We start from the raw sequence: 56,665 nt of genomic DNA on the forward strand, positions 1-56,665 counted from the left end.
GGTCTTGTCGCATTAGGCTTTACGATGTCAGTCTTAACGTCAGCACTGACACCGAACTATGCACTGGCAGAGCAGGTGTCGTTTAACGATCCCGCAATCAAAGCCAGCTACGTCAAGTTTGATTCACCGAATGGTCACGGTGAAGGGCAAGGGTATTTGGTCGTGCCACGAGAGTTGGTAGGCACCGCGCCTGTCGTACTGGTTGTGCATGAAAACCGTGGGCTTAACCCTTACATTGAAGACGTCGCGCGAAGATTAGCCGCGAAAGGTTTTATCGCCTTTGCCCCCGATGCACTCTATCCGTTGGGCGGTTATCCAGGAAATGACGATGAAGGCCGCGCGATGCAAAAGAGTCTAGAAAGAGAGAAGATTGAAGCGGACTTCCTAGCCGCTGCGAGCTTTTTGAAATCGCATGAGCTAAGTAACGGAAAATTAGGGGCGGTCGGTTTTTGTTTTGGCGGCTACATAGTCAATATGCTGGCTGCGACCATTCCTGAGCAGTTGGATGCAGGGGTGCCTTTTTATGGTACACCTGCAGCGGAATCTTTGATCCCGAAGGTGAAAGGGCCGTTGATGATTCAGTTCGCGGGTCTTGATGAGCGTGTCAACGCCACTTGGCCGGAGTACGAGAAAGCGCTTAAGGCCAATGGGGCGAACTATCAAGCCTACGTTTACGAGGGCGTGAATCACGGATTTCACAATGACTCCACCGGACGTTACGCCGAAAAAGAGGCCGAGCTTGCTTGGCAGCGAACATTGGAATTTTTTGAGCAACATCTTAAAGCGTAAAGAGCACACAAAAACGCCGTCACAGGGTAAACCCTGTGACGGCGTTTCATTTTACGTGAGTACTATCTACAGGTATCGACTTCTCAGGTGATTTTGGAAGAACTGAGCGTTCAACACTTCGCTTGTTGCCGATTTAACCAGCTCATCGGTTGTCAGTAAGCTGCCCTTGCTCCAGATGTTATCGCCCAGCCAAGCAAAAATAGGCGTGAGATCACCAGAGTGAATAGCTTCATCCACATCCACGGTTTTCTTCATCGCTGCCATAAACTGCGCCGCGTACATGGCCCCTAAGGTGTATGATGGGAAGTAGCCGAAGGCGCCATCCGTCCAGTGAATGTCTTGCATGCAGCCATTTTTGAAATTACCGGCGGTAGAGAGACCGAGATACTGGCGCATTTTGGTGTCCCAGAGCTCGGGAACATCTTGGTGGGAAATATCACCATTGATCAAATCACGCTCGATCTCATAGCGTAAAATGACGTGAGCCGGATAGGTGAGCTCGTCGGCATCAACACGGATAAAGTCTTTTTTGACGCGAGTATAAAGCTTTTGAAAGTTCGCTTGACTAAAAAGCGACGTATCGTGTCCGGAGAAGTGTTGGGTGGCAAGTCGCGATAGATGGGCAATAAACGCATCACTGCGGCCCACTTGCATTTCGAAAAACAGTGATTGAGACTCATGAATACCCATTGAGCGAGCTTCGCCTGACGGCAATCCTGCTAGTGCTTTGGGTAAACCTTGCTCATAACGGGCGTGGCCTGTCTCGTGAACGATGCCCATGAGCGATTGTACAAATTCGTTTTCATCGTAGCGGGTGGTAATTCGCACATCTTGCGGTACGCCACCACAAAAAGGGTGGACGCTCTCATCCAATCGGCCATGATCGAAATCGAATTGCAGTAGTTTCATCACATCCAGCCCGAGCGCTTTTTGTTGCTCGGTGGGAAAATGGCCTGTTGGGGTGAGGTAGTGCTCAGAAGACTGCTTTTCGATCACCTCATCGATCAAGGCAGGTAGCCAGCTTTTTACGTCGGCAAACAGCGTATCGAGTGACGCTGACGTGGTGTCCGGCTCGTAAATGTCGAGCATCGCATCATACGGTGTCGATCCGTTGGCATCGGCACGAATTTGCGCCTCTTCTTTCGAAAGTTTAACGACTTCTGCCCAGTTTTTCTCAAACCCGATCCAGTCGTTTTGGCCACGCTGGGTACGCCAAGCGTGTTCACATTTCGAGCCCGCTAGGGATTTGGCTTGTACCAGTGCTTCAGGCAGCAAATTGGCTTGTTGCCACTGGCGTTTAAGCTCTCGCAGTGTGGCGCTCTCTTCAACGCTGAGCGTTTCTGTTTCTGCTTCGGCAAACCAATCCGCGAGCTGTGGCTGGGTATGCAATTGATGAATATGCACGGATAGCTCGGCCATTGCCTCTGAGCGAGCTTGATTCCCTCCGCTCGGCATCACTGCCGCTTGGTCCCATCCACAGATGGCCGCTAAGTGATTAAAACGAGAAATTTTTTGGGAATGCTGTTTGAGTTTGTCGAATGCGCTCATGACCACACCTTAGGTGACTGGGAAAACCAAAATCTTAACAACCTCCTCAGGATTGACCAAGGGGTTTGCGTTCAATAATTGCAGCAAGAAGCATAATCATTGCCTATTTTGACGGCCTTGCTATAAGATGGCGATCTTTCCTGAGATGACCTGGTTATATCTCGCGCTGACTGGAGCCTTTGCTCCCCAATAATAAGGACCTGCAATGATCAACAATATGGAAGCGTTTTTGGTCGCCATCACCATTTTGACGTTAACCCCCGGACTCGATACTGCGCTTGTGATTCGTAACTCGTCGCGTGGCGGCTTTTCCGATGGTGTATTAACCAGTTTGGGGATTTGCTCGGGCTTGTTTGTCCATGCCACCTTTTCTGCGATTGGTATCTCGGCGGTCTTGGCGCAATCGGCTGAGCTATTTAGTGCGGTGAAAATGGTCGGCGCGGCCTATTTGATTTGGCTAGGTGTAATGTCCATTAAGGGGCTGTTCAATGGCCAATTGGATGCGGGGATCGCGGTGCAAACGGTGGCGCACACCAAAGCCACGGCGTGGCGCTCACTGCGAGAAGGCTTCTTGTCGAACGTGCTGAACCCTAAAACGGCGGTGTTTTATCTGGCGTTTTTACCTCAGTTCATCAATCCAGAGGGTTCTGCGTTTGTGCAGTCATGTGTGATGGCTGCGATCCATTTTGTGATTGCGATGGTATGGCAGTGTGGACTGGCGGGCGTGCTGACTCGGGCTAAATCTCTGCTTCGCAGTGCGCGTTTTAATCGCTGGATGGAAGGGACCACCGGCGCGGTTCTTATTGCGCTTGGTGTTAAACTGATGATTGAAAAACCGCAGATTTAAAGAGAGTTTAATCTATACACAATGTATTAGAAATCACAGCGGATTAGAAATGAAAAAGCCCGCGCTTGCTAGAGCGCGGGCTTTTTGATCACGTCACCTTACACGGTCGTCTTACGCGGTGGTTTTGGCACTGCTACCCACCGACAGCGCAGCAAAGTACAGTTTAGTCTCTTCGACCACAATGTGGCGCAACGCAATCAAGCCGATAAGGTTAGGAATGGCCATGAGTCCGTTGACGATGTCGGCGATGATCCAAATCATATCGAGGTGAAGGAACGCACCAGAAGCGACCAGAGCGACAAAGATGACTTTGTAAGGCAGTACAGCCTTAGTACCTAGTAAGAACACAACGCAACGTTCGCCGTAGTAGTTCCAGCCCAAAATAGTCGTAAAGGCGAAGAAAATCAGGCCAATGGAGACGAGCAATGGACCTAGCGTGTCGGCGTTAAGTCCGACGGCAAAGGCGTGAGTGGTCATGGCCGCACCAGCAAAATCACTTTGCCATGCGCCAGTCAGGATCAAGGCAAGGCCCGTCATAGTACAGATGATGATGGTGTCAAAGAAGGTGCCGGTCATCGAGATCAGACCTTGCTTGACGCAAGAGTCGGTCTTCGCTGCGGCCGCTGCCATCGGTGCGCTACCCAGGCCAGATTCATTCGAGAACACGCCGCGGGCAATCCCAGATTGAATCGCCAGCATAATGCTTGCCCCTAGGAAGCCGCCTGTCGCTGCGGTTGGTGTAAAGGCAGAGACGACTACCAATTCAACGGCAGCGAAAAGCTGATCAGAATTCATGATGATGACACTCAAACACGCCATCACATAGAACAGCGCCATCATAGGCACCACTTTTCCTGCGACTTTCGCAATCGACTGAATGCCACCTAGCGTTACAAAAGCGACCAATAGCGTCAGTACGACCGCCGAGACCTCACGGGATACGCCAAACGAGATTTCAGAAGCATCCAAAATGGCGTTAACCTGCGGGAAGGTACCGATACCAAAACAGGCGACACCGAGGGCGAAAATGGCAAATAGCACGGCTAAGGTTTTAGAACCGACACCATATTGCAAGTAGTACATCGGTCCGCCGACCATTTGACCTTTATCATCCACTTTGCGGTATTTCACTGCGAGTAGACACTCAGCGTACTTGGTGGCCATGCCAAATAGGGCCGCCAACCACATCCAAAATAGTGCGCCGGGACCACCCAGTTTGATGGCGGTGGCGACACCAACGATGTTGCCCGTACCTATGGTGGCGGACAGGGCGGTACAAAGCGCAGCAAAGCTGGAAATATCCCCTTGCTTGCCGGAGTCTGATTTGCTGAACACCATTTTCAGTGCCGTGGGAAGGTGTCTAAACTGGAGCAAGCCTAAACGAAAAGTAAAATAGACACCGGTACCCACCAACAAAATCAGCAGGGGCGGTCCCCAAACGAAATTGTCGATAGTGATCAGTAAAGATTGTAGGTTATTCATGGGTTCCCCTTAAATTGATAATGCTTAAATAAGGAGAAGAGGGAAAAGCCGAGATCGATGATCTCAAAAACGATAGACAGGAAGCTACCGAATAACGGGTCTTTTCACTCCTCTGTCCTTTTGCCTGAGAGTTTCACCTAAAAATAGGCTTGCTCCTTCGGCGACCACTTTCTACAACAAGGTAGAGCGGTTCTCTCCAGAGGTTCCTCCAACTACAGTCCTCGCTACCTAAGTAGCACCTGAAATAGTTAATTCTTCGGCGGGTTATCTTAACTAAATGTTAAAATTTAGTTATTAACCACTCTCCTGCAGTCTTCGTCGGAACAATTGCTCAATGCGTTGAGCAAAAGATGGTCAATAGTTCTGTGCTATTAACGCGAGAACTGTAACACTTTTTTTTGTGAGATCAAGCGTGTTTTTGCACTTGTGATCGTTTTAAGAGGGGAGGGCGCGGAAAACGCTGAAAGTATGGTGAATTGAGGGGAAAAAAATAGCGCTCAACTGCGCTATTTTTGAACAATCAAAGATGAAAGCTTAGAAGTAGTTGGCGTCTACCAGCTCGCCGATCTCCACGTTGGTCACTTCTTCGCGTTTTTCTAGCCACGCGCCAACCAAAGCTTGCTGCTCAGCCGTCGCATTGCCGTAGCGGGCCACACTGCATAGGAAACCGTCAAATGTCTCAAGGCCACCGCCACCGAAGCACAAACCAAGGCTGTCGATGTAGTCAATAAAATCATCCACAAAGTGGTCGTAGCGGTCGAAATCTTGAATGTTGGTTTCACAACGAATCTCGAAACCCAGCACGGCAAATTCGCCGAGGAACAATTTCTTTTGAATACGACGTTTTTTCTTCTCTAACTGATACGGTTTCATGTTTATCTCCCATTTGGTGTCGCGCTCTTTATACCCCAAAAGTGCAGCTTGCCCAAATGAATCACTCATAAAAGGTATTAAGCGCGGATAATTTGCGCACTCACCTAAGTAAACAGAATAAAACTACCGGACGCTGACCAAAAGGCGCGAAAAAATGGTATAAATGAAAAGGTTATCAAGTTGCCCCCAAGCATGTGGGTACAGCTAAGGAGAGGCTATGACAAGATTGTTAGCGATTGCCTTTTTGGTCGCATTGGCATTTGTGTTGATCCGCTATCGCACGAGCGAAAAACTGCAAAAAGCAGTGGTGGTGACGTTGATTTCAGGGTTTTTAATTTATACCGTGACACTCGTGATCACCGAGTTGATTCGCTAGTGGAGCAGGAGTCATACGTGAATAAACAGACAGACGTAGATAATGATGATGTGGTCGTTATCGAACAACGCGACAAGCGAACCTACCTCTATATTGCTATAGCAGGTGTATTGGGTATCGCACTAGGAGCATTAATTGGCTCGAGCGTGACGGCGTCAAAGTGGCAACAGACATACCACGCGTTGGAATCGCAGTATCAAACGCTGGTGTCAGACAAAAAACAGCTCGTGGTGACGGTGGAAGAAAAAGTCGCCAACGTTGACGTTGAAGTGCAGCAAAAGCTGGAGCAAGCGATTGAAGAGCAAAAAGCGCAGTACGAGGCATCAATCGCTCAGCTTGAATCGCAAGTGGCGGAGCTGGAAAAGGTCAACCTGTCCCTAGAGCAACAAGTCGGCGAGCAGAAATCACAGTTAGCGGATGTCGCGGGTGAAAATGCGCAGCTTAATCGCCAAGCCGATATGCAGGCAACCATGTTTGAGCGTTCGCGTGAGCTCTTCCAACAAGAACTGAGAGTCAAACAAGAATTAGCCGCATTGCAAAAAGAGCGCGACGAGTTGGAGCCTAAGCTAGCCTCACTGAAGAAAGCGTGTGACACCTTTCTAGAAGGCACCTCTTGGGAAGCGAAATCGGATGCGTGCGACAAACAAGATGCCGCCAATTCTCGTTTGAGCCAAATCAACCAGATGATTCGTGTCCATCAAATGGATCTTGAAGAGATGAAAGCGATGGCAGAACAGCTCGGGCTGTAAAGTTATCCCTACATTCATGTAAAGAGGAAGCGGTGAACCCCTTCCTCTTTTTTGTATCTGCTTGTTCGACAAAGGTATTGGATTGACGAAAAAGTGTGGAAATTATGCAACAAAGTCGCTATAAATTTTAAATCACCCACGGATTAGGGATGGCAGTGCAAGAGAATTTATTCAATCGGTCGATCGGAATGGCGATTCAAGTGGCCTATGTTCTCTCTATTGTCCTGATTTCTCGCACCCTGCTGCTCGAACACGAGATGGGCAGAGCGGCGTATTTACTCTTTCCCCCCTTAATGATTTATGCTTTGTTCACTCAATCTGAGCAGCGTAAGCGTATCTGCGCGCTGTTAGCGGCGAGCCTGATTTTTATCGGTGGGCTGATTGAGCCGTTAGAGATGGATGCCATCGAAAAGAGCTTCATTTTACTGCCACTCTGTTTCATCGTCCTATTTCCCGGGTCGTTTTGGCCTCTGGCTATCGCGGCATTACTGATTGTCAGCTATCTTCACAGCCTAGATCCCGATGACTTTGACGAGTTTATCGAAGACGCCATAGATGTGGGCGCGATCACCGTGTTCGCTACCCTGATGACGTATTACATCAAGAAAACCCAACAACAAACGCTGGCCTTTAAAAAAGACAGCTTCACCGATTACTTGACCAAGCTGCCCAATATTAATGCCTTCTATGCGGCGGTATCGGCCATGAACGAGAGTAATGCACACTGTTTTGGGGTATTGCAGATTGGTCTGCACAATTTCAAAAGCGTCAATGACAAATTGGGCTATCGCAATGGTGATGAGCTACTGCAATCTTTCGCCAGCCACATCAGTGGGTTAATAGAAAACCAAGCCCAAATGTATCGCATTGCAGGCGATGAGTTTGTCGTGCTGGTGGAAAATGTCCATGTAGAGCGAAAGCTGCAAACCGTGCTAGACACCATTCTTACCAAACACAGCAAGCTGTTTGTAGTCGGCGACACGACCTATCGGCTGAATTTTTGTGTGGGGGTTGCACTGGCCAAGCACGCGAATGGTGTGGTGAGTCTGTGGGGGAAAAATGCGAATTTGGCACTCTATCGCGCGCTATCCCAAGGGCCCGGCTCCATCGTTTGGTACGATGACCAACTGCTCGATGAGACGATTCGTCAGCATCAGTTGGAGTCGGAGATGAAGCAGAGCCTGCAATTGGGCCATTTCGTTCTGCATTATCAGCCTAAGGTCTCTATGATCAGCGATCGCGTGGTTGGAGCCGAAGCGCTGATTCGTTGGTCACACCCCCAGCTTGGTATGATTTCGCCGTTCGAATTTATCCCGATTGCAGAACGAACTGGGTTTATCGTGCCTCTTGGCCGTTGGGTGATTACGCAAAGCATTAAGCAGGTGAAAGCTTGGCATGACTCTGGGCTACCGATCCTTGTGTCGATTAATGTCTCTACCGTTCAGTTTGCCCATGATGACGTTGCCAGTTTTATCATCGACGCGCTTGATAACGCCCAGTTGCCTGGAGAGGCGCTGGAAATTGAAATCACAGAATCGACCTTAATGAGAGAGCCCGAATATGTGGTGGAAGCGTGTGAACGTCTGCGAGAGCGAGGGATGTCGGTGGCCATTGATGACTTCGGGATTGAATACTCGTCGCTCAACTACTTGAAGCGTTTGCCCATTGATGTACTTAAAATCGATAAGTCATTTGTTGATGATTGCACCACTGACATCACCGATCACATGTTGGTGCGAACCATTATTCAGATGGGGCAAAACCTAGGCAAATCGGTCGTGGCAGAAGGTGTTGAGACCTCTGAGCAATTATCTCTACTGTTTAATGAAGGGTGTGATGAGTATCAAGGCTACTTTTTCTCAAAACCGCTGGACGCACAGGCCTTTTACGATAAAGTGACCCAATCCAACACCCACTGATCTCTGTTATGACTCTTCAAGCTGACCTTGTGACACTCGCACTGCCCTCATTGGTGCAAAAACTGGGCAGAGAGAAGTGTCAAAACCTCAAACGACTCGCGCAGCAGCACCACTGTGTGTTGAGCCGTGTTAGGCGTTCACGCCACTGGCAGTTGGTAGGGGAAGAGGGGGCGCTCAATGCTCTCTGTCATGAATTGCTTAGCCGCGAAGATAGCTGCGAAGATTATGCCTACGTTAGGCAAAAAATTGACACGCTCATCAATGCGCGAGTTGCCGCGCGTGCTCCTGCGCCGTTGCCACTCAACATCCAGCTTGCTCAGCTTATCGCCGGTAATCCCAGTATCACCTTAACGGAACTGATGGCGAAAACGGACTGCACACTCGCTCAAGCGAGGTCCGCCCGTTTTCAAGAGGAGTCTTGGTAACGGTTGGTGCGTTACTGCTCGTCGTCTTTTTGTTCCACTCGAGTGACCAGCAATTGGTCTACTTTATGGTCATCGATGTCGACCACCTCAAATTTGTAGCCAGAGTAGGTCACCGAATCAGTGCGTCGCGGAATTTTCTTTAACATAAACATCATAAAGCCGGCGATGGTTTCGTAGTTTTGTGAATGGGGCAGTTCGTCAATTTGCAGCGTGCGCATCACATCGGTGATCGGCGTGACACCATCGACCAGCCAAGAGTGCTCGTCACGGGCGACAATTTGCTCTTCGCCTTCGGCCAACACCCAGCTGCCCATTACGGCACTTTGCAAATCATTGAAAGTCACAACGCCCATGACCAAGGCGTATTCGTTCATCACCACAGAGAAGTCGACGCGATTGGATTTAAAGTATTCCAACGCTTCCGATAGGCTCAAGGTGTCAGGGATGATGGGGCAGGTTTGCACCACGCTGCTACTTTTAAGATCCAATGTTTGCTCATTGATGAGGCGGATCAACAGTTCGGTTGAATTGACAAAGCCTTTGATCGCATCGAGCTGGCCATCACAGACTAAAAATTTGTGATGAGGGTTGTCGGCGATCTTGCGCTTAAGCATGGTTTCATCGTCATCAAGTGAGAGAAACGCAATGTCTTCACGCGGCGTCATGGCAGACGTAACGGGGATCGATTGCATCTGAAACACGCTTTCCATCATTTGCTGCTCGTTCGTATCGAGGACGCCTGCTTCGGCTCCTGCATCCATGACGGCGTAGATGTCATCGCTGGTGATGTCGTCATTGCGTTCGGCAGGGACGCGCAATAGGCGAAAAATCAGCGTCGCCAAACCGTTAAATACTATTACGATGGGTTTGAGGATCAGAATGCACACCAAGAGTGGTTTCACGAGGGCCAACGCGACGGTTTCCGGCATCGCCATCGCAATGCGCTTAGGCATCAGATCGGCGAACAAAATAAACAGGCTAGTGACCAAGGTAAAAGAGAGCACAAAGCTGGCCTGCGCGATCCACGCAGCGGGCACCCAGTGGCTCAACATAGCAGCAATATACGGGGTAAACGCCGATTCACCGACGATACCGCCCATGATAGCCACGGCATTGAGGCCAATTTGCACCACGGTAAAAAAGTTACCCGGATGGGTTTGTAGCCCGAGGACTAAGGTCGCGCGGTGATCGCCATCGTCAGCGAGTTGGCGCAGACGAATTTTACGCGCCGCAGCCAACGAGATTTCTGACATGGAGAAAAAGCAACTGGTTAAGATCAGCGCCATGATAATGGAGAGATTTTCAAGTAGACTCATGGAGGCTATCCGAATAGAAAAGTTGCGCCATTCTAGCCACAACTGACCACGATATTGGGAAAACTTCCACGAAATCATTTTGTCGTGACGATAACGGCTCTAGCGCTTTATCGTCCTCGCCTTATCAACTAAGCTTGATAGAAAATTCTGCAGGATAAGTGAATGAAATATAGCTTTAATTTCGAAGATGCGAGTCAGATATTTGTCGGCGCCTTTGCGCTTGCTGTGCCGATTTCGTTCTCTGAAGAGGCGTGGCGTTTGGGTGAAACCTTACCGCCGCTCAATTTGTTTCTCCTGTTTTCGCTCTCGGTGGTGTTCTTAACCCTGTTTACCTATCAAAGCGTATTCCAAAGTAACGTTCAGACGCGCAAATGGGAGTTTGTTGCGCGCATCGTCGCGGCGTATTTGATTGCGGCGTGTGTGGTCGCCTTAGTGCTGGTCTGTCTGGATAAGTTGCCCCTGATGGAAGACCCCATCACCTCATTTAAGCGCGTGGTGGTGATCACCATGCCAGCCTCCATGGGTGCCATCGTGGTCGACAGTTTCGATAAGGAGTGATGCATGATACGTTGCAGTGACTATGACTATATTGAAATTGTTTGCCTCTACCGTTATCCCGTGCGTTTGACACTCAAAGATGGGACCGAGATGGAAGGGATTGCGCTGGATACGCGCCGAGATGAGAGCAGGCGAGAAGCCGTTCTGCTTAGCATCCATCAACAAGAGCGTTTGGTGGTGCTCGATGAGATCAAACAGTTGTCAGTGCTGGTGGAGAATCCGCATTTTCGCGACATCACATTGAGATAAAGCCCATCCGCTTCGTTACATGTAGAAAACAGATGGGCTTGTTTGTGCTGTTAGCTCGTTTACGCTTGAGTTACGTAGTGCTGAACAAACTCGGTCACTTTCACCATGTCATCAATGGTGATGTACTCTTCTGTCGTGTGCACTTTTGCCATACCCGTTGAGATGTTCACGGTCGTTAGCCCTTTGGCGTTAAAGTTGTTGGCGTCACTGCCACCACCGGTGCCTTTGGTGAATGGCTGTGCACCAATTGCGTCAAAAGAGGCTTTAACCGATTGAATCAATGGTGACGCTTCGTCGATGACAAAGGCGTTGTAAGCACGTGTCGATTCAATTTCAACCTGTGCGCCGTGGGCGTCAGCGGCGCGCTGGAAAGTCTCAATCATATGCTCAACTTGCGCGTCGAGTTTGTCGCCATTGAGCGAGCGCGCTTCGGCCACTACCGTCAGTTCAGGCATCACAATATTGGTGGCGTTGCCCCCTTCGACAATCCCGATATTGGCGGTGGTCTCTTCATCAATGCGCAGCAGCTTCATTTGCGTGATCGCCTCTGCGGCAACTTGAATGGCGCTGATGCCTTCTTCTGGCGCAAGGCCTGCGTGTGCTGGGCGGCCGATAAATTTCGCGACGATTTTCTGTTGGCCCGGGGCGGCATTGACAATGGTGCCAATCGGGCCGCCGGTATCAAGTACGATGGCGTGGTTGGACTCGATAAAGCTCATATCAAAATGCTCAGAGCCAAATAGGCCACCTTCTTCATGCACGGTGAAAGCAAGCTCAATGGTTTTGTGCGCTTGATTGTGTTCTTTTAGCACGCGTACCGCTTCCATGATAGCGGCAATGCCCGATTTGTCGTCGCCACCTAGGATGGTCTCTCCTTTAGAGCGAATAATGCCGTCTTCAATCACAGGTTCAATACCTATGCCTGGCGTTACGGTGTCCATATGACAGCTGAACGCGATGCTACCTGCTAGGCTGCCTTCCAATTTCGCATACAGGTTATGACCGTTAGAGATATGAGCCGGGACGGGCAGTTTGTGTACGGTGAAACCGAGCTCGCCGAGCTGCTCTGCTAGGTGTTCTGAAATCTGTTTTTCATTGCCTGTCTCACTGTCGATTTTGACAAGCTCAATAAAATGCTCGACCAAGCGTGATGGGTTGATCTGACTCATGGTCTACCTCATGGGTTGTGGTGAGGGGAATAGATGGCGTTAGCCTAATGAGAGCGAGCGCCATGACGCTGCGCCAAATCAAATCGAAGGCGGATTTGACTCAATCTTGACTTAAGTGGCGAGGAGTTCGCCACTGCTTAAGGAAATTTATCACACAAGAGTGATTGTAAAATAATTGTTACTGCCATTGGGCGGATTTGGGATAGTTAAATCATGTGTTTATGGTGACTTCATTGTGGTGTTACATTTATTTTACATTTCGAGGTGGTTTTTTGAATAGGTGCCAAATCGAGCCTCGATATTTCATTAATCGTATCAATGGGCGAATTTAAAGGCGATAGAGATCAACAACAGGTGAGGATAACACCATGAATACGGCACTAAACCCGTTAGGCACAGACGGATTTGAATTTGTTGAATATACCGCTGCTGATGACAAGGGCATTCAAGATCTGAAAGCGCTGTTTACGTCACTCGGCTTTGCAGAGGTAGCAAAGCATCGCTCAAAAGAGGCGTGGTTGTATCGCCAAGGGGACGTCAATTTTATCGTCAACGCGGAGCCTCACAGTCAAGCTGAGCAGTTCTCGCGCCTACATGGCCCTTCGGTTTGCGGCATGGCGTTTCGAGTCAAAGATGCTGCCAAGGCACTTGAGCATGCGTTAAACAATGGCGCCGAGCGCTATGTCACGGAAATTGGTCCTATGGAGCTCTCCATTCCGGCGGTGTACGGCATTGGTGATAGCTTGCTTTACTTCGTTGACCGCTACCAAGACGGCAGTATCTATGATGTGGATTTCCGATTCTATGCCGATGCTGACGAGCGCATGAACACTATGGATGTAGGGCTGTTTGAAATCGATCACCTCACGCATAACGTTAAGCAAGGCAACATGGACACCTGGGCTGGATTTTACGAACGGATCGGTAACTTTAAAGAGATTCGTTACTTTGATATTGAAGGCAAGTTGACCGGTCTTGTGAGCCGAGCGATGACCGCGCCGTGTGGCAAGATTCGTATCCCAATCAACGAATCGTCTGACGACAAATCGCAGATTGAAGAGTTTATTCGTGAGTACAACGGCGAAGGCATTCAACACATTGCGCTGAGCACCAACGACATCTACCAAACGGTGCAGACTCTGCGCGATCGCGGCATGGACTTTATGCCTACCCCTGATACCTATTATGAAAAAGTGAATCAGCGTGTCGAGGGGCACAGTGAAGAGCTCGCACGCCTGCGTGAGCTGCAAATTCTTATCGATGGCGCACCGATGAAAGACGGCATACTGCTGCAAATTTTCACCCAAACGGTGATTGGCCCGGTGTTTTTTGAAATCATTCAACGTAAAGGCAATGAAGGATTCGGTGAAGGTAATTTCAAGGCGCTGTTTGAATCCATCGAAGAAGATCAAATTCGTCGCGGGGTACTGAGTGATGCGTAAATGGATCACCTTTCCGCATCGGGAGGGCGTCTGCTCTAAGCAAGCCCATGCGGATTTTCCTGATGAGGCCATTTTTGAGCGAGAGGCCGGTCGCAGTGGATTTTTCGGTCCTGCCAGTCACTTTCATCATCGACACGCGCCGACGGGATGGAGTGAGTGGCAAGGGGATCTTAAGCCACGCGCGTTCAACTTCAATCAGGTAGACAGTGCGCGTCAGTCCTCCCCTTGGCACGTGCCGAAGCTGTTACACAATCGCCATTGTAAGGTTCGAGTCTGGCGCTGCGAGCAGTCGATGCGTCATTTGGTGCGCAACGCCGATGGTGACGATCTGCTGTTTATTCACCAAGGCAGTGGGGAGCTCTATTGCGACTACGGTCACTTGTCGGTGCGTGAAGGGGATTACGTGATGATTCCACGTTCGACGTCTTGGCGCATAGAGATCTCAGAACCCATGTTTGTGTTGATGATTGAAAACAGCGATGCCGCCTATTCGCTACCAGATAAAGGCATGGTCGGCAATCACGCGGTATTTGATCCTGCGGTGCTCGATGTGCCCAGTATTGATGAGGCGTTTAAAGCGCAGTATTCAGAGCAAACCACAGAGGTACACATCAAACGCCACGAACAGGTGAGTGTGGTGACCTATCCGTTCAATCCACTGGATGCGATTGGTTGGCATGGTGACTTATCCGTGGTGCGAGTCAACTGGCGTGATATTCGGCCGCTGATGTCACATCGTTATCATCTGCCGCCATCGGCGCATACCACCTTTGTCGGTGAGGGATTTGTCGTTTGTACGTTCGTGCCGCGCCCAATTGAAAGTGATCCCGGTGCGTTGAAAGTACCGTTTTTTCATAACAATGATGACTATGATGAAGTGCTGTTCTACCACGCTGGAGATTTTTTTAGTCGTGACAACATCGAAGCCGGCATGGTGACCTTTCACCCCGCAGGGTTTACTCACGGGCCGCACCCCAAGGCGTTTCAAGCCGGGCAAGCCCACAAGAAAACCTTCACCGACGAAGTAGCGGTCATGATCGATACCCGGCATGCGCTCGACATCGGTCAAGCGGCGAGTGAGGTGGAGAATATTGATTATGTCTACAGTTGGCGTCAGCCCACGGGCAAGGAGGAAGTATGAAGCTCGCCAGTTTGAAAAATGGAACACGCGATGGTCGGCTTGTTGTGGTTAGCAAGGACTTAAGCCGTTATTTGGATGTCTCAGACATTGCGCCGACCTTGCAAGCTGCGCTTGATGATTGGTCCAGCGTGGCGCCGCAGCTTGAGACTCAATATCAACGTTTGAACCTAGGCGAAGCCAAAGATTCGCTGGCGTTTTCGGCTCAGCAGTGTGAGTCTCCTTTGCCACGTGCGTATCAATGGGCCGACGGCTCTGCGTACGTCAACCACGTCGAATTGGTGCGCAAAGCACGCGGCGCGGAGATGCCGCCCAGTTTTTGGACCGATCCACTGATGTATCAAGGTGGGTCGGATCACTTTATTGGTCCAACCGATGACATCCCACTGGCGGATGAATCTTGGGGCATCGACTTTGAAGGGGAAGTGGCCGTCATCACAGGTGATGTGCCGATGGGCGTCAGCGCTGAGGAGGCCAAATCTTCAATTCGGTTGTTAATGTTGGTCAATGATGTCTCGTTGCGCGGGTTAATCCCCAATGAGTTAGCGAAAGGCTTTGGCTTTTTTCAATCCAAACCGTCGTCGGTGTTTTCTCCGGTCGCGGTCACCCCAGATGAGCTAGGGGACGCGTGGGATGGCGCAAAGGTGGCGTTGCCGCTGCTAAGCCACTTCAACAACGAACCGTTTGGCTGCCCAAACGCTAGTGTGGACATGACCTTTGAGTTCCCTGAGCTTATCGCGCACGCAGCAGCAACACGCCCACTGGGCGCCGGAGCCATTATTGGCTCAGGCACTGTTTCCAACAAGCAAGGCACAGATTACGGAACGTCTATTATGGAGGGAGGTGTTGGCTATTCCTGCATTGCCGAGGTGCGAATGATTGAAACTATCCGTGATGGTCAGCCTGCCACGTCTTTTATGCGTTTTGGCGATCGCATCAAAATAGAGATGCTCGATGAGCAGGGCGCGTCGATCTTTGGCGCTATTGATCAACAGGTTGTGCGCTATGAGTGAGCGGATTCTTTACGATTACTGGCGTTCCTCTGCGGCGTATCGAGTCCGAATTGCACTCAACCTAAAAGGCTTGAGCTATCAATTACGCCCGATTCATCTGGTCAAAGAGGGTGGTGAGCAGCACAGCGATGCGTATCAAGCGATCAATCCTGCGAAGTTAGTCCCTGTGCTGGTGGAGGGTGATAGGCGCATTCACCAGTCACTGGCGATTATTGAGTATCTTGATGAAACCTATCCACACTCAAGATTGATTCCTCCGTCAGGTGACGAGCGATATTGGGTCAAAGCTTTGGCCTTGGATATTGCCGCGGATCTTCATCCCATTAATAACTTGCGCGTGCTCCAGTACCTCACTTCGACATTGCACGTCAGCGAAGAGCAAAAACAGCAGTGGTACCGACACTGGATTGAAGTCGCTTTTGAGGCGCTTGAGTCACGTATTAGCGAGCGTCGCGGCTGCTACTGTGTTGGGGATGAAGTGACCTTAGTGGACGTCTGTTTGGTGCCGCAAGTCTATAATGCACATCGCTTTGACCTCGATATGCGGCGCTATCCCAATATTGCGGATGTGACAGCGTCACTTGGTAAGTTGGCGGCGTTTGCCCGCGCGCGACCTGAGTGTCAAGCCGATGCACCAGAGAACGGTTAAACGCCAAGATAGTAGAAAACCAGAGACTAAAAAGCCACTCGTTGAGAGTGGCTTGTCGTCCTTGAGAGAAGTGCTGATAACTGTCTAACTCACAGTGAGTGTGATAGGCGCTCGCGTTGGCGGAGCTCGGCAAGATTGAATTGACGCACATCCAGTGTCGCGTATTCAAAACACTCTTTGCAAGAGTGGTGGTACTTGCCATCGACATAATCATGCTTGGTGAGTAGGCTGGGCTTTTTACACCAGTCACATACTCCTTCGATCGTAAACATCTCGTTCTCCCCATTTTACCCGAGTCTGTTTTTCTTGCTCAGGTTTATTGTCGGGCAGGATTATGACATACAGAACACGGTTAGGTTAATGATTTGTTATCGAAGTGGGATGGAGATCGATTGCGCAACGCTGAGTTTTAAACGTTTGGTGAAAACTTGAACAGGATGCGCAGGGTAAATGTAACTATTTGTTAACCTCTTTAATCAGAAGCTTGAGCGCACCGTTAAGACGCTTCATTTCCTCTTCGCTGCCTTTGAGATCCGGGTGATAAATCTTACTTAATTGCTTGTAACGTACTTTGATTTCACGCTCACTGGGCAATTGTGAGGGCTTAAAGCCAAACATTGCACTGGCTAAGTAAACCGGTGAAGGCGCCGCAGGTTTGCTCTGCGTTGGACGAGTGGGAGAAACCTTGCTTTGCCCTTGCAGCTTTTTAAATTCACGGTAGAGAGTTTCAAGCTGGCGCTTTTGCTGCTTGAGCAGAGCATCTTGCTCTTTAACTCTGGTTTGCATTTTAGACGCTTGAGCATGGCCTTGTTGCTCAGTCGCGGTGCGCTGGCGTACTAAACCTCTTTGCTTGCGCCACAGCCAAATGCAAAGGCCACTTGTTAGCAGGCAAAGACCCATCAAGCTGAACAAAACACCATCGTGCTCTTGGCTGGCGTCGATGGTTTGGGCTTGAGGGCTGAGGGTGATGGATTCATCGTCAAAGGCAACGTCTAGTTGACTGATGGCCGCCACTTGCTTGGCTCTCCTGGCGTTAAATTGTGCTTCTAAGACACGGTTGTATCCGTTTTCGGCGTCACTTTGTAAGCTTGGGTCAGTGGCATTTTGCGCAGCGAGTTGAAACCACACCTTGGCAAGATCAAGGTTGTCGGGTTGTACTGACAGTTGCTCATAGACTCGGCCAAGTTGCAGCTGAGCTTGAGCGTCATCGGCCAATGCCAATTTCGTAAGCCAGAAGAGGGCTTTTTCTAGGTCGGGTCTGACGCTGTTATTATCAAGCGACAAGCTGGCTAATTCAAACGCAGCTTGACGGTTACCCCCTTGCGCCGATGTTTCGAGCCAATAGAGGGCATCATCGATCGTTTGTTGATCGGGGTTTTCTTGTGCAAGGTAAGTGCTGGCGAGTTGGAACTGAGCGTGAACATTATTCGCTTGGGCCTGCTGCTGAAGCTCTTCAAGCGTATTGGCCCAGAGTGAGGTGCTCAGAATAAGGAAAAGTAAAGCCGCAAATCGAGTCAAAAACAACGTCCGTTTGGTAAAGTTGACCAGTGATACCTTTGATTATACTCAGCCGCGCAAAGATGTGTATGCCTCTTAACCAAGTTGATGAGTGCGCGGCGTCGCTTTTCTCTCATGCCGTTGCCGATCTAGCGTTGAAGCATCGAGCTAGCACACTCTTGGGCTAACGCACTCTTGGGTTAACGCAGCAGTTTTGGCGCTTGTCCACCATCGATCGGGCGATTGACCGATACGGTTCGACCTTTCTTAAGACCCACTTCGTAATCTTCTGTGATGTTTTTCATCGCTTCACGCAGCTGCTGCTTGAAGGTTTCACGATCGATGTTTTGAAACTCTTTATCGATGTAGTCATCGATTTTTTTCGCAGACTCTTCATCTGGAGAGATGATCGGCAGTTTTTCCAACGCACCTTCCACCCATCCAGACAAAAACGAGTTCACGCGGCGAGTGACTTCGGCGTTAGATGTCCCGGTGCCTGCAAAACTGTTTCTGAAACGACCGGTCTGTTCGTTCATTTCGCGGTATACGATGTCAAAAGCGAAGGCGGCGAAGATGGCGCGATCCGCTTCGCCAATAAACTCCACGCGTTTTAAACCCTTATGGTTTAACAGCACTGCCTCAACGCCGAATTTGGTGTTGATACCACGGATGATGCGCAGCAGATTCGAGCTGACATTGGCAGGGAGTAAGTGTGTCGATTGGGTTTTGCCCATCTTGATAAACTCGATATCGTCCTTGTCGAGACCATATTTGAGCATCAAGCGATGTGCCATCTTGATGGCATTGGCGGCTTCGTTAACGTTGGCTGAGTTTCCGAGCTCCAGACACTTCGCTATTTTTTTGAGGGCTTTTTGTTTATCCATCGACAGCTAAGGGGTAACTAATTTAACAAAGTCGGCTATTTTAACGTGTTCTGTCATAAAACGGAAATGGTGATGTAGGAAAACGCCACCGAAAAGTCGATGGCGTTTGAAGGGGGTAAAAACCGCTGGGCTGAAAAGTTGGCGGATTTAGATACCTAGTTCGGCGAAGATGTCATCGGCATCGTCATTTTTATCGGTCGATTTTTTCTCTTTGTCCTGCATCTCTTGGCGCGCTCTCTCTAGGATGCTGTCTGGCGTTTCATCTTCGTCGTGGCTTTCAAATTCTTCGAGCTGAATAAACTCAGTCTTATCCATCGCCAACTCTAAGTAGAAGATGTTGCCTTTCTCAGTCGAGAAGGTCACACGTCGCGCTTGAGGACGATCAAGGTTGGTATCGACCGACAGAATCACTTGTTTGTTGAGTGACAGCATTTTAGGTTGGTTCTGCGTGATGTGGGTTTGCAGATCTTTGCGCACTTGGTTGGTGAACGCACCGACGAGCTGGTTCATCAGCTCACCCAGTACATCGGCCACTTCGTCGGAGGTGTGAGTGACGGCGAGCTCTTCTTCCGGCATCCCCATATTGCGCATGTAGTTGGTGTACACCTCAAGCGCGGCTTTGGCCGTAAAGTTGATCACCACCAACCCAGAAAAACCACCATCAAAGAGGACAAAACAACCGAAGTCCGGTTTTAGGCTGGTCTTGGTGATTTTCTGCACCATGGCAGAGTAGGTAATTTGAGAGCTGGTCGCAGAGGTCATAACGCCAGAAACGGACTGGCATAACTTAAGGAGAATGTCTTCTGTCGTGATGATTTTGTTTTTCTTCATTGATGAATCGCTCATAAAAGCACTTTAAATCAAGTCCATGATTTCTAAGTGTGGGAAAGAATTGCGAGAAGTTCCAATTTGACACTGCATTTCTGTTTTGATCACCCTTTTAAATGTTGTAAAGTGACCTAACTCAAATTATAACCCGAATGTATCGAACCCAATGCTGATAGGATCAGCGCAGTAGGGGCAGGAAGCAAATGTTACCAAGATTACACTCTCAACCAGATGTCGATCCCGTCGTCCTCGGTTTTCTTGATGAATTAAAACTCGCCGGTTTCAGCGGCGATATCGAAAGCCAATACTCAAGTCGCCTCGCTGTCGCCACCGACAACAGCGTCTATCAGCAACTACCGCAAGCCGTTATCCACCCGAAATCGACGCAAGATGTCGCGCTGATTGGTCAACTCGGCAGCAAAGCCGCCTATGAACGTGTCACCTTTTCACCGCGTGGTGGCGGTACCGGAACTAATGGTCAATCGCTGACGAAAGGCATCGTGGTCGATTTGTCGCGCTACATGAATAAGATTCTCGAAATCAACTCCGAAGAGGGGTGGGTGCGAGTGCAAACCGGCGTGATTAAAGATCAGCTCAATGATGCAGTGCGCCCATACGGCTACTTCTTCTCGCCAGATCTTTCCACCAGTAACCGCGCAACCTTAGGTGGCATGATCAATACCGATGCCTCGGGGCAAGGGTCACTGAAATACGGTAAAACGTCTGATCATGTCTTGTCATTGCAAGCGGTGTTTGCCGATGGGTCGATTCTTGAGTCGGACCTATCTCATGGGCTACCGAAAGAGGGCGAGTACGCGCATCAAGCGCTAACGGTCACTGAGCAAGTGTGCCGCGACAAACGCGCGCAGATTAACGCTAAATTCCCGCCGCTTAACCGCTTCTTAACGGGTTACGATTTAAAAAATGCGTTTGATGAAGCAAACGATACCTTCGATATTACTCGTGTGCTTTGCGGCGCAGAAGGCTCGCTCGCTTTCATCACCGAAGCCAAGCTCAATCTCACGCCAATTCCTAAAGCGCGTACCCTAGTTAACGTAAAATACGACACGTTTGATTCGGCCTTGCGCAATGCGCCGTTTATGGTTGAAGCCAAAGCACTCTCTGTTGAGACGGTGGACTCTAAAGTGCTCAACTTAGCCAAAGAAGACATTGTTTGGCATACCGTCAGCGATCTGTTAGCCGATGTCCCGGGTAAAGAGATGCAGGGCATCAACATGGTGGAGTTCGCCGGGCAAGATGAGCAGGAAGTCGCACAACAAGTGAGTGACTTAACCGCCCGTCTAGAAGAGATGCTCGCGGCGGGTGAAGCCGGGATCATTGGCTACCAAGTGTGCGATGATTTGGCGAGTATTGGCCGCATTTACAATATGCGTAAAAAAGCGGTGGGTTTGCTCGGCGCGGCGAAAGGACGGGCAAAGCCGGTCGCGTTTGCCGAAGATACGTGTGTGCCACCAGAAAACTTGGCCGATTTTATCTCAGAGTTTCGCCAACTGTTGGATGACAAGCAGCTGAATTACGGCATGTTTGGCCACGTGGATGCGGGGGTACTGCATGTGCGCCCTGCGTTGGACTTGTGCGATCCAAAACAAGAAGCGCTGATGCACCAGATCTCCGATGAGGTGGTGAAGCTTGTCGCCAAATACGGTGGTCTTATGTGGGGCGAGCATGGCAAAGGCTTCCGTTCTGAATACGGTCCGGAGTTCTTCGGTCAAGAGCTCTTTACTGAGCTGCGCCGTGTTAAAGCCGCCTTTGACCCACACAACAAAATGAACCCTGGCAAAATTTGTACGCCGCTCGATAGCCAAGAATCTTTGGTTAAAGTCACCGACACCAAACGCGGCTACTACGATCGCCAAATCGATGTACAAGTGCGCGACAGCTTTAAGCAAGCGATGGAGTGTAACGGCAACGGTCTCTGTTTTAACTACGACACCGCTTCGCCAATGTGCCCGTCGATGAAGGTGACTGCCGATCGCCGTCACTCGCCAAAAGGCCGCGCAGGGATAGTGCGAGAGTGGTTGCGCCAGTTAAGTGAGCAAAACATTGATGTGCTCGATTTGGAAAAGCAGACGCTAGAGCGCACGCCAAGCATCAAGACCATGATCGACCGTGTCCGCAATACGCTCAACAAGCGTCACGAATACGATTTCTCTCACGAGGTGTTTGAGGCGATGAGTGGCTGTTTGGCCTGTAAAGCGTGTGCGAGCCAGTGTCCGATTAAAGTCGATGTGCCGAGCTTCCGCTCGCGCTTTTTGAACATCTACTACTCACGTTATCAGCGTCCAGCGAAAGATTATCTGGTGGCGAACATTGAAACCATGCTGCCTTTGATGGCAAAAGCGCCTAAGTTGGTCAACGGCGTACTTCGCCAAAAGTGGGTACAAGAGATGACGGCAGCCACCGTCGGTTATGTCGATGCGCCTTTGCTCTCAACACCGACGCTGAAATCGCGCTTATCCGCGCTTAAGCCGTTTAATCTTCAAGAGCTTGCAGCGCTCTCTGCGGATGACAAGCAAAATCACGTCGTGATCGTGCAAGACCCATTCACCAGTTACTACGACGCGCAAGTTGTGGAAGATTTTGCCAAGTTGGTACAAAAGCTCGGTAAAACGCCGATTTTGCTGCCGTTTAAGCCCAACGGCAAAGCCCAGCATATCAAAGGCTTTTTGAAGCAGTTTGCCTCAAGCGCGAAAAACACCGCTGCCTTCTTAGAGCAAGTGGCCGATGTCGGCGTGCCGTTAGTCGGCGTCGATCCTGCGTTGGTTCTTTGTTACCGCGATGAGTATAAAGAGGTACTGGGCGAGGCGCGAGGCGATTTTGAGGTGCTGACCGTGCATGAGTGGCTCTATCCGAAATTGTCAGAGTTTGAGGTCAACAGCTCAACCCGTGATTCAGCCAATAATGACGAACCTTGGTATCTGTTTGCGCACTGCACCGAGAAAACCAAGATGCCAAACGCTGAGAAAGAGTGGGGCGCCATCTTTACTCATTTCGGCGCCAAGCTGAATACTGTACCAGTGGGCTGCTGCGGTATGGCGGGGACGTTTGGTCACGAGGTAGATAAGCTCACCATGTCGAAAGATATTTACCAACTGAGCTGGAAGCCCAACTTAGACGCACTGCCTAAAGAGCGCTGTTTGATTACCGGCTACTCATGCCGCAGTCAGGTCAAACGCTTTGAATCACAGGTGACTCAGCACCCGTTACAGGCGCTGTTGCAAATCGTATAAACTGATCTCACCCTAGGTCATGCTATCAATAGCCCAGAACACGCATCTGGGCTATTTTTATCATATTGGCGGGTAATAACACTCCCCAAAACAAAGCAGTGGAGAACCAAGATGCAAAAGCTCGAACTTAAGATCCCTCCCGTCGCGGTATTTATCGCGATGTTTGTTGTGATTGCTAAAGTCGCTCAGCTCTTCCCAACGTTGCGCTTTCCACTGCCGTTTGGCTTTACCGTGTTTGCGATCTGTTTTGTTTGCGCTGGCTACGTGGGGATCACAGGCATCATCGCCTTCAAACGCGCCAAAACTACCGTTCACCCACAAAAGCCCCACGAAACATCACAAATGGTCGTGAAGGGCATTTACAGCATCACGCGCAACCCGATGTACTTAGGCTTATTCCTTCTGCTGTTCGGCTTTGCCTACTGGCAACAAAACCTGCTCTCCATCCTGCTATCGTTCGGCTTTGTCCTCTACATGAATCGTTTCCAAATCGAACCCGAAGAGCGCGCCTTAGAGCAACGTTTTGGCCAAGCGTTTATTGATTACAAGCAGAGCGTGCGCCGGTGGATTTAGTGGTAAGGCGATTGTGGCGTTAATATCTGGTGGTATTAGAAGTGTTTGGTGGGTGGCTCGGAAATGCCCCAAAATGAGTTACGCCTTCAAATCACACAATGATACTCAGTCAACTTTGATATACAAAAAGTAATAAGAGTCAAAAGACAAGACCTGACTTCGAAGTTCCTTGCTCTTATCGTGAGCTAGGGCTTTCTTTTAATTTAAACGGCGTTTAAACGCTTTTAAACACAATCTTGGTTATATATCTTGGTAAGGTCTTAATAAAAAATAATAAATATAATTTAGGAGAGTTGATTAATGTCAAGATATGTAGCTCCAAATTCAGAACTAAGAGCGTTTACTTGCCCATTTTGTGAAGTGTTGGCCCAAGTCGAGTGGAAAAGATTGGATAATGATATAAGGCGTTGTTCATGTACGGCGTGCGGCAAATATTCTATATGGAATGTAACCAGAAATAGAACTAGTGGAACGGTAGCTATATCTCCCGTAGAAGTCTGGTCTATGGTTTACCCTAGTATATCGTCAGTTCCAGCAGCCCATGTAGATATGCCTGAAGATGTTGCAGTTGATTACTTAGAAGCATCGAAAGTGCTTCAACATTCCCCACGTGCAGCTGCAGCACTACTACGCTTGGCGCTACAAAGGCTATGCGTCTACTTGGGAGAGTCTGGAGAAAATATTAATACTGATATTCGAAGCTTGGCTGCAAAAAATGTAGTCCCTGCTTTGATTATCAGAATAGCTGATACAATTCGTATTACTGGCAACAATGCAGTTCATCCAGGTCGAATGAATGAAGAGGATGTGGACCAGATAGCAGAGCAAATGTTTGGATTATTGAATCTGATTGTCGACAAAGGAATTGCAGAACCGAAACGCATTGAAGAGCTCTATTTGAAAATTCCAGAAGGCGCACGACTGGCTGCTGAGCAACGAGATAAATCAGCTCAAGAGGAATAATTGTGGATTCATTCAACGTAAAATTGCTATTAGCATCTGATTTTGGCTTAAACGAAGTGTCAGATACTATCTCTTGGTTTAATTCAACGCCCGTTGAGAAACTATTGTTAGATGAGGTAAGAGAAAAGGTTAAAGATCTAACACAGTACCAGTTCATGATTCCTCATGGTATCGGCAAACCCAACAAGCTTTATCGAGTACGGAAGAGTGGGGCAGAGCCGTTTTTGCATACAGACGACTTAAAATACCCTCCTCAAGCGATCACTCCTAAAGGGCGAATGAACCATCTCAATCAGCCCCTTTTCTACGCATCTAGCTCTCAAAGTTGTGCGTTTGCAGAGTCAAGGTTAAAGCAAAGTGAGTGGTTTCATATAACGACTTATGAGCCAAAGTCAGTATTGCCTATGCGTGTTATCGGAGATGTGAGTAATATTAGAAATGGTGTACCACCGATAATCAATAACGCTTCTTATATTCATGCATATCAGTATATTCTCAACGACTTACCGAGCGATACAAAAAATGCTGTTTATCTAGTGGATGCGTTTTTTTCCGATTGGTTGTCTCGTGTTGGAGAAGAGTACTATAAAATAACGGCAATAATAGCTAATGAACTAATGCAACAGCATCAATGTGATGGGCTTATCTATCCAAGCGTCCAGCATAAAGGAGGGGTAAATTACGCTATCAAAGCGAGTGTTTACGACTGCAAGATAACCCCCTCGCACACTCAGCTCTGCATGTCAGGAAAACACTATGGCTATGAAGTCCGAGATGTCTGGGTATCTCAGACTTCTGAACCAATCGGTATTTCAACAAGAGTTGACTGGCCATCGGATGAAGTTGCCCTTCCTCCTACTTAACTAAATTCAATAACCAAGGTTAATCTCACCAAAACTCTCAAAACCGTAATCTGGCATTCAAACCGAAACTTGGATGCCAGACATGACCATCAAAACCTACCTATCACTATGCTTTGATCTTCCTACTGGCAAGCTGCCTGAAAAGCTCAAGCTCCTATCTGCTGGCGCGATAACAGGTAATGATGGTAGCCACTTCAACAACCCAACCGTCGTTATTGAGCACTTAAAAAACAAGAAGCGTCAAATTCCACTCGATATCGAACACGCCACCGAGCTTAAAGGCCCAAAAGACGAGCCAGCACAAGGTTGGTTTAGTGAACTTAGAAAAGTGATGGAAACATTGTGGACGTTTTGGTGTCCACAATTAGTCCTTGTTGGACTCTATTTTTTGTATGTGCCACTCGTGTCTTGAGTGAAAAGAATCGGGAAGCTTAGAGCCAGTTAAGATGGTTAATTTGTCCAAATCAAATAGTAGATCTTGAAGAGCTTTACTTGTTAGCTTAGTTATCCTCTCTAATTCTTTGACCATATCTTCGTTTTCATATGCTGTCCGTGTTTCCATTAGGTTGCTCTTGCCTGCTTCAAAGTGGAAATACACTGAACGATTAAAACTAAACAGCAGGTGCATGTGCATCGGCTCTGCTCGATATGTTTGATGTCCTTCACTTGGGCTTTCTAGCCAGTGGTATGTGACATCTTTCTTTGGCATTCCTCTGGCGGCTGCAAGTAGCAAAGGAATGTACTCTATTTTCTTTTCTAGTTCGTATTTTCTGAAAATGTATTGGTTAAGGTTATAGAACTCATTTAGTTCAACCAAATGATTGAAGTGACCGACAAAGTCCTCATACTTCAACACGGGAGTTTTTTTCGGTGTGAATCCATATTTTTTATCTAAGGCAAGAAAGTCATACGTAAAGAAGTGGATTGATTTGCGAGCACTATATAGCTTTTGGCGAAACTCTAACAATATTTTCCCTTCGTGCTGCATGAACTGCTCATATTGCTTGTCCTTGCGCTGGCTGTAGAAAGTCCAACTTGCAAGAGCAAGAGATACAATTGAAGTGAAAGCAATCATGACATTAGCAATATCTGGAATCTCTAAATCATAAGGGTAGCCGTCGGGGTAGCGATGAAGAGTGATCATTCCCAATACATAAAGAATGACTACGGAATAAGCTACGTATTTGAAGTTGATTTTCATCTTACAGATTCGCTAAATTTATTTTCTGACTACATCTTCTAGGTGATAGGGTGTACTGGTCAAGTCCATCTGAGCACATTTATAGAGCGTTTTTGCATTCTATCAGCGATAGGTCAAGTAATCCGTTAAATGCTAATTTAGCAGTGCATGTAACACTGATTTGTCCAAAAGCATTTTAGATTAAATCCATATAAAAAATAACTATCGTCACACATACAAAAACTACGCCCCACTATTGTGGGGCGTAGTTTTATCAATCGCCATGTAATGAGCCTAACTAATCACGCAGCAACACTAAACTGGGCAAGAAACGCGTCTTTACGCTCGTTGAAGCGATTCACCAAATCATCGATGTCGGCTTGGTTGTACGGCTTCAGACCGCTAGCCACCATGCGCTTGACACCTTTGCCGACGATTTCGCCATCTTCTTTAAAATCAAAGTTGAGTGTCACAACGCCGCGTTTACCTTCAACATCAAAGGTAGCACCGGCAAAGCTGACTTCTGGGTGGGTCAGGTCTAGGCGGGTAAATTCTACTTCCATGCTTTCGTAAATCACCAAAGGACGCTGGCAGTTAATCATCATCTGCTGCTCTTCCATCAGAGGCACCATGATGTGAGGGAAGTTCATGCCGGAGAACTGCACGTAGTTTGTCACAACGTGCTCGATGAACGCGGGATCGTGGCTCACTGCGCCTTCACGGTTCATGTGTAGGTACTCTTTGCCGTTGGCATCAACCACCGCGGCTTCGTTGCTGCATTTGTTCTCAATGTGCAGGGCAATGCCATCGTTCACCATACCTGAGAAGTCAAAACGCATCTTCTGGCTGATGCCCTCTTTTTGTAGCAGCACAGCAAACAATAGATCACCGGGTACACAGAAGCGCTTGTTGTCTTCATCGTGAATAGGGTTGTAGTCACCGGCCACTTTTTTGGCGAAATGACTGGCCTGAAGGCGAGTGAATTGGAATTGCTTGTCGTTGCTAGAAAAATAAGGAGTTAAAAACATAATGTACGCTACTTAGCCAAAACTGCCGTGATTATATATGACGATTTGATTTCAATGGTCGATCCAGTTGAATTTTCACCAAACCATGACTCGTTTTGAGATGGGCCTAGAACGCAGGTGGCATTCTAGGCATTACGTTTGAGCGTAGAGGGTTAGATGCTTGGCAGGATCTCTTGTGGCATCAGATGGTTATGAACGGCCATTTTGAGCAGGCTATTGGCTTTTTCGATATCAGGGGCGAAGTAGCGATCTTTGTCGTAGAAGCTGACTTTCTCGCGCAAGATTTGCTTGGCCTCTTCAATACGTGGGGAAGAGGAGAGCGGGGAGCGAAAATCGATCCCTTGCGCGGCAGATAGGTACTCAACGGCTAAGATACCGCGGGTATTTTCCCCCATGTCTTTGAGGCGACGGCCAGCAAATGTCGCCATCGACACGTGATCTTCCTGGTTCGCTGAGGTTGGCAAGCTGTCCACCGAGGCTGGGTGAGCCAAGGTTTTGTTTTCGCTTGCCAGTGCCGCAGAGGTGACTTGAGCAATCATAAAGCCCGAGTTCACGCCGCCGTTGTCGACCAAAAATGGCGGTAGTTTGCTGAGCGCGCTGTCAATAAGTAGCGCCATACGACGCTCTGAAAGGCTACCAATTTCGGCAATGGCGAGCGCCAAGTTATCTGCGGCCATCGCCACCGGCTCGGCGTGAAAGTTACCGCCAGAGATGATGTCGCCATCGTCGGCAAACACCAAGGGGTTGTCTGAGACGGAGTTGGCCTCTACCTGCAATACATCGGCCGCGTTACGAATCTGCTGCAAACACGCGCCCATCACCTGAGGCTGGCAGCGGAGGGAGTATGGGTCTTGCACCTTTTCGCAGCCATTGTGCGATTCACCGATTTCACTGCTGTTATCAAGCAGGTGACGATACGCAGCAGCAGCGTCCATCTGTCCGCGATGACCCCGCACACGATGAATGCGCGGATCAAACGGACGACGACTGCCAAGCGCTGCTTCCACCGACATCGCGCCGCACACGGTTGCTGAAGCAAACAGATCTTCGGCTGCAAAAAGACCTTCCAACGCGAAGGCGGTGGAGGCTTGCGTGCCGTTGAGCAGAGCAAGGCCCTCTTTTGGCGCTAACGTGATAGGTTTTAGACCCGCGATCTTCAGGGCTTCAAGACCTGAAATGATCTTGCCGTTGTGACGCGCTTGTCCTTCACCAAGCAACACGGTGCTCATGTGAGCCAGCGGCGCTAAATCACCCGAGGCACCAACGGAGCCTTTTTGCGGCACACAAGGGTAGACTTGCGCGTTGACCAGCTCGATAAGCGCTTGGATGACACTTAGGCGGATCCCTGAGTAGCCACGCGATAAGCTATTGATTTTGAGCACCATCATCAAACGTACGGTTTCATCTGCCATCAGCTCGCCAATGCCGGCAGCGTGTGACAGCACAATACTCTTTTGCAAGGTTTCTAGATCTTCAGGCGCAATACGCGTGTTGGCCAGTAAGCCAAAACCGGTGTTGATGCCATAGACGGTGCGATTTTCCGCGATCACCTGTTCCACCACCTGCGTACTCTCTTCAATGGCAGGGATGGCGCTGTCGTCCAGTGAAAGGTTAACTGGGCTGCGACTGATGTGGCGCAATTGATGTAAGCTGAGCTGTCCCGGCTTTAACAGTAAGTTGAGCATGTTCATATTCCTTCTCGTGCGCGGGTTATTTTAGCTTTTTCAGTTCTTCATTGAGCATAGGAAGATCTAATCCTTGCTCTGCGGCGCATTTTTTCGCGATATCGTAGCCTGCATCCGCATGGCGCATCACCCCTGTTGCAGGGTCATTGTGCAGGACACGTGCAATTCGCTCGCTGGCATCTTGGCTGCCATCACAGCAAATAACCATACCCGAGTGTTGTGAAAAGCCCATACCAACACCGCCGCCATGATGCAGCGACACCCAAGTGGCGCCGCCTGCGGTATTGAGTAGTGCATTCAATAGAGGCCAATCTGAGACGGCGTCAGAGCCATCCATCATGCCTTCTGTTTCACGGTTCGGGCTGGCCACCGAGCCAGAATCAAGGTGATCGCGGCCAATCACAATCGGCGCTTTGAGTTCGCCGTTTTTGACCATTTCATTGAATGCTTGGCCAAGACGCTCGCGATCTTTAAGGCCCACCCAACAAATACGTGCCGGTAAACCTTGGAATTGAATGCGCTCGCGCGCCATATCGAGCCAATGGTGCAGATGGGGGTTATCGGGGATCAGCTCTTTCACTTTTTGGTCGGTTTTGTAGATATCTTCCGGATCGCCAGAGAGCGCCGCCCAGCGAAATGGTCCAATCCCTTCGCAGAACAGTGGGCGAATATAGGCAGGGACAAAGCCAGGGAAATCAAACGCATTTTCGACGCCCTCTTCAAGCGCCATTTGGCGGATGTTGTTGCCGTAATCTAGGGTAGCGGCGCCGCGTGATTGCAAATCGAGCATCGCTTGCACTTGGCGCGCCATGGATTGCTTGGCCGCTTTCACCACGGCGGCTTCATCTTGTGAGCGCATTGTCGCAACGTGTGCCATCGTCCATCCAGAGGGCAAGTAGCCATTTAGAGGATCGTGCGCCGAGGTTTGATCGGTGACGACATCCGGTGTAATACCGCGTTCAACCAACTGAGGGAAAATATCGGCGGCGTTGCCCAGTAAGCCAACAGAAATCGGCGAGGTGGCGTCTGCGATCATTGCTAGTGCTTCATCGAGCGAGGTCGCTTTCTTGTCGACGTAGCCCGTGCGCAGACGGTAATCGATTCGAGATTCATCACATTCAACGGCGATCATCGAAAAGCCCGCCATCGTCGCGGCCAACGGCTGCGCACCGCCCATGCCGCCTAAGCCTCCGGTAAGCACCCAACGGCCACTGGCATCACCAGAGAAGTGTTGTTTGGCTACCGCGACAAAGGTTTCATAGGTGCCTTGGACGATCCCTTGTGAACCGATGTAAATCCAACTGCCTGCCGTCATTTGACCGTACATCATCAGCCCTTGCTTATCGAGCTCATTAAAGTGCTCCCAGTTGGCCCAATGGGGAACGAGATTTGAGTTGGCGATCAGTACGCGTGGCGCATTTTTATGAGTAGGGAAAACACCAACAGGCTTGCCCGATTGCACCACTAGGGTTTGGTCTTCTTCAAGGCGCTCCAGCACCTCGACGATTTTGTCATAACACGCCCAATCGCGCGCCGCACGGCCGATACCGCCATACACGACGAGTGCGTGTGGGTGCTCGGCCACATCGGGGTCCAAATTATTCATCAACATACGCAGTGGCGCTTCGGTGAGCCAAGACTTCGCGCGCAAGGTTGTGCCATGTGGCGCGCGAATGGTACGCGCCGTATCAAGGCGCGGGTTGTGATGCTTGGTCGGTTGACTCATTGGGGGAACTCCTTGTTCGGTTGTTTAGTCTGGCTTGGTGTGTTCACCATGGCCTTGGCTATGTCCCAGCATAAGCGGGCAGCGAATCGCGCCGTTTGCTGGTCGATGTCAAATCTAGGGTTGTATTCGGCAATGTCGGCTAGACGCAGCTTTTCAGGCTGAGCAAGACAGAGCTGTAAAAGTGGCGATAAGGTATCAAGGCTCACGCCCCGAGCGGCAGGTGCGCTCACGCCCGGTACTGTGGCGGCAGGAAACACATCCAGATCGATAGTGAGATAGAGGTGATCGCACTGCTCGATAAATTGGCGCAACTGCTCGAGTGGGGTTTTGAGTGAGTAAGGTGCGAGCTCGGTGTCTTCGATGTACAAGACGCCCAGTTCATCCGCGCGTTGAAACAGCGCGGCGGTATTGCTCGCGCGGCTTACACCAATGCACGCGTACTGAAAGGGCCACTGATGCGCTTGGCAGTAACGAGCAATTTGATGAAACGGCGTGCCTGAGCTCGGTTGCGTGTCTTGGGTATCAAAGGTGCGCAAATCAAAGTGGGCATCAAAATTGATGATGCCTATCTTCGGTGCGATCTGCTGCTGTTGAGCTCCGCCTTGAGTTGTTGTTGCAGGCGATGTTTTATCTAAGTGGCGCTGAAGAAAGCTCGCTAACCCCTGAAAAGAGGCCCACGCCACTTCATGCCCGCCACCTAAGGTGATCACTTTGCTGTGCAGAAGGGCGCGTGAAATGTGCTGCGCGCACTCATGCTGCGCCGACTCAAGCTGACCTTGGGTGCAGGTGACATTCCCTAAGTCCAGCCAACGGCTAGATTCATGCCACGCGAGGTTTGCCAATGCTTGGCGAATCGCATCTGGCCCATTGGCGGCGCCGACTCGTCCTTTATTACGCGCCACGCCTTCATCACAGGCAAAACCCAATAGAGAAATGGCATCTTGAGTGTGCTCACTGAGCGCGTCACTAGTGGTAGAGGTAACGACATGATGCACGCGCTGGCCCAGTACGCCATCTTCTTTGTCATCGCGCCCTTGCCAGTGAAAAGCTAAGTGGGGTTGATTAGGCATGATTGAGCTCTCCCAATACAACACGTGCGGTTAAACGTGGCATGCCTTGCTGGTAGCTAAGGTCTGCTGGGTGGGCGATGTCCCAAATCGCAAGATCAGCGTCAAAGCCTGGTGCTATCTGCCCACGTGTCTGTCCATAGCCCAGCGCTTTCGCGGCGTGGCAGGTGACACCGCGCAGCGCTTCTTGCGGCGTTAAGCCAAACAAGGTGCACGCCATGTTCATCATCATGGTTAAGTCGGCAAACGGCGAGGTGCCGGGGTTGAAGTCTGTCGCGAGCGCAATAGGGACGCCGGCTCGGCGTAAAGAGTCTATCGGTGGGCGCTGCGTCTCTTTTAAAAAGTAAAACGCGCCGGGGAGCAAGGTGGCAACAGTGCTTGATTGAGCAAGCTCATTCACGCCGGTCTCATCCAGGTACTCAACATGATCCGCTGAGAGCCCAGAGTACTTGGCCGTTAACGCACTGCCGCCAAGGTTCGACAGTTGCTCAGTATGCCCTTTAATCGCGAGCCCATGCGCGGTCGCACATTGGAAGACACGCTCGGTTTGCGCCAGTGAAAAGCCGATGGATTCACAGAAGACATCCACACTAGTGGCAAGCTGCTCATCAGCCACGGCAGGAATGATCGCTTGGCAAATATAATCAACGTAATCGTCGGCGCGTCCTTGGTATTCTGGTGGCACTGCATGAGCGGCAAGCAGGGTGGGCGTCACGCGCACCTTACGGTGCTGCTCTAGTGCTTTGGCCGCGCGCAACATTTTCAGTTCATCGGCAAGCGTCAGGCCATAACCGGATTTGATTTCCACAGAGGTGACACCGGTGCGCAGCAGTCCATCCAAACGAGGAAGCGCGAGTTCGGTGAGCGTCTGTTCGCTCGCCTCTCGAGTGGCTTTCACGGTTGCGAGAATGCCGCCGCCTTGCTCCGCGATGGTTTGATAACTGGCGCCGCACAATCGCATTTCAAATTCGTGTGCTCGGCTACCGGCATGAATCAGATGGGTATGGCAATCAATCAACCCCGGCGTCACCAATTGGCCTTGGCAATCATAGCGTTCGGGCTGCGGTTGGATGTCGCCGATAAAGGCGATTTTGCCTTGCACAATACCGATACTGGTCGGCGCGCTGACTTGATAGCCGCTCTCGCCCTCACACATCGTGACGAGCCGAGCATTGCAGAGCACCAAGTCGTAGTGGGGTAGCTCAGAGGAGAACATTCGATAGACTCTTAGATTTAAATGTATATACAAATAATGAGTCTTGAGTAGTCAAATGATCAAGTGTGATGTTATGAAAATGTGATCACTAGACCAATTTCAAACGGTCAGAAGGTCACTTTAGAGCTGAGTTTGTAACGCGTACCGGGGTGATAAAGTAACGCGGTACTGACCAGTTTATCTTGGCTCCAGGTACGGCGATTGAGCAGCAAACAGGGCTCGTTCGCCGCCAACTTTAATGCGCTGCGGACTTTATCATCTGCCACGATCGCTTCCACTGTGTGTTCAATCGCACTGAGCGGGCAGTGCTGAGAAAGGTATTGGTTGGGCGTTAAGGTGGTGAAGTCCTGCGAGAGATAGTCGGGCGCATACGCCTCGTTGACCCAGCGCAGTTCGTATTGAATGGGGGAGTTGTCCTCAAAGTGAATGATTTCACTGTAAAACACCTTGGTATCGAGCATCACCCCCAACTTAGTCGCAATCACGCCGTCGGCCAATAACTCGACCTGCTTAATCACTTTACTGGAGTAGGCTTTGCCTCGCTGCGCGACCTCTTCTGCGATATTACGAATATCAAGCAGCGGTGACTCCGCTTTCTCATCTGGTGCACAAACAAACGTGCCCAATCGAGGTCGGCGCTGAAGTTTGCCCTCAGCAACCAGATCGCGAATCGCTTTGTTGACCGTCATACGGCTGACATTGAACTGCTTGGTTAACTCAAGCTCGGTGGTGATTTGGTGACCGACCGGCCAATGACCCGAGCTGATCTGTTGTTCGATGTAGTGTTTGATTTGCAGGTATAACGGTGATTGACTCATAAGCTCACTGATTTCAGAGGGACACGCCATCCATTATTGACTATACAAAAGGGTAACCGATTGGTTGAATGCGTCAAGCAGGAGTGAGCAAGTTGTGAGGCAAACAGGGTCTTGACCCTTGTTTGCCCATTAATGAGGAGAGCTGAACTTAATTAGGCAGCGCTAAGATGCGTAGTGAGGTAGGGGTGCCAAGCGTCTTGATACAGCGCTTTAGAGAGCTTGCGCATTTTATCGACCTTGGCCATTTCAATGTCATTAAGCGGGCGCGATTCGGCGGCGGCTTGACGCTCAATCAGCTGAATCTGCTCATAAATATCGTGCTCTGCGCCATTTTTGACGTCCGCAATGGCTTTGAGGTGCAGTTGCACTTCTGCAACCAATTGAGTTTTAGGCAGTTGAACCAAAATATTCAAGTCACGATAGCCTGATGCTTGTGGGCTCTTAAAACGGTTCTTTACTTTGACTACCGTAGTTTCACGCGCTAATGCTTCATAGGCGGACATCAAGCTATCAATATCGTGCGCCACTATGGTGGCTCTGGCAAGGTCGGTGATGCGATCCACTTGACCGTCGAGCTCATGGGCAATTTTCTCTTGTGCTCGCTGGCTTGATTTTACGCCAGCAAAGTAAGCGTCGGTGGAGGTTAACAGTGCGGTACTTTTACATAAGGTTTCGAGCTCCGCTTGCGCTTGGTGCGCTTTGCTGTAGAGCACGTCAAAATCTGAATAGGGTTGAGTGGGGGAGGCGTCGGTTGATTTAATGCCGTACAAACCGCTCAAGTTGTGTTTAAACGCTTTAGGGCTGACTTGGTTTTGCTTAGTACTGGGTCCTTCATCTCGGTCAGGGGCCATAGGGATGGCGGCAAACGCGGGGGCGCGGCTGAGCATTAACAGCATCAGTGCAGTGGTACGCAAGAATACGCTCATTCACTCTCCTTAGAATCGTAGTCGCTTAGAAAATGGAGGAAAAAGGAACCGCTAAGTGCTACGTGTCTGATTAAGATCTTGGGATGGAAATGGCCTTTCCAAGGTCCGCTATTCGATAAACTTTTGAATTATGATGTTGGTCTCAATTTCATTAACTTACCTTGGTTGGATTGCGCGTTTTTGCTTAAGTTCATCCGCTAGTTGTAACCAATTATGACCAGATTCCATCGCCGAATGCCTTATGCCACCTACCACGAAGGCTGACTTTCCGTTAGGCTATGGCACGTCAGTCATCGAAAGAGAAAGAGAATGAAAGATCCAGAGTTTTGGCATGCCAAATGGGCATCCAATGAGATTGGTTTCCACTTGGAAGACGTGAATCCACTGCTGATTCAATACTGGCCAGCGACCAACCCCAGCGCAGACGAAAACGTATTTGTGCCTCTGTGTGGTAAATCAGAAGATTTGGTGTGGCTCGCCACCAAACACAGTGATGTGCAAGGGGTGGAGCTGAGTAACATTGCGGTGCGCGCCTTTTTCGCCGAGCACTTTTATACGCCGTTGGTGATCCCTCTCAATGGTCAGCATGAGCTGTTTCAGTTCGATGAGCTCTCTATTTACACCGGAGACGTCTTTACCGCGCCCGTCAAACCGGTCGATTTGGTCTATGACCGCGCAGCGTTAGTGGCGCTGCCTGAAGAGATGCGTGTCGACTATGTGGCAAGAATTCAGTCGTTACTTAAACCCGGTGGGCGGATTTTACTGGTCACCTTAGATTATCCTCAATTAGAGATGGCGGGCCCCCCATTTAGTGTGGCCGAGCAGGAAGTTCGTGCTCTGTATGAGGGGTATCAAGTGACTAAGCTCTATCGGGATGATGCCGACGAGCGCCATCCAAAAATTGCGAAGCGCGGTTTGTCACGCTTCGCCGAAGAGGTCTATTTGATTCAGGCGCCATCATGAGGCGACGATCGGAACTCTGACAATCGGCGAAAATAAAAAACTCTGGCCATTACGGACCAGAGTTTTTTATTACTTAAATAGAGAGAGGCGTGAACCTATCAGTAAATCACCTTGATCTTACTTGCCGCTTCGACGGCGCTTTCGATGGCTTGCTCAATGGTGTCACGGCGTGTAATCGCAACGCCAAGACGTCGGCGACCGTTGATATCAGGTTTACCGAATAAACGCAGCTGGGTTTGAGGCGCGCTGAGTGCCTGTTGCATGCCTTCAAAACGGATGTCTTGTGAGGTGCCTTGACCTAACACGACGGCAGACGCGGCAGGGCCGTATTGAGTGATGCTGCTGATTGGCATGCCGGTAAACGCGCGGACATGCAGTGCGAACTCTGAACTGTCTTGTGACATCAAAGTGACCAGGCCGGTATCGTGTGGGCGCGGCGAAACTTCATTGAAAATCACCGTGTCGCCTTTGATAAAGAGTTCGACACCAAAAATACCGTAGCCGCCTAACGCATCGACAACGCTTTGCGCCGCGTGCTGCGCTGCTTTTAACGCCTTATCCGACATGATTTGTGGCTGCCAAGACTCACGGTAATCGCCATCTTCTTGGCGATGGCCAATTGGGGCGCAGAAATGAACGCCGTCAACGGCGCGTACCGTCAGTAGGGTGATTTCGTAATCAAAATCAATAAAGCCTTCAACAATCACGCGACCTGCGCCAGTGCGTCCGCCATCTTGAGCGTATGCCCAGGCTTTTTCGATGTCTGCATCTGTCTTAATGACGCTTTGTCCCTTACCCGATGAACTCATCACAGGCTTGCACACGCATGGCAGACCGACCGCTTCAATCGCTGCGGTGAATTCGTCATAGTTGTCGGCAAATCGGTATGGAGAGGTGGTCAGAGAGAGTGTTTCTGCGGCTAAGCGGCGAATGCCTTCGCGGTTCATGGTCAACTGTGTGGCTTTCGCACTCGGCACGACATTGAGACCACGCGTTTCAAGCTCCACCAGCTTGTCGGTTGCGATCGCTTCAATTTCTGGCACGACATAGTGAGGCTGCTCTTTGTCGATGATGGCTTGCAGTGCGTCGCCGTCAAGCATGTCTAGTGTGTAACTGCGATGCGCGACTTGCATAGCAGGGGCATCTTCATAGCGGTCACACGCGATGACTTCTAAGCCCAGTCTCTGACACTCAATGGCGACTTCCTTACCCAGTTCACCTGAGCCGAGGAGAAGAACACGCGTTGCATTTTGACGAGTCGCTGTACCAAACATAATCAACCTTTTAGAGATGTAGAATTTGGCGCTGATCATACGAGGATAGATCTCAAAAGGCAAACGTTTGCGTCCATCTCAATTTTGTGACTTATATTAGGACTCTTGCATGTATTTGTTGGGCATGTAGCATAAATCAGAGTTATAATCTTAAAGTGACTTGTTGTAGAGTAATCATCAAATAAGAATGCAATACGATCCTAATAATTCCATCAAAATTCCAATCGACACTCTAACCGTCGGTATGTTTGTCACCGCACTGGAAGACAACAAAAAGGTGAACCTAGCAAATGCTGGGCGCGTGCCGTCAGAGCAAGCCGTCAATCAACTGATCAAAAATGGTATCCAATTCGCTTGGGTTGACGAAAGTTTGTCTGCTAAAGGTTGCACTTTTAAACCCGTGCAACAGCCATTCGATGACTCGCACAACATTTCGCCACCTGCGGCGGTAGAATCGGTGAAGACCGAGGCAGTTAAGCGTAAAGCCAAAAGCCGTTTTTCCATGCAGAAGAAAGCGAGCAATATTATTCGTGAAGCCAAAGGGCTCGCTCATCGCGTATTGACCCAAACTTTTGATGGTAAAACGGTCCATGTCGATGAGTTTGATGATTGGGCGGAAGATTTGATTGAATCGGCGCTGGTGGACTCCGATGCGCTGCAATGTGTTTCAGCGCTGCGCAACAAGGACGAGTATCTATTGGAGCATTCGGTCAATGTGGCCACCTTATTGGTGACCTTTGGTAAACATCTGCAATTGCCAAGAGAGATGCTCAAAGAGATGGCGATCGGCGGCATTATTCATGATGTGGGCAAAGTGAAGGTGGATGATAAGGTGCTGCACAAACCGGCACGCTTAACACCGGAAGAATTTGAGCACATGAAGCTTCATCAAGTGTTTGCGAAAGATATGATCATGTCCGTGACTGGGCTCAGTGATGTGAGCCGTGATGTCTGTCTGATGCATCACGAAAAACTGGACGGCAACGGCTACCCGAATGGCCTTAAAGGGGATGAAATTCCACTGCACGGTCGCATGAGTTGCATTGTGGATATCTACGATGCCCTCACCGCGGATCGCGTCTACAAGCGTGGAATGAGCTCGGCAGAGGCGTTTAAAATTCTATTGAGCCTCACGCCCAATCACCTCGATCGTGACTTGGTGTATAAGTTCATCAACTGTATCGGTATGTACCCAGTGGGGGCGTTAGTCGAACTCAGTGATGGGCGAGTGGGCATCGTCTGGACATCCAATGAATCTGAGCCGCTGAAACCGGAAGTGAAGTGCTTTTACTCGCGCAAGAACAAGCGTTATGTTGATGTGGCTTTTGTCGATCTCAAGCGCAGCAGTGTCAAGATTGCCAAAGCGATTGCGCCAAGTCAGCTAGAAGTGGATGCGACGCCGTTCTTTGACGTTTGATGCATCGATAGTGAGCCGCTACTTTTCGTTGTAGGCAGAATAGGTCTTCGCAGACAACACTGCCACCGTAAACAGAAAAAGCGCCTTTTACTCACGTTATGTGGATAAAAGGCGCTTTATTATCGAGCACAATTTGTCGGCGCTAAAGCTTAGATCGCAAGATAGGTCAGCGGAATATCTGGTCCTAATACTTCAAGGGTCGCTTGCGTGTCGGCGAGGTGGCTGATTCCGCCTTCGGCCATCTCTGCCAAGGCACCAGATTCAATGTCGCTGAAGGATTTACCGGCCATCAACAGTTGAATTAACGCGACTTGCAGTGGTGGCAAGCTTGGGTTGAACGCAGCGTTTTCAGCGTACGCACCGAGATAGGTCGACCCATCGGTGGTTTTGAGTGCGACACCGCTCAGGTTGTGAGTGTAAGGTGAGTGGCTCATATTCAGCGCTTTCAGAGCCGCTTGTACCAACTCGTCACCGTCTTCACTGTGATAGCCGTGATTGACCTCAGACATCAAACCCGACTCAATGCCGAGATCGCTAGGGCCAAAGGCTTCTGGCAGATAATCGTGCAGAGTCTTGCCTTCACGTTCAGGCAATTGAACCGTGAGTTCTTTTGCCGTCGACAGTTCATTCATAAACTGACGACAGTGGCCACAAGGGCTGTAGTTGATGGTGATGTCAGAAATGCCTTGCTCGCCTTTCATCCACGCGTGGCTGATGGCACATTGCTCGGCGTGTACCGTTTGACCGAGTTGCACACCGGCAATCTCAACGTTGGCACCGAAATATAAGCGACCCGTTAAGCCGCGCACAATCGCGCCCACGTAGAATTTAGACAGGGGGGCGTAGGAGAACGCCGCCGCGACAGGCAAGAGCATCACTCGCGTATCAGCATCGTTTTTACCGCTGATGTTTTTAAACTGCTCAAATTGGTCGGCTGACAGGGTGGCATCAAATGACTCGCTCAGCACGATGGGTTTGAGGTAATCGGCAACGTCGCTAGGGAGCTGTGTCAGGGCTTGTTCTATGCGGCTGGTCATAGTGAATCCTTTGTTGTTATTTCAGAGTCAAGCTCGATGCTAGGGAAAACATAGCTAGGTTGTTGACATCTTGTGATACTGGACAATCATTCTATGCGACGCACCAAACAATACAGTGATAAAAATCACACTTACGTTTGTAACGAGTGCAAATTTGCTGATAGATGAGTGATGTCACACAATTCTGGCGCACTGTCTAGCCGCAGCTAGTGCGATAACCAGAGTGCCAGAGCAAAAAATGACGGTGCCAATATGGAGGTGATCACGCCACATACCACCAGAGCCAGAGAGCTAAACGCCGCATCTTGCGCGTTTTTCTCCGCACAGGTCGCGGTGCCAAGGGCATGTGAGACAGTGCCCATGGTCAGACCCTTTGCAATTGGGTGGGTGATGTTTAACAGCCCATAGATAGGGTAGGCAAAAATCGCCCCAAACAAGCCGACCAATAGCACCAAAATCGCTGCAATCGCGGGTTCGCCACCCAAATGGCTAGAGACTTCCATCGCAATCGGTGTGGTTACCGATTTGCCGAGTAAACTGGCGATCAAGGTTAAGTCGGTGTCTAGGCTAACGGCAATCAGACTGGCCGTCGCCATTGACAGGACGCTACCCACGCCGCATGCCAACATAATGATGCGCCAATTGGCCCGAATTTGAGGGAGCTGCTCATACAGTGGGTAGGCCAAGGCCACAACCGCAGGCTGCAGCAGGAGATTGATCCAGTGATTGCTTTCGTAATAGGTTTCAAAAGGAACGCTCAGCCAAGTCAGAAGCGGGATAAGAACCGCTAGGCTGACCAGCAGCGGGTTCATTAACGGTGAGTTGACTCTACTGCACACCCAACGCGCACTCAAAAACACCACCACAGTCACGAGTAGCCACATCATTGGTTGCCTCGCTTAAGCAGGCGATCGAGCATCCAGCCCAGAGAGATGAGGACAATCGCCGTGCCACCAATCGCACTTGCCAGAATTGGCCACGCATTGTGGTAGAGCAGATCGAAGTGTTCCATCAAGCCGACACTGATGGGCACAAACAGCAGTACCATATAGCGAATAAACAGCGTCGCACCGGGTTTGACCCACTTTGAGGGCACCAAGCCGCTTGCCATCAAGCAGAACAAAATAAGCATGCCGATGATGCTGCCGGGAATCGAGGTCTTCAGCCATTGCTGAATATTAAGACCGGCGATCAGGCAGAGAAAAATCAAGCCAAATGAGATGAAGTAGTGCAATAAAGTACGAGGCATAAGAGCGGTGTTGCCTTAAGAGACCAACTGTTGAACGTATTGATAGACCGATTTTAAGATAGCGACTTTCTTTTCGTCACTTTCATGTTCATGAACTAAGTTTTCCAGATTGATCATGTAATTTTCAATGCGACTTTCGAAGTACTCGCGGCAATGCGCCGCCCACTGCTGCTGCTCTTTTTCATCCAATGTCCATGGGTAGTGGCGTGCGCGGTAGCGAAATAGTAGCGGGGCGATGCGTGGATCACTGAATTCAATGTCTAGACCTGCGAGTTGCTGCGGTTCAGTTTGGCGAATGATCTCCATGGCTGCTTTGTCGGCAGGAGAAAAGAAACCGTCATACAACTGAGTATCCACGTCGGATGACGCGGCGTACTCTCTTTCAATACTGTACAAGCCAATCAACTTTTCGCGGATTTCTGGGTGTTGGCGAAGCGTGGCTAGGTTTTGTAAGCACTGCTCGCGGTCGATGCCAATATGAGCGGCATTGTCCGCCGTGAGGGTTTTCGCAGGGGCGAGAATTGGGCACTTATTGAGATGCACCAGTTTGACCGGCACGGGCAGTTCATCTGGCCCTAGGTCGTCTCGCTTGGTGTACAAACGCGTGTTGAGTGCGTCGACATCAAGATCCAACAGTGGCTGAGGATCTTTGGCTAAGTCCACCATGATAACCGCGTTTTGGTTGGTCGGGTGCCACGCCACTGGAACCATCCAACTGGTGTATTGGCACTCTCGGCCTAACATGCCGGAGACGTGCATCAAGGGGGTCATGTTGACAATATCGATCAGCTCATTGAGTTTGCGTTTGTGGCGCATCGACAAAAAGTAATCAAACAATTTGGGCTGTGCGGCTTTGATTTTTTTTGCCATCTCAATGGTGGCAATCACATCCGCCATCGCGTCGTGCGCGTTGGCGTGTTCAATGCCATTGGCGACCGACAAATGTTCCAACTTAAAGCTAATAAAGCCTTCTTCGTTTTCTGGCCACTCGATGCCTTCAGGTCGCAACGCATGACAAGCGCGTAGCACATCCAAAAGATCCCAGCGAGAGTTGCCGTTTTGCCAGCTCCACGCATAGGGATCAATAAAGTTGCGGTAACAGGTATAGCGCGTCACTTCATCATCAAAACGAATGCTGTTGTAGCCCAAGCTAATGGTATTGGGCGTCGCCAATTGCGCGTGAATCTGAGCGATAAATTCAGGTTCTGGCAGCCCTTTACTGACCGCCGTTTGCGGCGTGATACCCGTGATGAGCGCCGCTTCTGGCGCGGGTAAGTAATCGGCAGGTGGCTGACAGTAAATCACCAGCGGCTCACCGATGATGTTGAAATCCATATCGGTGCGTACGCCTGCAAACTGGCTCGGCCTGTCTTTGGCAGGGCTGGTTCCCCAAGTCTCATAATCAAAGAAGAAAAACGTCGGTTGATTATCAGATTGCATGGGTTCTCCAGAAATTGCGTGCGATTGACGTGAAGTATCCGTCAAGAAAGGGCGCGCAAGCAAGGGAAATGGCGAAAAACTTTCAAGCTAGGGCAATGGGTGACGATTTTCTGCGCGTCAGGACAAATCAAGGACAATAAGGACCCGACGGCCAACGTAGAGGCGCTACGAGTCATCGACTGCTAACGATAACGCTCAATCAGCGCCAACATATCTGGGCTTTCGAGGACGCGGATTCTGCTATGGCCTTTTTCTTTTGCAAACAGTGCGTAATGCATGGCTCGCGCGACGTCACTGGCATGAATGGGAATCAGCTTGCGCAATGGGCCTATCATAAGTGGGCGCGCCACTTTTAGCACCGCTTGCAAAACCAGTTCATCATTTCTTGGCTTATCTCTTAGCCCCACTAATGGACCAGGGCGAAAGAACACCACTTGCTCAAACCCCATACGCTCAATGGTCAGTTCCATTTTTCCTTTACAGCGTAGGTAATGAGACAGTGAGCGCGATGACGCGCCATAACTCGAGACAACCGCGAGACGCGTCACGCCAAGCAGTTTCATTTCGCTCGCGACCTCACACACCAGTTTGACGTCGACGTGTTCTAGCGCCTCTTTAGAGCCTGCCTGCTTGCGTGTGGTGCCTAAACAAATGAAGCCATAGGTGGGGGTCGGTTTGTCGTCTGTCCACGTCTGTACTTCCAGTTCAGGGTGAATCAGCGTCTTTAATTTGGGATGAAAATAGGGCAAGGCTTTACGAGATAACGCGTAAATAGCCTCGATCGGCTCGGCCTCGAGCATCTGCTTCATTAGCTCGTTGCCAATTAGGCCCGTGGCGCCTGCCGTGATGACGACAAGCGGTGCACGTTCGTTGGGGTTGTGTTCAGTCTGGTTCACCGTCAGCCTTGCATGAATTCGAGGAAGGTGAACGAAGAATCCTACAGGATCAGTGAAAAGTCTATGATCTCATCCTATCTTTCGCGATCTAATGTGTATTTGTGTCCTTGTGTGGAAGAACCGGGGTTAGGTGAGTGAGAAAGGTAAGCGACGAGTGCTTTTCTTGGGTGAGGACGAGCCGTTTTTGGGTTTACTTGAACGTCGATTTGCAATCATACAGACCTCCTTGCGCTCTACGTTACTGATCAAAAGCGTTCTACGTTATTGATGAAAATATAGTACAAATGGAGAAAAATACCAGTTGAGGTCAATAAAACCGATGAATTGACCAGCAAATGGTCAATCACAACAGGGGCGGCGGGTGTTCAAAACGGTATTTCGCGGTACACTGACAAAAATTCAATCTCACCATAGGGATACGTGATGAACATTGACTTGACGACCATGCCGCCTGCGGACATTTATCATTTGATGACGCAAACGGTGATTCCCAGACCCATCGCTTGGGTACTGACGCAATCAGGCACGCAAAACTATAATTTGGCGCCGTTTTCGTACTTTACGCCGATTTCTAGTAATCCACCGCTGTTGATGTTTTCGGTGGGCAAAAAGCCCAGTGGCGAGATCAAAGACACGACGCGCAATGTACTAGCAAACCGAAAAATGGTGGTGCATATCGCTCATCAGGCGCAAGCCGAGTCGGTGACGCAAACCGCCGCAACCCTAGAGCATGGTGAGTCAGAAGTGGCAGCCACCGGTCTTGAGTTGGTTGGCTTTGACGGTTTTGAACTGCCTCGGGTGCAAGGTTGCCCGGTGGCGTTTGGTTGTTCGCTGTTTGAAGTCAAAGAGATCGGTGATACCCCGCAAAGCCTTATTTTTGCCAAGATTGAGCAGATTTACCTTGATCCTAATATCGTGACAGAAGAGGGCAAACGCCTGACGATTGATGCTCTGTCGCTCAACCCACTTTCCCGTCTCGGGGGCAGCCAATACGCTTTGACCCGTGACGTTTTTTCTGTAGCTAGGCCCAAATAACATGTTAAACCACGCTTTTTCTGACGCCATTTGGCACCGTATCAACCAAAAAACCAAACCTCTTGGCTCGCTTGGCTTGCTTGAGTCAGCCGCCCATCAATTGGCGCTGATACAAAGCAGCAAAGCGGGAAAACTCGCGCAGCGCATCACGCTCAACCAACCTGCTGCTATCGTCTTTGCCGGCGATCACGGGATTGCCGATGAGGGCGTCAGCATTGCGCCTAGCGCTGTGACGCAGCAAATGGTGCTTAACTTTTTAGCGGGTGGCGCTGCGGTGAACTGTTTCTGCCGCGCCAACGATGTTGCGCTTACTGTCGTTGATTGCGGAATCTTACTGCCTGTGGAGTCTGACTCGGCGCAGTTTATCTCTCAGCGTCTTGGCGAGAGAACCCACAATTTTGCCGAGCAAGCTGCGATGAGTTCTGAGCAGGTCGAGAACGGCTTGCGTCTGGGGGCGCAGGTGGTCGATAAGGTGATCGCATCTGGTTCTGAGCTGGTGATGTTTGGTGAAATGGGCATTGGTAACACCAGTAGCGCGGCGGCCCTGCTGAGTGCCTTGACCAAGGAGCCGGTTGAGCGCTGCGTCGGCCGCGGAACGGGCATCACCGATGAGCAGTACGAGCGTAAAGTGGCGCTGGTTGCTCAAGGTGTTGCGCGCTGTGACGGTCTAGACGTGAAAGAGATATTGGCCGAGGTCGGCGGGTTTGAGATTGTGCAGATGGTTGGCGCTTTCTTGGCGGCGGCTAAAGCGAAAGTGCCGGTGCTAGTTGATGGTTTCATTGTCAGTGTGGCAGCGTTGGTGGCAAGCGAACTTGAACCTTCAAGCCGAGAGATGATGATTTTTGCCCACCGCTCGCATGAGTCGGGTCATCAATTGTTGCTGCAAAGACTGGAAGCTTTGCCGCTGCTTGACTTGCAGCTGCGCCTAGGTGAGGGCACTGGCGCGGTATTGGCCGTGCCTTTGCTGCGCAGCGCCGCCGAGTTCTACAACACGATGGCGAGCTTTGAAGAAGCCGGAGTAACGGTCTAATGTGGCGCGCGAGCAAATATCAATGGCAACTGTTTTGTTTGGCGTTGGGATTTTTCTCGCGTCTCCCTATCCCGTCTTCGACGCCTTATAGTGAGGCGCGCATGAACCAAGCCGGGCGTTATTTTGCGTTGGTCGGCGCGATTTTGGGCGCGTTGTGCGCCTTGGTGTATGGCGCAGCGCAGTGGTGGCTGCCCAGCAGTGCGGCGCTGTTTGTCATGATGGTGTTTAGCTTGATGCTCACAGGCGCCTTTCATGAAGATGGCCTAACGGACATGGCGGATGGTATTGGCGGCGGCATGACCACCGAGCGCCGCCTTGAGATCATGAAAGACAGCCGCATCGGTACTTATGGCGCCAGTGCACTTATCATGGCGCTGTTGGGTAAGTTTGTTTTGCTGAGTGAACTCATCGAGCAAGTGAGTCAAAGTATCACTGCCATCGGTGTGATCCTTATTGTCGGCTATACCTTGAGTCGTGCGGTAGCCGCCTCATTAATTTTCGATATGCCTTATGTCAGCGATCTCAGTGGCAGTAAAAGTAAGCCCTTGGCACAGCGTCAAACTCGGCTTGAATTAGGCATTCTCCTTATGACGGCGGCAGTGCCTTGTCTGTTTTTATCCGCAGGCGCGGTACTAGCGCTAGTGATTGTCGCTGTGGTGTTTCGCTTTGGTTTTAAACGCTGGTTGCAGGCGCGCCTCGGCGGCTTTACTGGTGACTGCTTGGGCGCGGCGCAGCAGATCATGGAGTTGCTCTGTTATCTCACGTTGCTTGCGCTCGGTGGCCCCATTCTCACTGGAGGTGCAGGGTGACGATTCATTTGGTGCTTGGCGGCGCTCGCTCAGGCAAATCGCGCTTTGCCGAAGCGCAAATTCGCTCGCTGTGTGAAGCGGGTAACGCCGCGCTGGGGAGTGAGGTAGTCAAAAAACACTACATCGCCACGGCAACTCATCTCGACCAAGAAATGGCCAGTCGGATTGCGCACCATCAAGCTCAGCGCGTCGGTGAAGGGTGGCACCTGCATGAGTGTCCCACTGAGTTGAGTGAGCAACTGGTCCACTTTGGTCAGTACGATGTGGTGCTGATCGATTGTTTGACGCTGTGGCTGAACAATGTCATTTACAACGGCGGCGAGACGCTCAGTGATGAAAACACCCAGCAACGCGTGGCGCAGTTAGTAACGAGCATTCAGCGCTGCCGCGCGGATATTGTCTTAGTCAGCAACGAAGTAGGGTTGGGTGTGGTGCCATTGGGTGAAATCTCGCGTCGCTTTGTCGATCACGCCGGTTGGATGAATCAAGCCATTGCTCAAGTGGCGGACAAGGTGACGCTGGTGGCCGCCGGTCTACCTGTTTCATTGAAATCGTAGGAGTGCGGATGTCTTCTATCCGAGTCTCGCTTGTTCGTCACGCCAAAGTGGATGGCAAGCCTGCTTTGTATGGTCATACGGATGTGGCGGTGGCGGCGGAGCGCCAACAGGCGTTCGCGCGTGCGTTGGCGGAAAATGGATATGCTTTGCTGCCGATCGTTTGCTCACCGCTGCGTCGCTGCGCTGATCTTGCTAAAGCCCTGCATGCGTTGGGTGAGGAGCAACCAAGCGCCGCCAGTCCATTCAACCATTCGATCTCAACCCCAGTTACGGTCCCTGTGACGATAGAGCCTCAATGGCGCGAGATTTCGTTTGGTCAACTCGACGGTATTCCTTTTGATGAGGTGGGCGAGCAGTGGTCTGCACTGGAGGCGTTTTGGCAGCATCCGGCTCAGCACCCGTTACCCGGTGCAGAAACGTTAGAGCGTTTTTATCATCGCGTCGTCAACGCTTGGCAAGCGTTTGTTGCTGAGCTTTCACGCGATACCTTGGTGGTGATGCATGGCGGCACGATTCGGATGATTTTGGCTTATGTGCTGGGGCTCGATTGGCAAAATCCGGCGCTGTTTTCAACCTTACATATTGAGAACCAATCCATCACGCAGCTTGAGTTTTACACTGATGAGAGCGGTCAGGTACAAGCTCAGCACGCACGGGTCCGAATGATTGGCGCACCGCTAGGGACTGGATAAGCACTGTTTAAGGTTATCTCCTAATCGCTTAAGGCTCTCTTGTCACCGATAGCGACTTAAAAATGGCGAGCAGGTATCACGTTACATCAATCGATACGCAATGGGCTGCATTTAAGCACACAAAAGCGCATCGAAAGACGCAAAAGAGGATGCGTTTTATTGTGATTCGATTACACTGCCTAAAGCTTGGCGCGTTGTCAGAATGGGACGACGGCGCGTCATGAACAACCTCTTTAAATGATTGAAGTTTTTACGTAGCTGAACGGGGCGCCGTTCGGTTGCCTGCACAGTGAGTCTTGTGGGTAGGGTGATGCCCAGTTGATGGATAATTTTCGATGAAGCACACAATCGGTGTCGATAAGTTTGATCGCTTCTACATAAATTGTCGGTTCAATTCATTAACATACACCGCTGTGCAATAAAGGAGTAGCGCATGACGAAATCCCTCTTTCGCCAATCTTTTCTTTTTGACAGCCTCAATGTCGATCAAGAGATGCCTGTGGGTGAAATGACGGTCGCCAATGGCGTCGTTTTCCGGCTTCATCAACGTGGCGTTTTGGAAGTGATTCCTGCCGACTTTGATGAGACCACCAAGCATATTATTTTGTCTACCGGCATTCATGGTGATGAGACTGCACCGATGGAGCTCATTGACAAGATTGTCGATGACATTCAAACAGGTTTCCAGCCGGTCAGGGAGCGTTTGCTGCTGATCGTTGCCCATCCGCAAGCCACCAATGCTCATACTCGATTTATTGACGTGAATCTGAATCGTCTGTTTGACGATAAAGACTACGAGCCGAGCATTGAGCTATCGATTGCTAATGAATTGAAAGACGTCGTCGGGCGCTTTTACCACGGCACTGACCCTGCCGCTCGTTGGCACTTAGATCTGCATTGTGCGATTCGTTTATCAAAGCACTATACCTTTGCCGTTAGCCCGAAAGTGCGACATCCGGTGCGCAGTAAAGCCCTCATGGATTTTGTCGCCAGTGGCCACTTAGAAGCAGTGATGTTTTCAAACGCGCCCTCAAGCACCTTTAGTTGGTTCAGTGCAGAGAATTTTGCGGCGCAAGCTCTGACGGTCGAATTAGGTCAAGTGGCCAAAATCGGTGAGAACGAACTGGGCAAGCTGGTTGCGTTTGATTTGGCGATGCGCGATCTGATTTCGCGCAGTAAAGCCGAGCACTTACCGCGTAAGCCGACTATGTATCGCGTCAGTCGTACTATCGTTCGCCTGCATGACGATTTCGACTTTTTGTTTGCCGATGATGTCGAAAACTTTACCGCGTTCAAACATGGCGAAGTGTTTGGCCATGATGGAGACAAACCGCTGCTGGCGAAAAACGAAGGAGAAGCGGTCGTCTTTCCAAATCGTCATGTCCCGGTTGGACAGCGCGCGGCACTGATGGTCTGCCCGGTAAAAGTCCGCTACGAAGAGGATCAGGTCGTTTACGATTAATCGTCTTCTAACACTTTTCATTTTAGTGGCTTAGCGTTATCGTTAGGCCACTGTTCTTTCTAGCCCGCCGAATTGACCTACCTTGCATGGAATTTAGCCAACTTTTACATCGTAAACAGCACCGTTGGACACGCGCCGCATGGTTAGGTGCCGGATTGTTTCTTCTAGTGAGTCTGTTTTACGTCATGGTCGGCGAAGTGTTCATTAATCCGCTTGGCGAGCTCAGCCACATTCAAACCCAGCTGCTTGTTCATCTGCGTCTGCCTAGATTGATCTCTGCCGTGGCGATCGGAGCGGCGTTGGCGTTGTCGGGGGCAGTGCTGCAAGTCTTGCTTGGTAATGTGCTCGCAGAGCCCGGTGTGCTCGGCATTTCCGGTGGCGCGAGCATTATGATGGTGCTGGTGCTGTTTTGTTTCCCTGCGTTTGCGACGCCGTTAGGTTATATGCTAGCAGCGATCGTCGGTGCGCTATGCTTTACCTTACTGTTGGTCTCGATGGCCAAAATGATGAAGCTGACGACAACACGTCTTCTCTTGGTGGGGGTCGCGCTGGGCATTTTGTCGGGGGCAGTGGTCACTTGGGCTTTCTATTTCAGTGATGATTTAAGCCTCAGGCAGTTGATGTATTGGCTGATGGGCAGCATTGGCGGCGCAAGTTGGTCTCATCACTGGCTGACGTTAGCGCTTATCCCGGTTGTGGTTTGGCTATGTAGCAAGGGAGCGCTGCTGGATCGACTGATGCTTGGTGACGTTTATGCTAAGCAGTTGGGTATCGATACTGACGCCGTACGCTGGAAACTGATTTTGGCGGTATCGATTTTGGTCGGGGGCGCGGTCGCACTCGGTGGAGTGATTGGCTTTGTCGGCCTGGTTGTCCCGCATTTGCTGCGTTTATCGCTGGGCAGCGAAAACCGCTTTTTGTTGCCACTCTCTGCGCTTTGCGGGGCACTATTAGTGCTGGTGGCGGATCTTATTGCGCGAACCGCGCTGCATTCGGCGGAACTGCCGCTTGGCGTTGTGACCACCTCAATAGGCGCACCGGTGTTCATTTGGATGTTGCTGAAAAATCATGATTCACATTAATAATCTCTCTGTTGGCTCGCGTTTGCTTCCACTCTCTTTTGAGGTCAATCAGGGAGAAATCGTCCATGTCATTGGCCCAAATGGCAGTGGCAAAAGTACTTTGTTGACCGCTATCGCAGGGCTATTAACGGCGAAAGGGGAGGTGAGGATTGGTGAGCTTGATGTGGCCAAGGCGTCGATGCCTTCTTTAGCCTCCTGCCGGGCTTTTTTAAGCCAAAGCGATCGCCCAGCGTTTAACATTGAAGTGGTGCAGTACTTGGCGTTGTCGCTGCCAAGCCAAGCGAAAAGCGTACTTGATGAGGTGAATGCGGCGGTCCACACCCTCGCTCAGTGGTTACAGTTAGAGGATAAGCTGCATCGTTCGATTCATCAGTTGTCTGGTGGGGAGTGGCAGCGAGTGCGCCTATGTGGGATCTGTCTGCAAGTCTGGCCAACACTGAATCCGTTGGCGAAGGTATTGATTCTTGATGAACCGGCGGCGCCGCTCGATATTGGTCAAGAAACGCTTCTTTACCGTTTGATCGATAAAATCGCCCAATTAGGCATTACAGTGGTGATGTCCAACCACGACCTGAACCGAACCTTGACTCATGCGCACAAGGTGGCGCTGCTCGATCGCGGCGTGTTGCAACAATTTGGTCTGCCTGAAGAGGTATTGAATGAGGCGCAGCTGTCGCGCGTGTTTAATACTGAGGTCCGCTGCGAATCGATTCGCGGCAAGCGGGTTCTGCTGTTCTAACGCTTATCGCACTTCGCTGTGCTTTAGCACTCATTATCTATTTCATTATCATCCACACTATCCCTCACGAACTTGCCTTTAAAGCAAATAGTCGAACTGAACTAGTGCAGCGTTGCACTGAATCGGTTCGCGTGCCAAAGCAGTAGCGTCGGTAAATTATTGCTTCTCACGCAAATTTTTTTAAAAAACAATAACTTAACTATTTTTATAAAGTTGGCACGCTGTTGGCATTAGTGAAAGGGATACATTCTCGTTCTTGTTAGGCTGATTCAATTTTTCAGTACCCCAGAAAAATTGAACGTCGTCAAATTATGACTATGGCAGCTTCCGCCACCTAAGGATTCCCGTCCGTAGGTGGCGGCTTTTTTTCTAGCGTAAGCTTTTCTTAATGAGCGCTTATTGTAGAGGAAGCTTTTTGTTCAAGAAAAACGAGCGCAATAAAGCGGGTTATTGAGTCAGCGGCGCTAAATCCGCAGGACGGTAATAGACCGATTTCAACACCTTTCCTTGACGGATGGTTTTTGCGTCTGACACAAAATCTTTGGCACATTTCGCGATCAGGTAATCGCCTTTTTTCACTGCGGTCAGCTCGATACCTTGCTTGGCGTAGTGCGCCTCGGTGTCAGCGAATTCTTGCTCATTACGACACACTTTACTCATGTTGCTCGAGTGTACTTCATCCCAACACGGCAGAAAGTCGATACCACGGTTAACGGCCACATTAAGCAATACATCAATCAAATAGTTAATCGCAAGATTATCTTCAATACGTTGCTGGCCTAGATGCACCAATCGACCCATCAAAACATAGACGCTATCGACAATCGCATCGGCTTGTTCGGTTTTGCAATCCGCTTCAGCCAGTTCGGTCATTTCTTCAATGATCAAAGACGTATGGAGAGTATCCGCTTTGTCGTCTAAGCTTTCAGGTGAGGCGACAGGTAAATCGAAAGTGCTACGAAATTCAGTGATGTCTTGGTACAGGTGATTGAAAAGTTCAGTGGTGAGTTGGGTCAATTGCATATCAGCTAAGCCTAGGGTTACGAAGTATTGCCAAACGTGAAGAGAGTAAGCAAAGGTTAAGACGTGCGGCAATAGTAACAAACCGCCCTATGTCCCGCCAGAGTAACTCTGTAATCGTACGACTCATTTGATATTCGTACCCTGTGATACGTTCGAGCTCGTCCATTGACCGCTGATAAAATGGCTACCACGCTTCCATTTTGAATGAAAAGCAAGAGAACCCCTCTTTCTATATGGGAGTTGATGCTTATAATTCTATTAAGGACTTCACGCTGATAGGGCAACATCATGGTAATAGAAAGCGAAAGTGAAAAAGTGATCAGACGTCTGTATCAAATCACCAATGATTACAGTAAAGGCTTTGATATTCAGGTGAGTCAGCTCATCATGATGGGGTTAGAGCGCTTTAATTTAGATATCGGCATTTTGTCACGCATCGATGGCGGCACATACACGGTGTTGCACTGCGTCGTTCCTGAAGGCGCGGATCTTAAAGCGGGTGACACCTTTGAATACGATTGCACCTATTGCGAAATCACCTGCTCATCGTTTGGCCCTGTAGCGATTGAGCACATGGGGGAAGATGATGCCCACGCGATTCACCCTGCCTACAACGCGTTTGGTTTGGAGTCCTACATTGGTGTGCCTATTTTTGTCGATGATGAAATTTTTGGCACCTTGAACTTTTCTTCACCGATTCCTTACCCACGCAAATTCAAAGATATTGATATCGACGCGCTTAAGTTGATGGCGTCATGGATTGAGGTCGAGTTGATTCGTCGCAAGCAGGAGACGCGCCTGCAAGAGCTCAATGCCTCTCTCGAGTTTCAAGCATTCCACGATCCTTTAACTAAATTAGCCAATCGCCGCGCGATGTTTAAAACCATTCATGTGGATTTGGAACGTATGAAACTGGCCGGCGGTCAGGGCAGCTTGGCGATCATCGATATTGATCACTTCAAAAAGGTGAATGACACCTTTGGTCATCAAATTGGTGATGACGTGATACGTAAAACCGCCGACGCGCTAAAAGCGCAGTTAACCGACAGTGATTTTATCGCCCGTTTTGGCGGGGAGGAGTTTGTCGTCTGGCTACCCGATCGAGATCCGACCGCACGTAAAACCGTGATTGAGGCGATGCACCGTGCGGTCAACAATACGCTGCTCGACGGTAAACCCATTACGGTTTCCGTTGGCGCGACCCACTTCGATTTTGCGAATGCTCGGGTGACAGACTGCCAGAAATCCACGCTTGATGAGATTCTCGCCATTGCCGATGAGGGGCTCTACAGCGCCAAAGCCAGTGGTCGCAACCGCATCGAGTGGCGCGAGTACCATACCGACCACGCCGCGGCGTGATCGGCGACTGCGTTAAAGAGCTTTAGGAGAACAGATAAGGGAATAACTGACGCTTTTCTTGATCAGTCAGTGATTCGACTCGGTCGATATTGGTGTCAGGAATGGCTTCTGGGTTGGGGTAGTGACGCAAGACTTTCTCCATGCTCTCTTCACGAATGAGATGAAACACGGGGTAGGGTGAGCGATTGGTTAAGTTCTCATCATCGTCTGGCTCAGTGCCGCCAAAGCAGTAGTCGGGGTGGAATGTGGCCAGTTGGAAAATGCCCTCATAGCCTTGCTGTTTAATCAAGGCTTCCACCCAATCAATAAACAGATTGTAATCATCAAACGATTGCAACATCTCTGGCACCACCACTAAGGTGGTTTCCCGCTCCTCGGCTGAAAGTGCCTCTAGAGCGATAAGCTCACTCAATAGGTCTTCAAGAAGAGACGCTTCGTCGGTGGCGTCACTGGTCACGATATGAATTTGTCCATTGCGCTGCGGTTTTGCGGCAAACGGACAAAGGTTAAGACCGATCACGACCTGATTAAGCCATTGCTCAACGGCGCTGATGATAGGAGAAGGGTTGGCTGAGAGAGTCATTTTGCTTCCAAATTCTGATTTGAGCCAAGCATATCAGAATTTGCCTTCACAGGCGGCACTCTTGTGTGGGTAGTCTGCCGCGACAGCGCCGCACAAAGAAAGAAAATCATCACATAGAGCAGCATGCCACCAGCGATGACGGTTGCCCAACCACCGTGTTGCCAACAGTAAATCAAGAAAAAGCCCCCGATACTGCCCCCGACGTAATAGTGCACGAGATAGAGTGCAGTTGCCGTCGCCTTGGCTTGCGTCGCTTTTTGGCTCACCCACGCGTAGGCCAGTGTGTGGGTGAAAAAGGCGCCGAAGCTAATCAGCATCAACCCCAGAAGCATGAAAGGTAGGGTATCGACGTAGGCACTCCACATTCCAAGCATACTGATTAGCGCGCCCACTTTGATGCCAAGTAGCGGCGGGTAACGCTTATTCCAAACCGAGGTGAGCTTGGAGCTCAATGTGCCGGGCAGATAGCACAGGAAGATCAGCGCCGCCAACCCAACTGGAAGAGAATGCGGTTCGGCCACGGAACGAAACCCCATCACCGAATAGAGGTTCACAAACAGCGCAAAGTTGACACCACCAATCAACATTGCGAGCCAAATAGTGCGGTTTTTGAGGTGCTCGACTAGTGCGCGATTGTGGTAGCGAAGCATCCCTTTGGCGGGCTGGAAATGTTGCTGCTTGGGGAGCAGTAACGCGACCGCGATAGCGCCAACTAAGGTGAACAGCGCCATCACCAGTACCGCGAACTCCCAGCCCAGTTGGTCGGTGAGGATACCACCAACAATACGCCCTGTGATACCGCCGAGTGAGTTCGCGGCAATGTAGCCACCAATCGCTTGACCAAACGCAGCGCTGCTCAGCTCTTCAACCATATAAGCGACGGCGACAGAGGCAAAGGCCGCCAAGGCGATGCCCATCATCGCGCGCAGTAAAACCAAGCCCAGCAGAGACTCAGTATAGAACATGGCGAGACCAATCACGGGCATCGCAAACAGGCCAAGCAACATAACACTGCGTCTGCCGGTGGACTCGGATGCGACCGCCCAAGGCACAAGGAAAAAGGACAGCGCTAGGGTGCTGGCGGCAAAAATCCAGTTCACTTGGGTTTCTGACACGCTGAAATGACCGGCCATAAAAGGCAGCATGGGCTGAAAAAGGTAGAGATTACAAAACACCAGAAAGGAGCCCAGCGCTAGGCTGAAAGTCACTCGTTTGTACGCAGGGCTAGACAGTTCAATCATGGTTACTCGTATGGGTGTGATCAGTCAGGAGAGTGTGATCACATTATCAGTCTCATCTTGATTTATAAAATATATTAAAAATATCGTTGTCATATGTTTTTGATCTCATTAAGACGGCCAGAGGAGTGCCATTTTGGAGAGTAAACCTTTGCGTTATTTTGTCGCGGTGGCTGAGCATGGTCACTTTACTCAAGCCGCCAAAGCCTTGCACATTGCACAGCCTGCCCTGAGTATCGCGATTCGAAAATTTGAGCAGACGCTGGGTGTTGAGCTGTTTCGCCGCGAAGACCGTCGCATCTCCTTAACCCCAGAGGGAGAGGTGCTCTACGAGCATGCCAAACGAATCATCCAGCAACTAGATGACGCCAAATTGGCTATTGATGAGATGAAGGGGCTGGAAAAAGGCGAAGTCAGGCTTGGCGCTCCCAGTATGATGGGGTCCTATTTTTTTCCGCGCATTATGATGGCGTTCAAAAGCCACTATCCCAATCTTAAATTGACGCTGGTGGATGCGGGGGCGCGCTCGGTGCGGCAAATGTTGCTCGATGGGGAGCTGGATATTGGTGTGATTGACAGTGAAAATGTGCCTGAGGACTTAGCCACCGATCATTTGCTGGATTCGGAAATGGTCGCGGTGGTCAGCCCAACGCATCCGTTTGCCCAGCGCCAAGCGATCGATTTTGATGAGTTTTTTGAGCACGAACTGGTGCTGTTTAAGCCCGGCTATTTTCACCGTGGGTATCTGGAGCAAAAAGCCAAGGCGTGTCAAAAGCCGCTCAAATTCTCGTTTGAGACCAACTTGTTGCCGATGATTCTTAGTATCGTCAAACAGGAATTTGCCATTACCGCTTTACTAGAGTTAGTGCCTGAGCATGAAAAAGCGGTCGTGGGTGTGCCGTTCACACAACCGGTCACTGTCAGTTTAGCGCTCGCTTGGCGCAAGGATGGCTACCTCTCAATTGCGGATCGAACCTTTATCGACTTCGTAAAGCGTTATGTATGATGGACGAATAAGGATAACAACACACTCAACAAAGGACTTGTATGCGCATTGCCATTCATCAGCTCAACACAACAGAACATTCAACACCGCTAAAGATTGAACGATGGGAGATTGAAGACGGCCACTCATGGGGCGTATTCAGCTCTGAAGGCGATATCGGATCGCAACTGGGCGCACTGCTTTGCGGCGATGCCCCCTTTGAAGGCGTTCAGGATGCGGTTGACAGGAGTGAAGGCCGCGTTGCACAAGTCTCGCTAGCGAGCCAGCAGCAATTACTCGAAGAAGAAATTGCTAATGATGACACCGATTTTCTCGACAGAATCGATAGTGGGACGAGCGTTGAAATCTTGGTTAAACAGCAGTGTGATGATCTTGAGTATGCCAATCAATTGATGAGTCAGCTCGATTTGTGCCATTTAGCCAACAGTGGTTTTCGTCAGTTGTCGACGGGAGAAACTCGCCGCGTGATGTTGGCGCGCGCACTGGCCAGCAAGCCTGATCTGTTGGTACTCGATAATCCGTTCTCCGGTCTGGATGTGGCCCATCGTGAGTCGCTGTCGACAACGCTGGCAGAAATGGCGCAACAAGTGCAGATTATCGTCACCTTCAATCGTGAAGAAGATTTGCCCCCTTGGATTGACCAAGTCGCGCTGTTTCATCACGGACAATTGGAGAGCACGATGACCTCCGCCGCTTGGCATGCGCACCCAGTGATTGCTCAGTTGCA

Annotated in this window: 56 protein-coding genes and 1 riboswitch (1 of these 57 cut by a window edge); of the genes, 30 read left to right on the plus strand and 26 right to left on the minus strand. The window is 50.2% G+C overall.

Annotated features, from left to right (window positions below; translation table 11 throughout):
- A partial coding sequence (locus tag AC6R0S_RS15645) for a dienelactone hydrolase family protein (RefSeq protein WP_500638315.1) occupies positions 1-789 on the plus strand: 789 nt, incomplete at its 5' end.
- A gap of 66 nt (positions 790-855) precedes the next feature.
- On the opposite strand, the gene AC6R0S_RS15650 is transcribed toward AC6R0S_RS15645, so the two are convergent.
- A complete protein-coding gene (locus AC6R0S_RS15650) occupies positions 856-2,337 on the minus strand; it encodes a carboxypeptidase M32 (protein ID WP_500632437.1) in 1,482 nt (493 codons plus the stop codon).
- Positions 2,338-2,542: 205 nt separating this feature from the next.
- Here AC6R0S_RS15650 and AC6R0S_RS15655 point away from each other — a divergent pair, with 205 nt between their 5' ends.
- On the plus strand, positions 2,543-3,184 hold the full coding sequence (locus AC6R0S_RS15655; protein ID WP_500628425.1) for a LysE family translocator: 642 nt from the start codon (positions 2,543-2,545) through the stop codon (positions 3,182-3,184).
- Between the two features lie 111 nt (positions 3,185-3,295).
- Here AC6R0S_RS15655 and AC6R0S_RS15660 read toward each other — a convergent pair whose 3' ends face one another.
- Together AC6R0S_RS15660 and AC6R0S_RS15665 are read right to left on the minus strand one after the other, a co-directional pair.
- Complete coding sequence (locus AC6R0S_RS15660; protein WP_500632436.1) at positions 3,296-4,666, minus strand: alanine/glycine:cation symporter family protein; 1,371 nt, start codon at positions 4,664-4,666, stop codon at positions 3,296-3,298.
- A gap of 102 nt (positions 4,667-4,768) precedes the next feature.
- A riboswitch (glycine riboswitch) is annotated at positions 4,769-4,876 on the minus strand.
- Between the two features lie 324 nt (positions 4,877-5,200).
- Complete coding sequence (locus AC6R0S_RS15665; protein WP_500632435.1) at positions 5,201-5,539, minus strand: YggL 50S ribosome-binding family protein; 339 nt, start codon at positions 5,537-5,539, stop codon at positions 5,201-5,203.
- A 217-nt stretch (positions 5,540-5,756) separates the two neighbouring features.
- Between AC6R0S_RS15665 and AC6R0S_RS15670 the strand changes: the two genes are divergently transcribed.
- The 4 genes from AC6R0S_RS15670 to AC6R0S_RS15685 all read left to right on the plus strand — a co-directional run bounded on the left by AC6R0S_RS15670 (position 5,757) and on the right by AC6R0S_RS15685 (position 9,008).
- Positions 5,757-5,915, plus strand: a complete 159-nt coding sequence (locus AC6R0S_RS15670) for a hypothetical protein (RefSeq protein WP_487902409.1) — start codon at positions 5,757-5,759, stop codon at positions 5,913-5,915.
- Positions 5,916-5,932: 17 nt separating this feature from the next.
- On the plus strand, positions 5,933-6,664 hold the full coding sequence (locus AC6R0S_RS15675; protein ID WP_334550558.1) for a chromosome partitioning protein ParA: 732 nt from the start codon (positions 5,933-5,935) through the stop codon (positions 6,662-6,664).
- A gap of 149 nt (positions 6,665-6,813) precedes the next feature.
- Positions 6,814-8,583 carry a putative bifunctional diguanylate cyclase/phosphodiesterase gene (locus tag AC6R0S_RS15680; RefSeq protein WP_500638316.1) on the plus strand — a complete coding sequence of 590 codons (1,770 nt, stop codon included), beginning with the start codon at positions 6,814-6,816 and terminating at the stop codon, positions 8,581-8,583.
- Between the two features lie 8 nt (positions 8,584-8,591).
- Entirely contained in the window at positions 8,592-9,008 is a 417-nt protein-coding gene (locus AC6R0S_RS15685; RefSeq protein WP_500632168.1) for a ribosome recycling factor family protein, read from the plus strand.
- Positions 9,009-9,019: 11 nt separating this feature from the next.
- Here the strand turns inward: AC6R0S_RS15685 and paeA are convergent, their stop codons facing one another.
- Positions 9,020-10,324 carry a polyamine export protein PaeA gene (gene paeA / locus AC6R0S_RS15690; RefSeq protein ID WP_500638317.1) on the minus strand — a complete coding sequence of 435 codons (1,305 nt, stop codon included), beginning with the start codon at positions 10,322-10,324 and terminating at the stop codon, positions 9,020-9,022.
- A gap of 162 nt (positions 10,325-10,486) precedes the next feature.
- On the opposite strand from paeA, the gene AC6R0S_RS15695 reads away from it, so the two are divergent.
- Positions 10,487-10,882 (plus strand): DUF2391 family protein, encoded by a 396-nt coding sequence (locus AC6R0S_RS15695; RefSeq protein ID WP_334550553.1) that lies wholly within the window; start codon positions 10,487-10,489, stop codon positions 10,880-10,882.
- Positions 10,883-10,885: 3 nt separating this feature from the next.
- Complete coding sequence (locus AC6R0S_RS15700) at positions 10,886-11,131, plus strand: Rho-binding antiterminator (RefSeq protein WP_487902413.1); 246 nt, start codon at positions 10,886-10,888, stop codon at positions 11,129-11,131.
- A 59-nt stretch (positions 11,132-11,190) separates the two neighbouring features.
- Here the strand turns inward: AC6R0S_RS15700 and AC6R0S_RS15705 are convergent, their stop codons facing one another.
- Complete coding sequence (locus AC6R0S_RS15705) at positions 11,191-12,300, minus strand: M20/M25/M40 family metallo-hydrolase (protein ID WP_500638318.1); 1,110 nt, start codon at positions 12,298-12,300, stop codon at positions 11,191-11,193.
- Positions 12,301-12,668: 368 nt separating this feature from the next.
- Here AC6R0S_RS15705 and hppD point away from each other — a divergent pair, with 368 nt between their 5' ends.
- From hppD to maiA, 4 genes are read left to right on the plus strand one after another with little or no spacing between them, the layout of a single operon-like run.
- Positions 12,669-13,742: a 4-hydroxyphenylpyruvate dioxygenase gene (gene hppD / locus AC6R0S_RS15710; RefSeq protein WP_500632430.1), complete on the plus strand. Its 1,074-nt coding sequence runs from the start codon at positions 12,669-12,671 to the stop codon at positions 13,740-13,742.
- On the plus strand, positions 13,735-14,883 hold the full coding sequence (locus tag AC6R0S_RS15715; RefSeq protein WP_500638319.1) for a homogentisate 1,2-dioxygenase: 1,149 nt from the start codon (positions 13,735-13,737) through the stop codon (positions 14,881-14,883). The genes hppD and AC6R0S_RS15715 overlap by 8 nt, the downstream gene beginning before the upstream one ends.
- Positions 14,880-15,893, plus strand: a complete 1,014-nt coding sequence (locus tag AC6R0S_RS15720) for a fumarylacetoacetate hydrolase family protein (RefSeq protein ID WP_500632174.1) — start codon at positions 14,880-14,882, stop codon at positions 15,891-15,893. The genes AC6R0S_RS15715 and AC6R0S_RS15720 overlap by 4 nt, the downstream gene beginning before the upstream one ends.
- Positions 15,886-16,542 carry a maleylacetoacetate isomerase gene (maiA, locus tag AC6R0S_RS15725; protein ID WP_500632175.1) on the plus strand — a complete coding sequence of 219 codons (657 nt, stop codon included), beginning with the start codon at positions 15,886-15,888 and terminating at the stop codon, positions 16,540-16,542. The genes AC6R0S_RS15720 and maiA overlap by 8 nt, the downstream gene beginning before the upstream one ends.
- 89 nt (positions 16,543-16,631) lie before the next feature.
- On the opposite strand, the gene AC6R0S_RS15730 is transcribed toward maiA, so the two are convergent.
- From AC6R0S_RS15730 to AC6R0S_RS15745, 4 genes are all read right to left on the minus strand, one after another.
- Positions 16,632-16,814 carry a hypothetical protein gene (locus tag AC6R0S_RS15730; RefSeq protein WP_334550546.1) on the minus strand — a complete coding sequence of 61 codons (183 nt, stop codon included), beginning with the start codon at positions 16,812-16,814 and terminating at the stop codon, positions 16,632-16,634.
- A gap of 184 nt (positions 16,815-16,998) precedes the next feature.
- Positions 16,999-18,060 (minus strand): tetratricopeptide repeat protein, encoded by a 1,062-nt coding sequence (locus AC6R0S_RS15735; RefSeq protein WP_500632176.1) that lies wholly within the window; start codon positions 18,058-18,060, stop codon positions 16,999-17,001.
- Positions 18,061-18,239: 179 nt separating this feature from the next.
- Positions 18,240-18,923 (minus strand): DUF2786 domain-containing protein, encoded by a 684-nt coding sequence (locus AC6R0S_RS15740; protein ID WP_334550544.1) that lies wholly within the window; start codon positions 18,921-18,923, stop codon positions 18,240-18,242.
- 147 nt (positions 18,924-19,070) lie between these two features.
- A complete protein-coding gene (locus tag AC6R0S_RS15745) occupies positions 19,071-19,754 on the minus strand; it encodes a DUF3334 family protein (protein ID WP_500632221.1) in 684 nt (227 codons plus the stop codon).
- Positions 19,755-19,954: 200 nt separating this feature from the next.
- Here AC6R0S_RS15745 and ydiJ point away from each other — a divergent pair, with 200 nt between their 5' ends.
- The 5 genes from ydiJ (at position 19,955) to AC6R0S_RS15770 (ending at position 25,813) form a co-directional block, all read left to right on the plus strand.
- Positions 19,955-23,002, plus strand: coding sequence for a D-2-hydroxyglutarate dehydrogenase YdiJ (ydiJ, locus tag AC6R0S_RS15750; RefSeq protein WP_500638320.1), 3,048 nt, complete (start codon positions 19,955-19,957; stop codon positions 23,000-23,002).
- A gap of 111 nt (positions 23,003-23,113) precedes the next feature.
- On the plus strand, positions 23,114-23,575 hold the full coding sequence (locus AC6R0S_RS15755) for a methyltransferase family protein (protein ID WP_500626359.1): 462 nt from the start codon (positions 23,114-23,116) through the stop codon (positions 23,573-23,575).
- 300 nt (positions 23,576-23,875) lie between these two features.
- Complete coding sequence (locus AC6R0S_RS15760; RefSeq protein WP_500638321.1) at positions 23,876-24,538, plus strand: DUF4145 domain-containing protein; 663 nt, start codon at positions 23,876-23,878, stop codon at positions 24,536-24,538.
- Between the two features lie 2 nt (positions 24,539-24,540).
- The gene (locus AC6R0S_RS15765; protein WP_500638322.1) at positions 24,541-25,401 is read left to right on the plus strand and encodes an RES family NAD+ phosphorylase; all 861 of its coding nucleotides are present in this window, start codon (positions 24,541-24,543) and stop codon (positions 25,399-25,401) included.
- Positions 25,402-25,483: 82 nt separating this feature from the next.
- Positions 25,484-25,813 carry a phage protease gene (locus AC6R0S_RS15770; protein ID WP_500638323.1) on the plus strand — a complete coding sequence of 110 codons (330 nt, stop codon included), beginning with the start codon at positions 25,484-25,486 and terminating at the stop codon, positions 25,811-25,813.
- Here AC6R0S_RS15770 and AC6R0S_RS15775 read toward each other — a convergent pair.
- From AC6R0S_RS15775 to AC6R0S_RS15810, 8 genes are all read right to left on the minus strand, one after another.
- Positions 25,766-26,602: a hypothetical protein gene (locus AC6R0S_RS15775; RefSeq protein WP_500638324.1), complete on the minus strand. Its 837-nt coding sequence runs from the start codon at positions 26,600-26,602 to the stop codon at positions 25,766-25,768. The genes AC6R0S_RS15770 and AC6R0S_RS15775 overlap by 48 nt on opposite strands.
- Before the next feature lie 281 nt (positions 26,603-26,883).
- Complete coding sequence (locus AC6R0S_RS15780; protein WP_500638325.1) at positions 26,884-27,609, minus strand: DUF3581 domain-containing protein; 726 nt, start codon at positions 27,607-27,609, stop codon at positions 26,884-26,886.
- A 152-nt stretch (positions 27,610-27,761) separates the two neighbouring features.
- Complete coding sequence (gene hutH / locus AC6R0S_RS15785; RefSeq protein ID WP_500632180.1) at positions 27,762-29,300, minus strand: histidine ammonia-lyase; 1,539 nt, start codon at positions 29,298-29,300, stop codon at positions 27,762-27,764.
- 19 nt (positions 29,301-29,319) lie between these two features.
- On the minus strand, positions 29,320-31,020 hold the full coding sequence (gene hutU, locus AC6R0S_RS15790) for a urocanate hydratase (protein ID WP_500632182.1): 1,701 nt from the start codon (positions 31,018-31,020) through the stop codon (positions 29,320-29,322).
- Complete coding sequence (hutG, locus tag AC6R0S_RS15795; RefSeq protein WP_500638326.1) at positions 31,017-32,090, minus strand: formimidoylglutamase; 1,074 nt, start codon at positions 32,088-32,090, stop codon at positions 31,017-31,019. Before hutG ends, hutU begins: the two co-directional genes overlap by 4 nt.
- Entirely contained in the window at positions 32,083-33,303 is a 1,221-nt protein-coding gene (gene hutI, locus AC6R0S_RS15800) for an imidazolonepropionase (RefSeq protein WP_500638327.1), read from the minus strand. The genes hutG and hutI overlap by 8 nt, the downstream gene beginning before the upstream one ends.
- 107 nt (positions 33,304-33,410) lie before the next feature.
- Positions 33,411-34,121: a histidine utilization transcriptional repressor HutC gene (hutC, locus tag AC6R0S_RS15805; RefSeq protein ID WP_334550531.1), complete on the minus strand. Its 711-nt coding sequence runs from the start codon at positions 34,119-34,121 to the stop codon at positions 33,411-33,413.
- Positions 34,122-34,273: 152 nt separating this feature from the next.
- A complete protein-coding gene (locus AC6R0S_RS15810) occupies positions 34,274-35,047 on the minus strand; it encodes a phosphoribosylglycinamide formyltransferase (RefSeq protein WP_500632187.1) in 774 nt (257 codons plus the stop codon).
- Between the two features lie 309 nt (positions 35,048-35,356).
- Between AC6R0S_RS15810 and AC6R0S_RS15815 the strand changes: the two genes are divergently transcribed.
- Positions 35,357-36,010: a thiopurine S-methyltransferase gene (locus AC6R0S_RS15815; RefSeq protein ID WP_500638328.1), complete on the plus strand. Its 654-nt coding sequence runs from the start codon at positions 35,357-35,359 to the stop codon at positions 36,008-36,010.
- Positions 36,011-36,108: 98 nt separating this feature from the next.
- Here the strand turns inward: AC6R0S_RS15815 and purT are convergent, their stop codons facing one another.
- A complete protein-coding gene (purT, locus tag AC6R0S_RS15820; RefSeq protein ID WP_500638329.1) occupies positions 36,109-37,284 on the minus strand; it encodes a formate-dependent phosphoribosylglycinamide formyltransferase in 1,176 nt (391 codons plus the stop codon).
- Positions 37,285-37,471: 187 nt separating this feature from the next.
- On the opposite strand from purT, the gene AC6R0S_RS15825 reads away from it, so the two are divergent.
- Positions 37,472-38,701: a cyclic di-GMP phosphodiesterase gene (locus tag AC6R0S_RS15825; RefSeq protein ID WP_500632190.1), complete on the plus strand. Its 1,230-nt coding sequence runs from the start codon at positions 37,472-37,474 to the stop codon at positions 38,699-38,701.
- Between the two features lie 149 nt (positions 38,702-38,850).
- Here AC6R0S_RS15825 and cdd read toward each other — a convergent pair whose 3' ends face one another.
- From cdd to AC6R0S_RS15850, 5 genes are all read right to left on the minus strand, one after another.
- Positions 38,851-39,738, minus strand: a complete 888-nt coding sequence (gene cdd / locus AC6R0S_RS15830; protein ID WP_500632192.1) for a cytidine deaminase — start codon at positions 39,736-39,738, stop codon at positions 38,851-38,853.
- Positions 39,739-39,944: 206 nt separating this feature from the next.
- A complete protein-coding gene (locus AC6R0S_RS15835) occupies positions 39,945-40,622 on the minus strand; it encodes an LrgB family protein (protein ID WP_500632222.1) in 678 nt (225 codons plus the stop codon).
- Positions 40,622-40,987: a CidA/LrgA family protein gene (locus AC6R0S_RS15840; protein WP_500632193.1), complete on the minus strand. Its 366-nt coding sequence runs from the start codon at positions 40,985-40,987 to the stop codon at positions 40,622-40,624. The genes AC6R0S_RS15835 and AC6R0S_RS15840 overlap by 1 nt, the downstream gene beginning before the upstream one ends.
- Positions 40,988-41,002: 15 nt before the next feature.
- Positions 41,003-42,427 (minus strand): exodeoxyribonuclease I, encoded by a 1,425-nt coding sequence (sbcB, locus tag AC6R0S_RS15845; RefSeq protein WP_500632194.1) that lies wholly within the window; start codon positions 42,425-42,427, stop codon positions 41,003-41,005.
- Between the two features lie 182 nt (positions 42,428-42,609).
- A complete protein-coding gene (locus AC6R0S_RS15850; RefSeq protein WP_500632223.1) occupies positions 42,610-43,236 on the minus strand; it encodes a Rossmann-fold NAD(P)-binding domain-containing protein in 627 nt (208 codons plus the stop codon).
- A gap of 510 nt (positions 43,237-43,746) precedes the next feature.
- Between AC6R0S_RS15850 and AC6R0S_RS15855 the strand changes: the two genes are divergently transcribed.
- The 8 genes from AC6R0S_RS15855 to btuD all read left to right on the plus strand — a co-directional run bounded on the left by AC6R0S_RS15855 (position 43,747) and on the right by btuD (position 50,729).
- Complete coding sequence (locus AC6R0S_RS15855) at positions 43,747-44,358, plus strand: flavin reductase family protein (protein WP_500638330.1); 612 nt, start codon at positions 43,747-43,749, stop codon at positions 44,356-44,358.
- A gap of 1 nt (position 44,359) precedes the next feature.
- Positions 44,360-45,388 (plus strand): nicotinate-nucleotide--dimethylbenzimidazole phosphoribosyltransferase, encoded by a 1,029-nt coding sequence (cobT, locus tag AC6R0S_RS15860; protein ID WP_500632196.1) that lies wholly within the window; start codon positions 44,360-44,362, stop codon positions 45,386-45,388.
- Positions 45,388-46,197: an adenosylcobinamide-GDP ribazoletransferase gene (locus AC6R0S_RS15865; RefSeq protein WP_500632197.1), complete on the plus strand. Its 810-nt coding sequence runs from the start codon at positions 45,388-45,390 to the stop codon at positions 46,195-46,197. The genes cobT and AC6R0S_RS15865 overlap by 1 nt, the downstream gene beginning before the upstream one ends.
- The gene (gene cobU / locus AC6R0S_RS15870) at positions 46,194-46,754 is read left to right on the plus strand and encodes a bifunctional adenosylcobinamide kinase/adenosylcobinamide-phosphate guanylyltransferase (RefSeq protein WP_500638331.1); all 561 of its coding nucleotides are present in this window, start codon (positions 46,194-46,196) and stop codon (positions 46,752-46,754) included. The genes AC6R0S_RS15865 and cobU overlap by 4 nt, the downstream gene beginning before the upstream one ends.
- An 8-nt stretch (positions 46,755-46,762) precedes the next feature.
- Complete coding sequence (locus tag AC6R0S_RS15875) at positions 46,763-47,446, plus strand: histidine phosphatase family protein (RefSeq protein WP_500638332.1); 684 nt, start codon at positions 46,763-46,765, stop codon at positions 47,444-47,446.
- Positions 47,447-47,879: 433 nt separating this feature from the next.
- Positions 47,880-48,908 carry a succinylglutamate desuccinylase gene (locus AC6R0S_RS15880; protein WP_334550507.1) on the plus strand — a complete coding sequence of 343 codons (1,029 nt, stop codon included), beginning with the start codon at positions 47,880-47,882 and terminating at the stop codon, positions 48,906-48,908.
- A gap of 86 nt (positions 48,909-48,994) precedes the next feature.
- Complete coding sequence (gene btuC / locus AC6R0S_RS15885; RefSeq protein WP_500638333.1) at positions 48,995-49,990, plus strand: vitamin B12 ABC transporter permease BtuC; 996 nt, start codon at positions 48,995-48,997, stop codon at positions 49,988-49,990.
- The gene (btuD, locus tag AC6R0S_RS15890; RefSeq protein ID WP_500632590.1) at positions 49,977-50,729 is read left to right on the plus strand and encodes a vitamin B12 ABC transporter ATP-binding protein BtuD; all 753 of its coding nucleotides are present in this window, start codon (positions 49,977-49,979) and stop codon (positions 50,727-50,729) included. The genes btuC and btuD overlap by 14 nt, the downstream gene beginning before the upstream one ends.
- 447 nt (positions 50,730-51,176) lie before the next feature.
- Here btuD and AC6R0S_RS15895 read toward each other — a convergent pair whose 3' ends face one another.
- A complete protein-coding gene (locus AC6R0S_RS15895; RefSeq protein ID WP_500627853.1) occupies positions 51,177-51,752 on the minus strand; it encodes a nucleoside triphosphate pyrophosphohydrolase family protein in 576 nt (191 codons plus the stop codon).
- A gap of 288 nt (positions 51,753-52,040) precedes the next feature.
- Between AC6R0S_RS15895 and AC6R0S_RS15900 the strand changes: the two genes are divergently transcribed.
- A complete protein-coding gene (locus tag AC6R0S_RS15900) occupies positions 52,041-53,111 on the plus strand; it encodes a sensor domain-containing diguanylate cyclase (protein WP_487903117.1) in 1,071 nt (356 codons plus the stop codon).
- A gap of 22 nt (positions 53,112-53,133) precedes the next feature.
- Here the strand turns inward: AC6R0S_RS15900 and AC6R0S_RS15905 are convergent, their stop codons facing one another.
- Both AC6R0S_RS15905 and AC6R0S_RS15910 read right to left on the minus strand, forming a co-directional pair.
- A complete protein-coding gene (locus AC6R0S_RS15905; RefSeq protein ID WP_500638334.1) occupies positions 53,134-53,694 on the minus strand; it encodes a DUF1415 domain-containing protein in 561 nt (186 codons plus the stop codon).
- Positions 53,691-54,935: an MFS transporter gene (locus AC6R0S_RS15910; RefSeq protein ID WP_500638335.1), complete on the minus strand. Its 1,245-nt coding sequence runs from the start codon at positions 54,933-54,935 to the stop codon at positions 53,691-53,693. The genes AC6R0S_RS15905 and AC6R0S_RS15910 overlap by 4 nt, the downstream gene beginning before the upstream one ends.
- A 133-nt stretch (positions 54,936-55,068) precedes the next feature.
- Here AC6R0S_RS15910 and AC6R0S_RS15915 point away from each other — a divergent pair, with 133 nt between their 5' ends.
- Both AC6R0S_RS15915 and modF read left to right on the plus strand, forming a co-directional pair.
- Complete coding sequence (locus tag AC6R0S_RS15915; protein WP_487903114.1) at positions 55,069-55,938, plus strand: LysR family transcriptional regulator; 870 nt, start codon at positions 55,069-55,071, stop codon at positions 55,936-55,938.
- 41 nt (positions 55,939-55,979) lie between these two features.
- Positions 55,980-56,665: the 5' portion of a molybdate ABC transporter ATP-binding protein ModF gene (gene modF / locus AC6R0S_RS15920; RefSeq protein ID WP_500638336.1), read on the plus strand. The gene runs 790 nt beyond the window's last position; 686 of the gene's 1,476 nt are visible here — the first part of the coding sequence; its start codon is at positions 55,980-55,982; its stop codon lies beyond the right edge, outside the window.

It is taken from the genome of Vibrio sp. R15-SG3-ISO1B, from assembly GCF_059833835.1.

Excerpts from the sequence above, each read along its gene's own strand:
- AC6R0S_RS15650 (WP_500632437.1), bottom strand. The coding sequence starts at position 2,337 with ATGAGCGCATTCGACAAACTCAAACAGCATTCCCAAAAAATTTCTCGT.
- AC6R0S_RS15655 (WP_500628425.1), top strand. The coding sequence starts at position 2,543 with ATGATCAACAATATGGAAGCGTTTTTGGTCGCCATCACCATTTTGACG.
- AC6R0S_RS15660 (WP_500632436.1), bottom strand. The coding sequence starts at position 4,666 with ATGAATAACCTACAATCTTTACTGATCACTATCGACAATTTCGTTTGG.
- AC6R0S_RS15665 (WP_500632435.1), bottom strand. The coding sequence starts at position 5,539 with ATGAAACCGTATCAGTTAGAGAAGAAAAAACGTCGTATTCAAAAGAAA.
- AC6R0S_RS15670 (WP_487902409.1), top strand. The coding sequence starts at position 5,757 with ATGACAAGATTGTTAGCGATTGCCTTTTTGGTCGCATTGGCATTTGTG.
- AC6R0S_RS15680 (WP_500638316.1), top strand. The coding sequence starts at position 6,814 with ATGGCAGTGCAAGAGAATTTATTCAATCGGTCGATCGGAATGGCGATT.
- AC6R0S_RS15685 (WP_500632168.1), top strand. The coding sequence starts at position 8,592 with ATGACTCTTCAAGCTGACCTTGTGACACTCGCACTGCCCTCATTGGTG.
- paeA (WP_500638317.1), bottom strand. The coding sequence starts at position 10,324 with ATGAGTCTACTTGAAAATCTCTCCATTATCATGGCGCTGATCTTAACC.
- AC6R0S_RS15695 (WP_334550553.1), top strand. The coding sequence starts at position 10,487 with ATGAAATATAGCTTTAATTTCGAAGATGCGAGTCAGATATTTGTCGGC.
- AC6R0S_RS15700 (WP_487902413.1), top strand. The coding sequence starts at position 10,886 with ATGATACGTTGCAGTGACTATGACTATATTGAAATTGTTTGCCTCTAC.
- AC6R0S_RS15705 (WP_500638318.1), bottom strand. The coding sequence starts at position 12,300 with ATGAGTCAGATCAACCCATCACGCTTGGTCGAGCATTTTATTGAGCTT.
- hppD (WP_500632430.1), top strand. The coding sequence starts at position 12,669 with ATGAATACGGCACTAAACCCGTTAGGCACAGACGGATTTGAATTTGTT.
- AC6R0S_RS15715 (WP_500638319.1), top strand. The coding sequence starts at position 13,735 with ATGCGTAAATGGATCACCTTTCCGCATCGGGAGGGCGTCTGCTCTAAG.
- AC6R0S_RS15720 (WP_500632174.1), top strand. The coding sequence starts at position 14,880 with ATGAAGCTCGCCAGTTTGAAAAATGGAACACGCGATGGTCGGCTTGTT.
- maiA (WP_500632175.1), top strand. The coding sequence starts at position 15,886 with ATGAGTGAGCGGATTCTTTACGATTACTGGCGTTCCTCTGCGGCGTAT.
- AC6R0S_RS15730 (WP_334550546.1), bottom strand. The coding sequence starts at position 16,814 with ATGTTTACGATCGAAGGAGTATGTGACTGGTGTAAAAAGCCCAGCCTA.
- AC6R0S_RS15740 (WP_334550544.1), bottom strand. The coding sequence starts at position 18,923 with ATGGATAAACAAAAAGCCCTCAAAAAAATAGCGAAGTGTCTGGAGCTC.
- AC6R0S_RS15745 (WP_500632221.1), bottom strand. The coding sequence starts at position 19,754 with ATGAAGAAAAACAAAATCATCACGACAGAAGACATTCTCCTTAAGTTA.
- ydiJ (WP_500638320.1), top strand. The coding sequence starts at position 19,955 with ATGTTACCAAGATTACACTCTCAACCAGATGTCGATCCCGTCGTCCTC.
- AC6R0S_RS15755 (WP_500626359.1), top strand. The coding sequence starts at position 23,114 with ATGCAAAAGCTCGAACTTAAGATCCCTCCCGTCGCGGTATTTATCGCG.
- AC6R0S_RS15760 (WP_500638321.1), top strand. The coding sequence starts at position 23,876 with ATGTCAAGATATGTAGCTCCAAATTCAGAACTAAGAGCGTTTACTTGC.
- AC6R0S_RS15770 (WP_500638323.1), top strand. The coding sequence starts at position 25,484 with ATGACCATCAAAACCTACCTATCACTATGCTTTGATCTTCCTACTGGC.
- AC6R0S_RS15775 (WP_500638324.1), bottom strand. The coding sequence starts at position 26,602 with ATGAAAATCAACTTCAAATACGTAGCTTATTCCGTAGTCATTCTTTAT.
- AC6R0S_RS15780 (WP_500638325.1), bottom strand. The coding sequence starts at position 27,609 with ATGTTTTTAACTCCTTATTTTTCTAGCAACGACAAGCAATTCCAATTC.
- hutH (WP_500632180.1), bottom strand. The coding sequence starts at position 29,300 with ATGAACATGCTCAACTTACTGTTAAAGCCGGGACAGCTCAGCTTACAT.
- hutU (WP_500632182.1), bottom strand. The coding sequence starts at position 31,020 with ATGAGTCAACCGACCAAGCATCACAACCCGCGCCTTGATACGGCGCGT.
- hutG (WP_500638326.1), bottom strand. The coding sequence starts at position 32,090 with ATGCCTAATCAACCCCACTTAGCTTTTCACTGGCAAGGGCGCGATGAC.
- hutI (WP_500638327.1), bottom strand. The coding sequence starts at position 33,303 with ATGTTCTCCTCTGAGCTACCCCACTACGACTTGGTGCTCTGCAATGCT.
- hutC (WP_334550531.1), bottom strand. The coding sequence starts at position 34,121 with ATGAGTCAATCACCGTTATACCTGCAAATCAAACACTACATCGAACAA.
- AC6R0S_RS15810 (WP_500632187.1), bottom strand. The coding sequence starts at position 35,047 with ATGAGCGTATTCTTGCGTACCACTGCACTGATGCTGTTAATGCTCAGC.
- AC6R0S_RS15815 (WP_500638328.1), top strand. The coding sequence starts at position 35,357 with ATGAAAGATCCAGAGTTTTGGCATGCCAAATGGGCATCCAATGAGATT.
- purT (WP_500638329.1), bottom strand. The coding sequence starts at position 37,284 with ATGTTTGGTACAGCGACTCGTCAAAATGCAACGCGTGTTCTTCTCCTC.
- AC6R0S_RS15825 (WP_500632190.1), top strand. The coding sequence starts at position 37,472 with ATGCAATACGATCCTAATAATTCCATCAAAATTCCAATCGACACTCTA.
- cdd (WP_500632192.1), bottom strand. The coding sequence starts at position 39,738 with ATGACCAGCCGCATAGAACAAGCCCTGACACAGCTCCCTAGCGACGTT.
- AC6R0S_RS15835 (WP_500632222.1), bottom strand. The coding sequence starts at position 40,622 with ATGTGGCTACTCGTGACTGTGGTGGTGTTTTTGAGTGCGCGTTGGGTG.
- AC6R0S_RS15840 (WP_500632193.1), bottom strand. The coding sequence starts at position 40,987 with ATGCCTCGTACTTTATTGCACTACTTCATCTCATTTGGCTTGATTTTT.
- sbcB (WP_500632194.1), bottom strand. The coding sequence starts at position 42,427 with ATGCAATCTGATAATCAACCGACGTTTTTCTTCTTTGATTATGAGACT.
- AC6R0S_RS15850 (WP_500632223.1), bottom strand. The coding sequence starts at position 43,236 with ATGAAGCAGATGCTCGAGGCCGAGCCGATCGAGGCTATTTACGCGTTA.
- AC6R0S_RS15855 (WP_500638330.1), top strand. The coding sequence starts at position 43,747 with ATGAACATTGACTTGACGACCATGCCGCCTGCGGACATTTATCATTTG.
- cobT (WP_500632196.1), top strand. The coding sequence starts at position 44,360 with ATGTTAAACCACGCTTTTTCTGACGCCATTTGGCACCGTATCAACCAA.
- AC6R0S_RS15865 (WP_500632197.1), top strand. The coding sequence starts at position 45,388 with ATGTGGCGCGCGAGCAAATATCAATGGCAACTGTTTTGTTTGGCGTTG.
- AC6R0S_RS15875 (WP_500638332.1), top strand. The coding sequence starts at position 46,763 with ATGTCTTCTATCCGAGTCTCGCTTGTTCGTCACGCCAAAGTGGATGGC.
- AC6R0S_RS15880 (WP_334550507.1), top strand. The coding sequence starts at position 47,880 with ATGACGAAATCCCTCTTTCGCCAATCTTTTCTTTTTGACAGCCTCAAT.
- btuC (WP_500638333.1), top strand. The coding sequence starts at position 48,995 with ATGGAATTTAGCCAACTTTTACATCGTAAACAGCACCGTTGGACACGC.
- btuD (WP_500632590.1), top strand. The coding sequence starts at position 49,977 with ATGATTCACATTAATAATCTCTCTGTTGGCTCGCGTTTGCTTCCACTC.
- AC6R0S_RS15895 (WP_500627853.1), bottom strand. The coding sequence starts at position 51,752 with ATGCAATTGACCCAACTCACCACTGAACTTTTCAATCACCTGTACCAA.
- AC6R0S_RS15900 (WP_487903117.1), top strand. The coding sequence starts at position 52,041 with ATGGTAATAGAAAGCGAAAGTGAAAAAGTGATCAGACGTCTGTATCAA.
- AC6R0S_RS15905 (WP_500638334.1), bottom strand. The coding sequence starts at position 53,694 with ATGACTCTCTCAGCCAACCCTTCTCCTATCATCAGCGCCGTTGAGCAA.
- AC6R0S_RS15910 (WP_500638335.1), bottom strand. The coding sequence starts at position 54,935 with ATGATTGAACTGTCTAGCCCTGCGTACAAACGAGTGACTTTCAGCCTA.